The organism is Streptomyces sp. NBRC 110028, assembly GCF_001417735.1.
Taxonomy (GTDB): domain Bacteria; phylum Actinomycetota; class Actinomycetes; order Streptomycetales; family Streptomycetaceae; genus Streptomyces.
This window is the reverse complement of record NZ_BBUZ01000046.1, coordinates 1-57,671: the sequence shown is the minus strand read 5'-3', so window position 1 is coordinate 57,671 and position 57,671 is coordinate 1. Positions and strand designations below refer to the sequence as shown.

At 72.3% G+C, this 57,671-nt stretch carries 38 protein-coding genes and 1 pseudogene (1 of these 39 running past the window's edge); 23 read left to right on the top strand and 16 right to left on the bottom strand.

The window, feature by feature from the left end:
• The 7 genes from ASC60_RS33755 to ASC60_RS33725 all read right to left on the bottom strand — a co-directional run.
• Positions 1-423: the 5' end (the start) of a serine hydrolase gene (locus ASC60_RS33755; protein ID WP_055557517.1), read on the bottom strand. It extends 861 nt beyond the left edge of the window; the window shows 423 of its 1,284 coding nt (coding positions 1-423); its start codon is at positions 421-423; the stop codon falls past the left edge of the window.
• 156 nt (positions 424-579) lie between these two features.
• Positions 580-1,866, bottom strand: a complete 1,287-nt coding sequence (locus ASC60_RS33750) for an MFS transporter (RefSeq protein ID WP_159043373.1) — start codon at positions 1,864-1,866, stop codon at positions 580-582.
• On the bottom strand, positions 1,859-2,884 hold the full coding sequence (locus ASC60_RS33745) for a TauD/TfdA family dioxygenase (RefSeq protein WP_055557515.1): 1,026 nt from the start codon (positions 2,882-2,884) through the stop codon (positions 1,859-1,861). The genes ASC60_RS33750 and ASC60_RS33745 overlap by 8 nt, the downstream gene beginning before the upstream one ends.
• Positions 2,881-4,095, bottom strand: a complete 1,215-nt coding sequence (locus ASC60_RS33740; protein WP_055557514.1) for a pyridoxal phosphate-dependent aminotransferase — start codon at positions 4,093-4,095, stop codon at positions 2,881-2,883. The genes ASC60_RS33745 and ASC60_RS33740 overlap by 4 nt, the downstream gene beginning before the upstream one ends.
• Positions 4,092-4,721 carry a 3-isopropylmalate dehydratase small subunit gene (leuD, locus tag ASC60_RS33735; protein ID WP_055557513.1) on the bottom strand — a complete coding sequence of 210 codons (630 nt, stop codon included), beginning with the start codon at positions 4,719-4,721 and terminating at the stop codon, positions 4,092-4,094. The genes ASC60_RS33740 and leuD overlap by 4 nt, the downstream gene beginning before the upstream one ends.
• 10 nt (positions 4,722-4,731) lie before the next feature.
• A complete protein-coding gene (leuC, locus tag ASC60_RS33730; protein WP_055557512.1) occupies positions 4,732-6,147 on the bottom strand; it encodes a 3-isopropylmalate dehydratase large subunit in 1,416 nt (471 codons plus the stop codon).
• Positions 6,144-7,328, bottom strand: a complete 1,185-nt coding sequence (locus tag ASC60_RS33725) for a LeuA family protein (RefSeq protein ID WP_055557511.1) — start codon at positions 7,326-7,328, stop codon at positions 6,144-6,146. The genes leuC and ASC60_RS33725 overlap by 4 nt, the downstream gene beginning before the upstream one ends.
• Positions 7,329-8,152: 824 nt before the next feature.
• Here ASC60_RS33725 and ASC60_RS33720 point away from each other — a divergent pair.
• Positions 8,153-8,884, top strand: a complete 732-nt coding sequence (locus ASC60_RS33720) for an ATP-binding cassette domain-containing protein (protein WP_079038799.1) — start codon at positions 8,153-8,155, stop codon at positions 8,882-8,884.
• 445 nt (positions 8,885-9,329) lie between these two features.
• Positions 9,330-9,791 carry a hypothetical protein gene (locus ASC60_RS33715; protein ID WP_159043372.1) on the top strand — a complete coding sequence of 154 codons (462 nt, stop codon included), beginning with the start codon at positions 9,330-9,332 and terminating at the stop codon, positions 9,789-9,791.
• 135 nt (positions 9,792-9,926) lie between these two features.
• Here ASC60_RS33715 and ASC60_RS33710 read toward each other — a convergent pair whose 3' ends face one another.
• Positions 9,927-10,352 carry a hypothetical protein gene (locus tag ASC60_RS33710; protein WP_159043371.1) on the bottom strand — a complete coding sequence of 142 codons (426 nt, stop codon included), beginning with the start codon at positions 10,350-10,352 and terminating at the stop codon, positions 9,927-9,929.
• A gap of 410 nt (positions 10,353-10,762) precedes the next feature.
• Here ASC60_RS33710 and ASC60_RS33705 point away from each other — a divergent pair, with 410 nt between their 5' ends.
• Positions 10,763-12,517, top strand: coding sequence for a 2-isopropylmalate synthase (locus ASC60_RS33705; protein WP_055557507.1), 1,755 nt, complete (start codon positions 10,763-10,765; stop codon positions 12,515-12,517).
• A gap of 32 nt (positions 12,518-12,549) precedes the next feature.
• Entirely contained in the window at positions 12,550-13,356 is an 807-nt protein-coding gene (trpC, locus tag ASC60_RS33700) for an indole-3-glycerol phosphate synthase TrpC (RefSeq protein ID WP_234357241.1), read from the top strand.
• A 13-nt stretch (positions 13,357-13,369) separates the two neighbouring features.
• On the opposite strand, the gene trpD is transcribed toward trpC, so the two are convergent.
• Positions 13,370-14,428: an anthranilate phosphoribosyltransferase gene (trpD, locus tag ASC60_RS33695; RefSeq protein ID WP_055557505.1), complete on the bottom strand. Its 1,059-nt coding sequence runs from the start codon at positions 14,426-14,428 to the stop codon at positions 13,370-13,372.
• Between the two features lie 152 nt (positions 14,429-14,580).
• Between trpD and ASC60_RS33690 the strand changes: the two genes are divergently transcribed.
• Positions 14,581-16,005, top strand: a complete 1,425-nt coding sequence (locus tag ASC60_RS33690; protein WP_055557504.1) for a PLP-dependent aminotransferase family protein — start codon at positions 14,581-14,583, stop codon at positions 16,003-16,005.
• Positions 16,006-16,020: 15 nt separating this feature from the next.
• On the opposite strand, the gene ASC60_RS33685 is transcribed toward ASC60_RS33690, so the two are convergent.
• Together ASC60_RS33685 and ASC60_RS33680 are read right to left on the bottom strand one after the other, a co-directional pair.
• A complete protein-coding gene (locus ASC60_RS33685; protein ID WP_055557503.1) occupies positions 16,021-16,593 on the bottom strand; it encodes an aminodeoxychorismate/anthranilate synthase component II in 573 nt (190 codons plus the stop codon).
• Entirely contained in the window at positions 16,590-18,176 is a 1,587-nt protein-coding gene (locus tag ASC60_RS33680) for an anthranilate synthase component I family protein (RefSeq protein WP_079038797.1), read from the bottom strand. The genes ASC60_RS33685 and ASC60_RS33680 overlap by 4 nt, the downstream gene beginning before the upstream one ends.
• A 261-nt stretch (positions 18,177-18,437) precedes the next feature.
• Here ASC60_RS33680 and ASC60_RS33675 point away from each other — a divergent pair, with 261 nt between their 5' ends.
• From ASC60_RS33675 to ASC60_RS33625, 11 genes are all read left to right on the top strand, one after another.
• Positions 18,438-19,793 carry a class II 3-deoxy-7-phosphoheptulonate synthase gene (locus ASC60_RS33675; protein ID WP_055557528.1) on the top strand — a complete coding sequence of 452 codons (1,356 nt, stop codon included), beginning with the start codon at positions 18,438-18,440 and terminating at the stop codon, positions 19,791-19,793.
• Entirely contained in the window at positions 19,790-27,904 is an 8,115-nt protein-coding gene (locus ASC60_RS33670; RefSeq protein ID WP_055557502.1) for a non-ribosomal peptide synthetase, read from the top strand. Before ASC60_RS33675 ends, ASC60_RS33670 begins: the two co-directional genes overlap by 4 nt.
• Before the next feature lie 14 nt (positions 27,905-27,918).
• The gene (locus ASC60_RS33665) at positions 27,919-34,929 is read left to right on the top strand and encodes a non-ribosomal peptide synthetase (protein WP_055557501.1); all 7,011 of its coding nucleotides are present in this window, start codon (positions 27,919-27,921) and stop codon (positions 34,927-34,929) included.
• A 1-nt stretch (position 34,930) separates the two neighbouring features.
• Complete coding sequence (locus ASC60_RS33660) at positions 34,931-35,938, top strand: 3-oxoacyl-ACP synthase (RefSeq protein WP_055557500.1); 1,008 nt, start codon at positions 34,931-34,933, stop codon at positions 35,936-35,938.
• Positions 35,939-35,956: 18 nt separating this feature from the next.
• Positions 35,957-36,226, top strand: a complete 270-nt coding sequence (locus ASC60_RS33655; RefSeq protein WP_055557499.1) for an acyl carrier protein — start codon at positions 35,957-35,959, stop codon at positions 36,224-36,226.
• On the top strand, positions 36,210-37,436 hold the full coding sequence (locus ASC60_RS33650; RefSeq protein ID WP_079038795.1) for an acyl-CoA dehydrogenase family protein: 1,227 nt from the start codon (positions 36,210-36,212) through the stop codon (positions 37,434-37,436). Before ASC60_RS33655 ends, ASC60_RS33650 begins: the two co-directional genes overlap by 17 nt.
• On the top strand, positions 37,433-38,539 hold the full coding sequence (locus ASC60_RS33645) for an HAD family hydrolase (protein WP_079038794.1): 1,107 nt from the start codon (positions 37,433-37,435) through the stop codon (positions 38,537-38,539). The genes ASC60_RS33650 and ASC60_RS33645 overlap by 4 nt, the downstream gene beginning before the upstream one ends.
• On the top strand, positions 38,536-39,429 hold the full coding sequence (locus tag ASC60_RS33640; RefSeq protein WP_055557497.1) for a 3-hydroxyacyl-CoA dehydrogenase family protein: 894 nt from the start codon (positions 38,536-38,538) through the stop codon (positions 39,427-39,429). Before ASC60_RS33645 ends, ASC60_RS33640 begins: the two co-directional genes overlap by 4 nt.
• 173 nt (positions 39,430-39,602) lie before the next feature.
• Positions 39,603-40,352 carry an ATP-binding cassette domain-containing protein gene (locus ASC60_RS40140; RefSeq protein ID WP_079038793.1) on the top strand — a complete coding sequence of 250 codons (750 nt, stop codon included), beginning with the start codon at positions 39,603-39,605 and terminating at the stop codon, positions 40,350-40,352.
• A 174-nt stretch (positions 40,353-40,526) separates the two neighbouring features.
• Complete coding sequence (locus ASC60_RS33630) at positions 40,527-41,429, top strand: winged helix-turn-helix domain-containing protein (protein ID WP_079038792.1); 903 nt, start codon at positions 40,527-40,529, stop codon at positions 41,427-41,429.
• Positions 41,430-41,907: 478 nt separating this feature from the next.
• A complete protein-coding gene (locus ASC60_RS33625; RefSeq protein ID WP_055557494.1) occupies positions 41,908-42,936 on the top strand; it encodes an isocitrate/isopropylmalate dehydrogenase family protein in 1,029 nt (342 codons plus the stop codon).
• Positions 42,937-43,011: 75 nt separating this feature from the next.
• Here ASC60_RS33625 and ASC60_RS33620 read toward each other — a convergent pair whose 3' ends face one another.
• Positions 43,012-43,665 carry a response regulator transcription factor gene (locus tag ASC60_RS33620; RefSeq protein ID WP_055557493.1) on the bottom strand — a complete coding sequence of 218 codons (654 nt, stop codon included), beginning with the start codon at positions 43,663-43,665 and terminating at the stop codon, positions 43,012-43,014.
• Positions 43,653-44,936 (bottom strand): sensor histidine kinase, encoded by a 1,284-nt coding sequence (locus tag ASC60_RS33615; protein ID WP_234357240.1) that lies wholly within the window; start codon positions 44,934-44,936, stop codon positions 43,653-43,655. The genes ASC60_RS33620 and ASC60_RS33615 overlap by 13 nt, the downstream gene beginning before the upstream one ends.
• 273 nt (positions 44,937-45,209) lie before the next feature.
• On the opposite strand from ASC60_RS33615, the gene ASC60_RS33610 reads away from it, so the two are divergent.
• Together ASC60_RS33610 and ASC60_RS33605 are read left to right on the top strand one after the other, a co-directional pair.
• A complete protein-coding gene (locus ASC60_RS33610; RefSeq protein WP_234357239.1) occupies positions 45,210-45,953 on the top strand; it encodes an ABC transporter ATP-binding protein in 744 nt (247 codons plus the stop codon).
• Positions 45,954-45,956: 3 nt separating this feature from the next.
• A complete protein-coding gene (locus ASC60_RS33605; protein WP_055557490.1) occupies positions 45,957-48,527 on the top strand; it encodes an ABC transporter permease in 2,571 nt (856 codons plus the stop codon).
• 195 nt (positions 48,528-48,722) lie between these two features.
• On the opposite strand, the gene ASC60_RS33600 is transcribed toward ASC60_RS33605, so the two are convergent.
• Complete coding sequence (locus tag ASC60_RS33600) at positions 48,723-49,157, bottom strand: nuclear transport factor 2 family protein (RefSeq protein WP_055557489.1); 435 nt, start codon at positions 49,155-49,157, stop codon at positions 48,723-48,725.
• A gap of 274 nt (positions 49,158-49,431) precedes the next feature.
• Positions 49,432-50,823 (bottom strand): annotated as a pseudogene (locus ASC60_RS40135) (carboxylesterase/lipase family protein); the annotation flags it as partial.
• A 395-nt stretch (positions 50,824-51,218) separates the two neighbouring features.
• Between ASC60_RS40135 and ctaD the strand changes: the two are divergent.
• The 3 genes from ctaD to ASC60_RS33585 all read left to right on the top strand — a co-directional run bounded on the left by ctaD (position 51,219) and on the right by ASC60_RS33585 (position 54,678).
• Complete coding sequence (ctaD, locus tag ASC60_RS33595) at positions 51,219-52,949, top strand: cytochrome c oxidase subunit I (RefSeq protein WP_199831121.1); 1,731 nt, start codon at positions 51,219-51,221, stop codon at positions 52,947-52,949.
• Positions 52,946-53,305, top strand: coding sequence for a hypothetical protein (locus ASC60_RS33590; RefSeq protein ID WP_055557488.1), 360 nt, complete (start codon positions 52,946-52,948; stop codon positions 53,303-53,305). The genes ctaD and ASC60_RS33590 overlap by 4 nt, the downstream gene beginning before the upstream one ends.
• 95 nt (positions 53,306-53,400) lie before the next feature.
• Positions 53,401-54,678 carry a PP2C family protein-serine/threonine phosphatase gene (locus ASC60_RS33585; RefSeq protein WP_055557487.1) on the top strand — a complete coding sequence of 426 codons (1,278 nt, stop codon included), beginning with the start codon at positions 53,401-53,403 and terminating at the stop codon, positions 54,676-54,678.
• Positions 54,679-54,822: 144 nt separating this feature from the next.
• Here the strand turns inward: ASC60_RS33585 and ASC60_RS33580 are convergent, their stop codons facing one another.
• Positions 54,823-56,001 (bottom strand): zinc-dependent alcohol dehydrogenase, encoded by a 1,179-nt coding sequence (locus ASC60_RS33580; protein WP_055557486.1) that lies wholly within the window; start codon positions 55,999-56,001, stop codon positions 54,823-54,825.
• A 197-nt stretch (positions 56,002-56,198) separates the two neighbouring features.
• Here ASC60_RS33580 and ASC60_RS33575 point away from each other — a divergent pair, with 197 nt between their 5' ends.
• Together ASC60_RS33575 and ASC60_RS33570 are read left to right on the top strand one after the other, a co-directional pair.
• Positions 56,199-56,762, top strand: a complete 564-nt coding sequence (locus tag ASC60_RS33575; RefSeq protein WP_055557485.1) for a DUF2243 domain-containing protein — start codon at positions 56,199-56,201, stop codon at positions 56,760-56,762.
• Positions 56,762-57,625, top strand: coding sequence for a cytochrome c oxidase assembly protein (locus tag ASC60_RS33570; protein WP_055557484.1), 864 nt, complete (start codon positions 56,762-56,764; stop codon positions 57,623-57,625). The genes ASC60_RS33575 and ASC60_RS33570 overlap by 1 nt, the downstream gene beginning before the upstream one ends.
• The last annotated feature ends 46 nt before the right edge of the window (positions 57,626-57,671 follow it).

Genomic DNA, 57,671 nt, shown 5'->3' with positions numbered 1-57,671 from the left:
GGTCACCGACTCGATCAGCCGGCCGGCGAGCGCGAAGCCGGTGTTGGAGTAGGAGAAGGCGCTGCCGGGCGGGAACAGCAGGGCCGGCTTTCCGGCGGCGGCCGCGTAACCGCGCGGGCTCAGCTCCCCGTCGTCCAGGTCGCACACCAGACCGCCGGTGTGGCTCAGGAGGTGCCGCGCGGTCACCACGGCCCCCAGCCCGTTCGGCGCGGCGGCGAACTCCTCGCCGTACCGGCCCAGCGGAGCGTCCAGTTCGACATCGCCGTCGCCGACGAGCTGCAGGGCCACGGTCGCGGTGAACAGCTTGGTGACGGAGGCGAAGGGAAAGCGCAGCGCCGCCGTCTGCGGTCCGCCGACATGCGCCACCTGTATTTCCGAGCCGTCGAACAGGGCGAACTGGGCGCGGGAGACGCCGAATTCCATGGCTGTACGGTGAAAATGGGCGACAAGCTCTGATGACACCACGGAATCCCCCTCCGCTTTTCTTTCCGTGACGAGTGGCGGACAGCCTGAAACTAGCATCAGCGATTTCGGGAGGGCAGCGTCCTTAAGCCGACCACGAAAAGCGCTGGTTGACGCTCATTCGCCCTGGGCTCCGCCCGCGCCGCCGTCGGAGTGGGCGCGGATGGCACCGCTGACGGTGGCCCGCAGGGCCAGCAGCGCCAGGACCGCCGTGGCCGCCAGCACCGTGACCGTCGCCCCGGAGAACTCCAGCAGCGCCCCGCCCGCCACCGGCCCCAGGGCGGAGGCCGCGCCCAGGCTCACCCCGATCGCACCGGCCAGCCTGCCGCGCATCTCATCCGGCGTGATCAGCATCTGGTGCGTGGTGATGATCGCCGACGCGGTCGGCGCGAGGAAGACCACACAGCCGAGCACCGCCCCGTGCACGTACCCGGCGGGCAGCACCGCGAGGAGCGGTACCAGTACGGTCGCCCCCCACGTCAGCAGCGTCACCGCGGAGTACGTCGACAGCCGCAGCCGCAGCCGGGGCGCGGCAAGGGCGCCCAGCACGCCACCGGCGCCCGTCAGCGCCCCGATCGCCCCGACCTGGGACCCGGCTCCGTCCTGCTGCGCCAGGCCGATGGCCACCAGCAGCAGCCCGCTGAAGACCGCGTTGAAGCCCATGGTGAGACCGACCGTGACCCGCAGCAGACGGTTCGCGCACAGCCAGCGCAGGCCCGTCACCGTGCTGCGCCACAGCCCCTGGGCGCCGTCGGGGGTGCTCCGCTCCCGCTCCTCGGGGGTCCGCAGGAACAGCAGTGTGCCGAACGCGGCCAGCGAGGTCACCGCCTGCGCGCCGAACGGCAGCACCCGCGCCACGTTGTAGAGCACCCCGCCGAGGCCGGGGCCCACGATCGTGGCGACGTGGTAGCGCGCGGTGTTGCGCGCCACCGCCGACGACAGCTGGGACCGGGGCACGACCTGGGGCAACAACGCCTGGTCGGCGGCGCTGAACAGCGCGGTGGCCACGCCCTCGACCACGGCCACCGCCAGGATCAGGGCGAGCGGGGCCCACCCGGTGGCGATGGCGACCGCCAGCGCCCCCAGCGCCAGGGCCCGGGCGATCTCGGAGACCAGCAGCACCCGCTTGCGCGGCATACGGTCCGTCAGCGCGCCGGCGGGCAGCCCCGCCGCCATCCGGGAGGCGGCGACGGCGAACTCCACCAGCGAGGCCTGGAACACCGACCCCGTCATGGCCAGTACCAGCAGCGGATAGGCGAACAACGTGGCCTGGGAGCCCAGCTGCGAGAGCACGTTGCTGCTCCACAGCAGGTTGTACGCACGGTTGCGGGACAGCGGACGGAGCGGAGCCTCGGCCGTCCGTCCGCTGTCCCGCGCCGTACCCGCCCCGGCCCGCTCAGTCACCGCGCACTGCCGAGCCGCCACCGGGCAGCGCGGTCCGCTCCACGGGGCGCAGCCGCGCCCAGGACAGCGCGTCGGCCATGCTCACGAACAGCTCGCGGGGCGGCACGAACGGGGCCCTGCCGTGCGCCACGCTCAGGTTGTCCACGATCAGCACGTCACCGGTCCGGGCGTGCACGTCCAGTTCGTGCCCGCGGTAGGCGGCGTGCAGCGCCTCCATGACGTCCTGCCCGATCTCCGAGCCGTCGGCGTGGAAGGTGTTCGTCGGGATTCCCCAGGGGCCGTACTCCTCCAGCAGCAGCTCGGCGAGGTCCTTCTTCAGCGCGCTGGAGTTGAAGAACGTCATGTGGTTGAACCAGGACTTCACCCCGGTCTCCGGATGCGTGGCCACCGCCCAGCGCAGCTGCCGGGTCTGGAGGTGGTCCTCGGCCAGCCACTGGACCTCGATGCCGTTGTCCGCGCAGTAGCGGCGCACCTGGTCCCGGTCCTCGGTGGCGAACGCCTCCTGCCAGGACAGGCCGAGACCGGGCAGGAAGTTGCGCACCAGGAGGTAGCCCTCCTTGTCGAACCGCTCGACGATCTCGCGCGGCAGGGCGTCGTGGATGGCCCGGCAGTCGGCGAGCCGGCTCGCCCCGCCCTCGGGGGCGCCCTGCTTGCAGAAGAAGAACAGATAGCGCGGGACGTTGAGGTTGTAGGACTGCTCGGTGTGAAGGAAGATCTCCTCGGTCGGCGGGTGGTCCGTCGCAGTGAACACACCGGGGTGCAGCTCGGTGCGGGGTGAGGAGCGCTCGGTGTAGTCCAGCGGCGCGCTCACGACGTGCTTGACGAAGGCGTCCAGGTCGTCCCAGCCGGCCCACTGGTATCCGCTCAAGAGCGCGGCGCCGTGCTCGACGACACGTTCGCGGATGAACGGGCCGTGCTGGACCCCCAGTTCGGTCAGCGCGGGGCGGTCCGGGCTGGACACCTCGCACACCAGGCCGCCGTGCCGGGGCTCGGTGTCCAGGTGGATCGCAGCGGTCATGGGAACGTACTCCTCTGTTTCGCGGATGGTGCCGGGCCGCCGTTCAGGCGCCGGTGGGCTTCGAGGAGGGTGGCCTCGGGGCGGTTGAAGGCGACTCGCACATACCGGGTACCGCGCCGGCCCTCGGCGAAGAACGGGGTGGCCGGGGCCAGGAGCACCCCGGTCCGCTGGGCCAGCTCGCGGACGAACCGGGGACTCGGCGCCCGGGTGAGGCCACCGATCCCGGCCATCACATAGACCCCGCCCTCGGGCACGGCGCAGTCGAAGCCCGCCGCGGTGAGCATCCGCACCGCGTGGTCGCGCAGGGGCCGCATCGACCCGGCCGGGTCCCAGCCGTCCGCCAGGGCCGGGCCGCCGTGCGCGAGGGCGTGCTGCAGGGGCGACGCGGCCCCGCCGGTGGTGGCGACGTGCACCTGGCGCAGCAGCCGCGTCCACGGTTCGGGGGCGCGCATGTACCCCAGGCGCCATCCGCTGACGGAATGGCTCTTGGAGAAGCTGCCCAGCACGATGCTCCGGTCGGCGAGGCCCGGGACCTCGGCCGCCGAACGGTGCGGTGCGCCGTCGTAGACGTAACTCGCGTAGACCTCGTCGGAGACGGCGACCACGTCCCACCTCGCGCACAACTCGGCGATCAGGCCCAGTTCCTCGCCGGTCAGCAGCCGCCCGGTGGGGTTGGACGGGCTGTTGATGACGATGGCCCTGGTGCGCGGGCCGAACGCGGCGGTGAGCGCCGCCGGGTCCGGGGCCCAGCCGGGGCCGTCGGCCGACACGACCCGGGGAACGCCGCCGGCCAGCGCGATGGCGCTGAGGAAGTTCTCGTAGAACGGCTCCAGGACGATCACCTCGTCACCGGGGTCGACACAGGCCAGCAGGGCCACCGCGAGCGCCTCGCTGGCGCCCGCGGTGACCGTCAGCTCCGTACGGGGGTCGGGGCGGCCGGGCAGGGAGTGGGCGATCCACTCGCGCAGCCGCGTGTTCCCCGCCGGGTCCTCGTACTGGTGGACGCCCTCCTGAAGGGCGTGGACGGCCTGCTTGACCAGCTCGGGCGGCGTGGCGGGCCACCCGGGGGTGCCGACGGCGAGGTTCACCACATCGCCGCCGGTGGCCTCCATGAGCAGCCCGGCCAGGCCACCCGCGGGCAGTTGGCGCACACGTTCCGCGCCGAGCGGGTGGCCGGCCGGGCCGGCGGCGGGCGGTGGCACCGCGGTCATCGTGCTCCCTCGGCGACGGCGAACTCGGCCGCCGACCCGCGGGGGATCGTCGGCAGCCACGACGGGCGCCGCCGTTCGTACGCGTCGATCAGGGTGCCGCGCCGCAGCGTCAGCTCGATGGTGTCCAGGCCCTGCAGCAGCAGTTCGCGGGCGCGCTGATCGACCTCGAAGTCGAAAGCGCGGTCACCGGCCCGCAGCCGCAGCTCCTGAAGGTCGACGGTGACCGTGAACGACGGGTCGCGCTCGGCCTCCCGCATCAGCTCCTGGACCACCTCCAGCGGCTGGTCGACCGGGACCAGGCCGTTGTTCATGGCGTTGCGGCGGAAGATGTCACCGAAGCCGGTGGCCACGACGGCGACGAAGCCGCCGTCCTTCAGGGCCCACACCGCGTGCTCCCGCGAGCTGCCGATGCCGAAGTTGCGGCCCGCGAGCAGGACGGTCGCGCCCGAGTGCTCCGGACGGTTGAGGAAGAAGGCGGGGTCCTCGCGCCAGCGGGCGAACAGGGCGTCCTCGTAGCCGCTCTTCACGACCCGCTTGCAGTACTCGGCCGGGACGATCTGGTCGGTGTCGATGTCGTCGCGGCGCAGGGCCACCGCCCGCCCGGTGTGTGTGATCAGGGGTTGCATGGACCTTCTCTCATCCCAGGTCGGCGGGGGCCGACAGACGTCCGGTCACCGCCGTCGCGGCGGCGACCACCGGCGACACCAAGTGGGTGCGGGCGGTGGCGCCCTGCCGGCCTTCGTAGTTGCGGTTGGAGGTGGAAGCCGACCGCTGCGGCCCGGTGAGGCGGTCGGTGTTCATGCCCAGGCACATCGAGCAGCCCGGCAGCCGCCACTCGGCGCCCGCGTCGGCGAACACCTTGTGCAGGCCCTCCTCCTCGGCCTGCTCGCGCACCTGCATGGAGCCGGGGACGACGAGCAGCCGGGTGGAGTCGGCCACCTTGCGGCCGCGCAGCACATCGGCGGCGGCGCGCAGGTCCTCGATGCGGCCGTTGGTGCACGAGCCGAGGAAGACCACGTCGATGGGGACTTCGCGCAGCGGGGTGCCCGGCTTCAGGTCCATGTACGCCAGGGCCTGCTCGGCCGCCGCCCGCTCCACTTGGTCGGTGAAGGCCTCGGGCGCGGGTACCCGCTCGCTCAGCGGCACCGTCTGGCTGGGGTTGGTGCCCCAGGTCACCAGCGGGCTCAGACCCGACACATCCAGTTCGACGGTCCGGTCGAAGGTGGCGCCGTCGTCGGTGCGCAGCGTCCGCCAGTGGGCGAGGGCGGCTTCCCGGTCGGCGCCGCGCGGTGCGTGCGGACGCCCTTCGAGATAGGCGAAGGTGGTCTCGTCGGGAGCCACCAGACCGGCCCGGGCGCCCGCCTCGATGCTCATGTTGCACAGCGTCATGCGGGCTTCCATGGACAGCGCCCGGACCGCCGCGCCGCGGTATTCGATGATGTGGCCCTGGGCGCCGTTGGCGCCGATCTGCGCGATCAGGGCGAGGATCAGGTCCTTGGCGCCCACGCCCGCGGGCAGTTCGCCGCTGAACTCCACCGCCATGGTCCTGGGCCGCCCGATGGACAGGCACTGGGTGGCCAGCACGTGCTCGACATCGCTGGTGCCGATGCCGAAGGCGAGCGCCCCGAACGCACCGTGCGTGGAGGTGTGGCTGTCGCCGCAGACGATCGCCATGCCGGGTTGTACGAGCCCCAGCTGCGGGCCGACCACGTGCACGATGCCCTGCCGCCGGTGGCCGAGCTGGTACAGCTCCACCCCGTAGGTCTCGCAGTTGCGCCGCAGGGTGTCGATCTGGGTGCGGCTGACCGGGTCCGCGATCACCGTCGAGTCCGTGGGGACGTTGTGGTCCTCCAGCGCGACGGTCAGCTCCGGGCGCCGTACGGTGCGCTCCGCGAGCCGGAGGCCGTCGAACGCCTGCGGGGAGGTGGCCTCGTGGGTCAGGTGCAGATCGATGTAGAGCAGGTCGGGCTCGCCATCGGCACGGTGCACGACATGGCTGTCCCACAGCTTTTCGGCGAGGGTGGTGAGGGCGCCGTCCGGGGTGGTGGTCATCGTGCGCCCGCCCCGGCCGGCTGGGCGAAGCGTTCGGCGAGGCTCGCCCGTACGACGTGCAGCTCGTCGCACTCGCCACCGGAGCGGCTGGCGATGTACTCGTGGTACAGCTCGTCCAGCAGCTCGGGCGTGGCGGGCACGTCGAGCTGGTCGAGCAGATGCGCCAGGATGCCACGGCCGGAGTGGCGGCCGACCAGCATCGAACGCTCACGGCCCACCCGGGTGGGCTCGAGGTATTCGTACGTCTCCGGGCGCGCCAGCATCCCGGCCTGGTGGATCCCGGCCTGGGTGGCGAAGGAGTACTCGCCGAAGATGGCCTTGTTGCGCGGCGTCGGCATCGAAATCGCCCGCGTCAGCACCTGGTACGCCGCGTACAGCCGCTCGGTCCTGATCGCGGTCGTGAAGCCGTAGTGCTCCGCCTTGTACACCAGGACGGCGGCGAGCTCCTCCAGGGCCGCGTTTCCGGCGCGCTCGCCGATCCCGCCGAGCGTCACCTGCATCTCGTCGGCACCGGCCTCGAGGCCCGCGAGCGTGTTGGCGACGGCGAGGCCGAAGTCGTCGTGGCAGTGGATGGACAGCGTGGTGCTCGCGGGGATCCACTGGCGCACGGCGTGCGTGAGGTCGGCGAACTCGCCGGGCACCATGCACCCGGAGGTCTCGCCCAGCGCGAGCGTGGTGGCACCCGCTTCCACGGCGATCTCGCAGTAGCCGCGCAGCAGGTCGTGCTCGCCCCGGCTGGCGTCCTCGATGCCGATGGAGATGTCGGTGACGCCGAGCTCCTTGGCGACCTTGACGGCCGCCCGCACCTCGGAGTACGCCTGCTCGCGGGTGATGCCGCGCTTGTGCTCCAGGTGCAGGTCGCTGCCGGTGACCAGGAGCTGGATCTGGTGCCGCTCGGTGCCGCCCGCCTCGACGGCGACCTCCACGTCCTTGGGCACCGACCGGCAGAACGAGGCGAGCCGGGCGCCCTTCAGCCGCTCGGACATCATCCGGGTCGCCTTGAAGTCCGTGTGCGAGGCGGCCGGGAACCCGGTTTCGATGACGTCGACGCCCAGGCTCTCGATCGCCAGCGCCACTTCGAGCTTCTGCTCCGCCGTCATGGCATTTCCGGGTGCCTGCTCGCCGTCCCGGAGCGTGGTGTCGAATACGGATATTCTGCGGGGTTCTGATGTGGTGCTCATCTGCGAAACCTTCCCCCAATACCGTCATCGGCGGCTCTTCGCCGTCTCGGCGGCAAACGGTGACTTGGTGACGTGCCGGAGCCGTCAAAAACGGAATCCGGCATGCCGACTTGTCCGGGGGCACTCGGGGAAACTCCCCATCTCCCTGAGCGCGCTCTCCTTGGTGAGGGTTACCCTGCCGGGCCGCGACCGGGTTCGCTACGTCTTTTCGCGGGCGCCAAATAGCCCTGGTCGAAGCCCGGTGCGCGGGCGGGAGAGTGGCGGGGGCGGGTGCAGAGAACTGCACCCGTGGACTGCAGGGAGCTTGACTGACGGCGCGACTTCCCCGGCGTTAGGCTCGCTGAGCAGCTGGCCCAACCATCGGGTCGTGCGGCTCTTCATTCCTCACGGCGAACAGGAAACACGATGTCTCAATGGCAGCCCCAAAAGGAACGTCGGTTGTGGCCATGGGTGTTGCTGGCCATCGTGGCTGTGGGCGTCGTCATCAACGTGACGCTCAGCCTGACGTAGCTCCCGTCACCCCGTCGGGGCCGGCGACTCCCCAGCCGACCCCGGGCGCCCCCTCCTCAGGCGGCACGTCGCGTACGAGGCAGTGGTGATCCCCCAGCCACTGTCCTCCTTCGCGGGCGGCCGCCTGTGTGCTGTCCCAGGGCGCTCACCGGATGCGACGCCTGGTCGGCACCGCGTCCGCTCGGCGACCCCTCTTTTTCCGTAGCACACCCGCACCAGTACCGACGCGCCCCGCGTCACTGGTGAGATGAGGACACTTCTGCGGCTACGCTCCCTCAGGGACGGCACTTGGCTGTTCTGGGGAAGTGTGAGACATGTTTGACGTGGAATCAGCCGAGGGCATGCGTCCCGAGCCCATGGTTCTCTCTCTGGACGACGTCGCGATGAGCTTCGGCGAGGGGGCCGACCGTGTGCACGCGCTGCGGGGGGTGAGCCTCGGCGTGCGGCCCGGCCGCTTCCTCGCGGTCATGGGAAGGCCCGGCTCCGGGAAGACCACGTTGCTGCGCTGCCTGGCCGGGGACATCGATCCCACCTCCGGAACGGTGCGGCGCGGCGCCGGGGAGCGCGGCGCCGCGATTCTGGCCGACCTCGCCCACCCCACCGGCGCCGCCGACGAGCCCCGGCCCACCGGCCGGGTGGCCGACTACGTGGAGGGGAACGCCGGGTGCCTCGGCGCCGCCAGGCTGCGGAGGCTCTACAAGACGACCGGCCTGTGGACGCACCGCCGCGCGGCGATCGGGGAACTGCCCGCCGCGCAGGCCCGTCACCTCGTCATCGCGCGGTCGCTCGCCCACGACCCGGATCTGCTCCTGGTCGACGAGCCCGCGGGGCTCCGCCCGGCCGATGAGTCGAGGGAGCTGGCCCAGCTGCTGCGCCGCGTGTCGGACTCCATGGGGACCGCTGTCGTGATGGTGACGGTCGACAACGTCGCCGCGGCCCAGGCCGACGCGGTGATCCTCCTGCAGGGTGGCCTCATCGTCGACGCACTCGCCGGAGCCACTCCCGAGCGGATCGGCGCATGCCTCGCGACCACCTCACCGGCGTGAACATTCCGCGGACAATGGCCCCGCCGACCTGCCGGGTGCAGCTAGCTGCACCCGGCTGTGGGCGGGGACTCCACTATTCGAGGGCGCGAACGCGCCGTAAGGTAGGGGTAGTTGAGTGACCCCTGAAACTGGAGGAGCCGCAAGCGCCTCAGAGGGGCCACTCGTCTTCAAGCCGCCTCGTGGCATTGCCCTGCACCCGATGCGCCTGATGGGACGTGGCGGCCGAGGGAAACCGGGCGGCTGAGCAGGTTTCGATGGGGGAAAAATGCGGCGTATCCGTTTTGCGTCCGGTGGTGTGCCGGTGACGCGCATACTGACCGAATCAGACCAATTTCGTGAGGCTCTGTTTGCCCTGGAGATGCTGGGGCGCGATGCCGGCGGGTGGACCTTCAGGCGATGGCGCAAGAGAGTGGCCCGCCACCGTGCGGTGAGGGATCTCGTCACCATGGCCAGAACCGTACGGCCCTTTCCGGACATGGACCAGATCGTGCAGCGCGCCTGTTCCCCTCTGGGCGGTGACGCCGACGGGTGTGGCCCCGAGCCCCAATTGGTCGCGGACGTCCGTGAGTTCCACCGGATCGCGGTGGCTCCGTACCGTGATCACATCGACCGGTTCCTGGAGGCCGACCGGGCCACGCGCCGGGACATCGCGCTCACGCACGGGCCGGAGGGGCTGCTCAGCACCCTGCACCCGTCGATTCGCTGGTCGTTCCCGGTGCTGGAGGTCCCCACGCCGCACGATGAGGACCTGGAGCTCGACACCCGGGGGCTGCTGCTCTCCCCCTCGCTCTTCCTCACATCCCGCTCTCCGCGGGTCCTGGGCCCGTCCCCGGACGACGGAATCCCCACCCTGTTCTACCCCGTGACCCCGGAGCGCGGCTGGCGGATGCCGGCGAGGACGCCGTGACCGCTCGGCGCATGGCCGCCCAGCTTTCCTGAAGTGAGCAGGACGCCTCGGGAGACGGGGGATTGACCCGAGGCGTCCAGCTTGGGAGAGCCCGCCCGGACGGCGGACGGCCACGTTGTCAGGATGGCCGGGACATCAGAAGTCTTTGGAGTCGAGGCAGGTCTTCCGCAGGTCCGACAGCCGGTCGTTCTGCTCTTTCAGATAACCGACCACGGTACGCGGGCCATGGTCCTTCGGTTTGGCCTCGCGCAGCGAATCGGCGGTGGACTCGATGACCTTCCGCAGCGTGTCGTCCGTCGCGTCGTCACCGAGCCGGTCGAGCTCGTCGGCACGCTTCTGGACATCGCGCTCGGCCTTCTCGGCGTCCTTCGGAAACGGATTGAAGAGCGTGAGCTTCACAATCTTCACGCACAATTCCCCGCGATCCGCCGCCTTCTGTGTCGAGTCGCAGGCCGCGGTGGTGAGAATCATGGCCCCGACGGCCGATAGGGACAGCATGGCCGCGCCGCGCATTCTGCCGATCCGTCGGATGGTGTGTCCTTTTTCCTTGGCTGAACGCATCTGATCGCCCCCTCGCACGGCCCTGGTCCATCGGCGGACTCGTTCGTTCGATGGATTCCATTGTGCGCACCGCGGCCGGCGCCGGCAGTGGGGCAGGCACCCCAAGGGCGGTGCAGTTCACTGCACCGCGTGAGGGCAGCCCGCTGCCGAGAAGGAACCGGCCGCCCGGCCAGGCTCATTTCGTGTCGCCTTAAACGTCTGGCAACCCCCGCCCGCTGAGCGGCAATCTGTACCCGTTCTGACATCCCTCCGGAGCATTTCTGGAGCGTGGTCCCGGGGCGAATTGATCGCTGGCCGACGCCCAGAAGTCAGGCTCTTCTTCCTGGCATTCAGCCACTCACATCCCGCATTCAGCCACCCACATCCCATCGTCCTGGCGGCTCGTCCGCGCGGACGGGTACGGAGGAGCAATGGACGCATCACCGACGGACGCAGGGCACCGTCCGGCCGGAGCGGACCGTGGTCTGCAACGGCCGAGCCGGATGCCGCTGGGGAAGTACCTCCCGTACGAGCCGATCGGGCTGGAGGACCGTACCTGGCCCGGACGCCGTGCGGAGCGTGCCCCACTGTGGTGCAGCGTCGATCTGCGGGACGGGAACCAGGCCCTCATCGAGCCCATGGACGTCGTCCGCAAGCGCCGGATGTTCGACCTGCTGGTGTCCCTCGGCTTCAAAGAGATCGAGGTGGGATATCCGACGTCCTCGCAGGACGACCACGACTTCCTCCGGCATCTCATCGACACCGACGCCATCCCCGACGACGTCGTCATCCAGGTGATGGCGCCCATCCGCGGCGACTTCATCGCGCGCACCGTCAAGGCCCTGGAAGGCGCGCCCCGCGCCGTCGTCCAGATCTTCAACCCGACCTCGGAGGTCCAGCGCCGGGTCGTGTTCCGCGCCGACCGCGAGCAGACGCGCCGGATGGCCCTCGACGGGGCCGAACAGCTGCTGGCGTTCCAGGAGTCCCTGCCCGGTACCGAGTTGTTCCTCCAGTACGCGCCGGAGTCCTACACCCAGACGGAGCCCGACTTCGCGCTCGACGTCTGCAACAGCGTGCTCGACTTCTGGGCACCGCGGGCCCGGCACACCTTCCGGATCAATCTGCCGGCGACGGTCGAGGTCTTCCCGCCCCAGGAGTACGCCGACCGCATCGAATACATGAGCCGCAACCTCGCCCACCGCGACCGGACCCTGCTCTCCGCCCATCCGCACAACGACCGGGGCTCCGGCGTCGCCGCCGCCGAGATGGCGGTCCTGGCGGGCGCCGACCGTGTGGAGGGCACCCTCTTCGGCAACGGCGAGCGCACCGGCAACGTCTGCCTCGTCACCCTCGCCATGAACCTGTTCTCGCAGGGCGTCGATCCGATGGTGGACCTCAGCGACATCGACGGGATCCGCCGGGTGGCCGAGGAGTGCACCCGCATGCCCGTACCCGCCCGCCACCCGTGGGCCGGCGACTTCGTCTACACCTCGTTCGCCGGCACCCACCAGGACGCCATCGCCAAGGGGCTCAAGGCCCGCCAGGAGTCGTCCCAGGTGCGGTGGGACGTGCCGTACCTGCCCATCGACCCCCGCGACATCGGCCGGGACTATCAGGCGCTGATCCGGATCAACACCCAGTCCGGCAAGGGCGGCATCGTCCATCTCCTGCGCACCGGGCACGGCCTGGAGCTGCCCCGCCGGCTGCAGATCGACTTCGCCGCCGTCATGCAGAAGATCTGCGAGCGCACGGGCGGCGAGATCACGGCGCCGGAGCTGTGGGCGGCCTTCCAGGAGCGGTACGTCCTGCCCGGGCGCGCCGAGTCCCTGCCGGACCCCTGCCCGCCGTCGGCCGCCGCGACCGCGACGGGCGGCGTCGAGGAGTGGTTCGCCCTCGCGCGCACGGCCCTCGACGCCCATGGCCTCGAAGGCCACGTTCAGGAGGTGACCGTCCAGGGCCCGATGGGCGGCCGCGACGAACGCGCCGCCTACTGCGAGATCGGCTGCGGCCCCCGCGCCTTCTGGGGGGTGGGCATCGACACGGCACAGGACCAGGCGGTACGGGCCGCCGTACGCTCCGCCGTCCACCGCATGCGCGACTACGCGCGGGACGGCGAACCCCGGCTGCTCCCGGGCGCCGGAGGCGACGTCCGCGCCCGCGGCCTTCGGCCCTCGACGCTCGTATGACGCCGCCGCGGATGAGGAACGGGAGAGAAGCGGTGACGGGGAAGAACGTGCTCCAGGGCATCGTCCGGGGGGTGCGCGCGGACGTCGAGGCGCGCAGGGCCCGGGTGAGCCTCGACGCGCTGCGCGACCGGGTGGCATCCGCGCCGCCCGCCCTGGACGGCGTCGCGGCGCTGCGCCACCCGGCGGGAGTGCGGGTCATCGCCGAGATCAAGCGGGCCAGCCCGTCCAAGGGCAGGCTGGCCGAGATCGGGGACCCGGCCGGACTCGCCGCCGGGTACGAGGCCGGTGGCGCGGCGGCGATCAGCGTGCTCACCGAGGAGCGGCGGTTCGGCGGTTCGCTCGCGGACCTCGACGCGGTACGGGCCCGGGTCCGGGTGCCGGTGCTGCGCAAGGATTTCGTCGTCACGCCCTACCAGGTGTGGGAGGCCCGCGCGCACGGGGCGGATCTGCTGCTGCTCATCGTGGCCGCCCTGCACCAGCGGGACCTCGTCTCCCTGGTGAAGCTGGCCGGTGAGGTGGGCCTGACCCCGCTGGTCGAGGTGCACGACGCCGAGGAGGCCGACCGGGCGGTGGCCGCCGGCGCCCCGGTGATCGGGATCAACGCGCGCGACCTGAGGACCCTGACCATCGACCGCGCCCTCTTTCCGCGGCTGGCCCACCGCGTCCCCGACGATCTGGTCCGGGTCGCGGAGTCCGGCATCCGGGGCCCCGAGGACGTGGCGGCCTGTGCCGGCTGGGGCGCGGACGCCGTCCTGGTGGGGGAGACGCTCGTCAAGGACGGCAGCCCGGCGGACGCGGTGGCCCGCATGGTCCGCGCGGGCCGGGCCGCCCAGGGCTGACCACCGCCGCCCGTCAGGGCGTCCCGGCCAGCTTCGCGGTGACGGCGGCCCAGCGTTCCAGGACGTGTGCGGCCGCTCCCGAGTCGATGGCCCGGGCGCCCAGCCCGACCCCGGCGACCAGCCGTTCCGCCACCGGCCGGTCTCCGGGGTCGAGCGCCGCGAGACCCGCGGCGGCCGACAGCAGCACCGCGTCCCGGACCGGGCCGCGGGCGCCCGCGAACACCTCGCGTGCCACCTCGGCGTTGTGCGCGGCGTCACCGCCGCGCAGCGCGTCCGGTGCCGCGTGGCCGATGCCGATGTCGGCGGGGTCGAACTCCTCGGCCCTGACCCGTCCGTCGACGACCGACCAGACCTTGGAGGTAGTGGTGACCGTCAGCTCGTCGAGCCCGTCGTCGCCCCGGAAGACGAGGGCGGAGACACCGCGCCGGGCCAGCACCTCGGCCACCAGCGGGGCCAGCCGGGGATCGGCCACCCCGACCGCCCGGGCGGCGGGCGACGCGGGATTGGTCAGCGGGCCGAGCGCGTTGAAGACGGTCGGGACCCCCAGCTCGCGCCGGGTGGCCGACGCCTGCCGCATGGCCGGGTGGAACAGCGGGGCGAAGCAGAACGTGATGCCGACCTCCTCGGCCGGCTGGGCCACCTGGTCGACCGGCAGGTCGAGCCGGACACCGAGCCGTTCGAGCACATCGGCGGAGCCACAGGCCGAGGACGCCGAGCGGTTGCCGTGCTTGACCACCCGCGCCCCGGCGCCCGCCGCGACGATGGCCGCCATGGTGGAGATGTTGACGGTGTTCGCCCCGTCGCCACCGGTGCCCACGATGTCCAGGGCGGGGCCGGGAACGTCCAGGGGGACGGCGTGCGCCTCCATGGTCCGGACGAACCCCGCGATCTCGTCGGCCGTCTCGCCCTTGGCGCGCAAGCCGACCAGCAGGCCCGCCAGTTGCGCGGGAGTCGTCAGCCCGCGCATCACCTGATCCAGCGCCCAGGCGGAGTCCGCCGTCGTCAGATCCTCGCCGGCCAAAAGCGCCGCCAGCAGCCCGGACCAGGTGCGTCTGTGCTTTTCCGCAGTCACTGTCGATTCCCTTCCGACGCTTCCCTTCGGAGGCTTCCCTCCGGACAACTGGCCCGCGTATTCCCGGAATCAGTGTGCGGGCCGGCGAGAAGGACCTGCCAGACCAGTAGGCGCGAGTGAATCCAGACCACTTCACGGGAGAAAGAAACCAGATGGCACTGCACGCCCTGATCGATGTGTCCCGGGAATCCGAGGTCCCCCTGACGGTCCAGATCCAGTGGAGAATACGAAAGGAGATCGGGGCGGGCGTTCTGCACCCGGGCACCCGGCTGCCCTCCAGCCGCCGCCTCGCCGAAGACCTCGGCGTGTCCCGCAGCGTGGTGGTGGAGGCCTACGGCCAGCTCATCGCCGAGGGCTATCTGGAGGCGGTGCAGGGCTCGGGCACCCGGGTGGTTCCGCACGCCGCCCGGGGCACCACGAGCGCCACCCTCGCCGACGACGGGCACATCCCCGCGGTGCGCTGGGACCTGCGCCCCAGCGCCGCCGGCACCGCGAACTTCCCGCACCGCGAGTGGCTCTCCTCGTACCAGAGCGCCCTGCGGACCGCCGGGCGCCGGGGCCTGGACTACCCGCCGCTCTCCGGCGTCGCCGAGCTGCGCCTCGAACTGGCCCGCTACCTCGGCCGGGTGCACGGCGTATGGACCACACCCGACCAGGTCATGGTCGTCTCCGGATTCGCCCAGGCGCTCGGCCTGCTGTGCGCCGTGCTGCCACGCCTGGGCATCGACCGGCTCGGCGTGGAGTCGCCCTGCCACCACAGGCAGCGCACGTTCGTGCGGGAGGCCGGGCTGATGCCGTGCGCCGTCCCCGTGGACGAACACGGCATCGACGTGGCCGCGCTGGCCAGGACCGGGGTGCGCGCGGTCCTGGTGACCCCGTCCCACCAGTTCCCCACGGGTGTCACCCTCGGCCCCGAGCGGCGTGCGGCGCTCGTGCGCTGGGCCGAGGACGTGGACGGCTGGGTGATCGAGGACGACTACGACGGAGACCTCTGGCTGGCCCACGGCCCCCGCCCGGGGGCGCTGCAGCACCTGGCGCCGGAGCGCGTCGTCTACGCCGGTACCGCCAGCAAATCCCTCGCCCCCGGTCTGCGGCTGGGCTGGCTCGCGGTACCGGCCCCGCTGGTCGCCCCGCTGGAGCGGGCCCGTGCCCAGCGGGACCTGGGCTCCGACACCCTGACCCAGCTCACCTTCGCCGACCTGCTGCGCACCGGGCTGTTCGACCGGCATCTGCGGCGCGAGCGCTCCCGGCTGCGGGGGCGCCGGGACACCCTGGAACAGGCCGTGCGCCGCCATCTGCCCGAGGCGCGGATCGCCGGGTCCCCGGGCGGCCTCCACGTGTGGCTGCGGCTGCCCCGCCATGTCGACGAGGGCGCGCTGGTCGCGGCGGCGCTGCGAAGATCCGTCCTGGTCAGGGGCGGGCGCCGGTACAACGACCCGTCGTGGCCGACGGGCCCCGCCCTGGCCGTGGGGTACACGGCGCCGCCCCGGTCGGGCATCGCGGAGGCGATGCGGGAGCTGGGCGACGCCTACGCCGAGGTACGGAACGCCTGGCCGGTGCCGGCGGGCGCCGTCTGACCCCCGTACGTGCCGTCAGTGGGCGGCGACCGACAGGAAGTTCCCGAACAGGTCCATACCGCCCTCCGTGGCGATGCTCTCCGGGTGGAACTGGACCCCCTCGACCGGCAGCGTGCGATGCCGCAGCCCCATGACATAGCCGTCGTCGGTGGCGGTGGCCGTCACCACCAGCTCGTCCGGCAGCGGCTGGGAGACGACCAGGGAGTGGTACCGGGTCGCCACCGTCGTACCGGTCAGGCCCCGGAAGACCCCTTCGCCGTCGTGCCGCACCATGCTGGTCCTGCCGTGCATCAGGTGGTCGGCCGTCTCGACCCGGCCGCCGAAGGCCAGGCCGATCGCCTGATGGCCCAGGCAGACGCCGAGCAGCGGGACCCGGCCCGCGAACTGATGGACGAGTTCGACGTGACCTGACGCCGCCGGATGCCCGGGTCCGGGGCCCAGGACGACCGCGTCCGGGCGGAGCGCCTCCAGCTCCTCGGGGGTGCGGGTACCGGAGCGGACCACCTGCGTATGGACACCCAGGGTGCGCAGATAGGCGTCGATGATGTGGACGAAACTGTCATACGCGTCGATCAGCAGGACGTTCACGGCACCAGTTCCTCACCGGTCAGCGCCCAGTAGGCGGCTCCCATCTTGGCCAGGGTCTCGTCCCACTCCGCCTCGGCCGTCGACTGGGCGACGATGCCCGCCGAACTCTGCGTGGCGAAGCCGCGCCCGTCGTAGGTGATCGTGCGGATGCACAGGGCGAGTTCGCTCCAGCCGCGCACGTCGACGAGGCCGACCGCCCCGGCGTAGATCCCCCGGGGCTCTTCCTCCAGACCGTCGATGATCTCCATGGCGCGCAGCTTCGGGGCGCCGGTCATCGTGCCCGCCGGGAAGGTCGCGCACAGCGTCCGCCACACGTCCGCGTCCGGCTCCAGGCGGCCCGTCACGGTCGAGACGAGATGGAAGACGTGCGAGAACGCCTCCACCGTCATCACGCCCTCCACGGCCAGCGAGCCCGGGCTGCTCACCCTGGCGATGTCGTTCCGGCACAGGTCGACGAGCATGATGTGCTCGGCCTGCTCCTTGACGCTGGCCAGCAGCTCCACGACGCGCCGCTCGTTCTCCTCCGGCACCGGCCCGCGCCGCGTCGTCCCGGCGATGGGCCGCATGACGACCTCGTCCCCTGCCGTCCGGAACAGCAGCTCGGGGCTGGCCCCGATCAGCATGCCCCCGGCCCGCGGACACAGGTACATATAAGGCGAAGGGTTCCGGAACCGCAGCCTGCGGTACACCTCCAGCGGCGTGAGCGCCGTCTCCACGTCGATGCGGTGGCCGACCTGGATCTGGTAGATGTCCCCGACCCTGATGTGCTCCAGGCACCGTCGCACCCAGCCGAGGAAGGTGTCGCGCGAGACGCTGTCCCGTACCGCGCGCGGCGCCGGAGCCGGAGGGCACACCGGGCCCTCGCCGGCCGGTGCGGCGGCCGCCCGGGCCGCCGCCGCGACCGCGGGCGCGCCGGAGGCGGGGAAGTCCGCGCAGCCGGCGCTCAGCAGGCTCGCTCCCGACCCGTCCAGCTCGTACCAGACGGTGTCCCGGAAGAGGGTGAACGTCGCGTCGGGGCCGCCCCGGGCGGCGTCGCGCTCCGGCAGCCGTTCCATGTGCCAGGCGGCCCCGTAGCCCAGGGTGGTGAGGAAGCCGAAGGCGTACGCCTCCCCGGGGACGTCCGTCTCCACGGCGAACAGCCGCTGCGCCCGGCGCATCAGCTCCCACACCTGCCCGGAGCGGTCGAAGTCCCTCCGGTGCGCGGTGCCCCGGGGGCCGTCCGGCGCGGTCATCCCGCTCTGCTCGGAGACGGCCAGCAGGGCGTCCCGCAGTGGCTCCGCACCGTCGACCTCGATGTGCCGGGCGAAGACCCGCACCTCGGCCAGCCGGCCGCAGCCCACCACCGCGGAGCGGCAGTCCGCCTCGGGCCCGTTCCGGCTCTCGAAGAGGAAGACCTGGTCCTGCCCCAGTTCGGCGCCGAGTTCCGCGTACAGCCGCAGCGGCTCGTGCGGGGGAAGCGCCGTCCGGCCGACCCGCACGGTGAACGACGGCGACCCGGCCCGGACCGGTGGCGGCCCGTCGACGGCCGGTGGCCCGTCCACGGCCGGACGCGCGGCCTCGCCGACGGTCGTCGTAGCTGGCATCTCATGTCCTCTCTTTTCCTGGGCCGGTCCATTCCGGCGTCCCCGGTGCGCCAAACCCAATCAGCAGGCCGCCGGGCGTACCAGACCACTTGGGGAACGCCGATGCGGGCCACTCCGGCGAATCTTGACGACGGTCGGCGGCGTCGGCTGGAATTCCGGCCGAGGAACAACAGCTCGCTTTTTCCTCGCGAGAACCGCACGCCTTTGGCTGCCCAATACCGGACGCGGCCGTACCGTCTTTTGACTTTTCGGGGGGCCGTGATGAATTCATCTCCGCAGACCGCGCACCGCGCATCCTGGCGTTCGCTGCCGGCCGCCCAGCAGCCCGCGTGGCCCGACGGGGAACTGCTCCGCGAGGTCACCGACGGCCTGGCCGCCGCGCCCCCGCTGGTGTTCGCCGAGGAGTGCGACCGGCTGCGCGACCGGCTCGCCGCCGTCGCCCGTGGCAAGGCGTTCGTCCTCCAGGGCGGCGACTGCGCCGAGACCTTCGACGGGTCCTCCCGCGAGGTGATCGGCCGCAAGCTGAGGACGCTGCTGCAGATGGCGGTCGTGCTCACCTACGGGGCCTCACTGCCCGTCGTCAAGATCGGCCGGATCGCGGGCCAGTTCGCCAAGCCGCGTTCGCGGCCCACCGAGACGCGCGACGGCCTCACCCTGCCCTCGTACCGCGGAGACGCGGTGAACGCACCGGAGTTCACCGCCGAGGCCCGCCGCCCCGACGCGCGGCGCCTGCGGCGGATGTACGACGTGTCCGCGGCCACGCTCAACCTCGTCCGGGCCTTCGCCACCGGTGGCTTCGCCGATCTGCACCAGGTGCAGGACTGGAACCGGGGCTTCGTCACCGACTCGCCCGCCCGCAGGCGATACGAGCGGCTCGCCGACGACATCGAGCGGGCCCTGAACTTCATGCACGCCTGCGGCGCCGACCCCAAGGAGGTGCAGACCGCCGAACTCTTCGCGAGCCACGAGGGGCTGCTGCTCGACTACGAGCAGGCGCTCACCCGCGGGGACGAGCGCACCGGACACGCTTACGCGGCCAGCGGACACCTGTTGTGGATCGGAGAGCGCACCCGGGACCTGGACGGCGCGCACATCGAGTACTTCTCCCGCGTCCGCAACCCGATCGCGGTGAAGCTCGGCCCCGGCACCGACCCGGACACCGTCCTTCGCTACATCGACCGGCTCGCCCCCGACCGCGAGCCCGGCAGGCTCACGTTCATCGTCCGGATGGGCGCGGAACAGGTCCGCGACCGGCTGCCGACGCTGGTGGAGAAGGTCGTCGCGGAGGGGGCCGAGGTCGCCTGGGTGTGCGATCCGATGCACGGGAACACCTATCAGACGGCCGGCGGCCACAAGACCCGCGACTTCGACGCCATCCTCGCCGAGGTGCGCGGCTTCTTCGAGGTCCACCAGGCGCTCGGCACCCACGCCGGGGGCATCCACGTCGAACTCACCGGCGACGACGTCACCGAATGCGTCGGCGGTGGTGCCCCGGTCGGCGTCGACGACCTGCCGCTGCGCTACGAGTCCGCGTGCGATCCGCGGCTCAACCACGCCCAGTCCCTGGACCTGGCGTTCCTGGTGGCGGAGATGATGCGGGAGCGGGAGTCCGCATGACCGTGCTCGACCTCTTCGCGGAGCACGTCGGCCGCACCCCCGACGCGACGGCCGTCCTCCACGACGGACACCGGCTGACGTTCGCCGAACTCGACCGGCGCACCGACCGGATCGCCCACCGGCTGATCCGGCACGGCGTGGGCCCGGAGGTGCTGGTCGGGCTGTGCGTGGACCGCGGGCCGGACATGGTCGCCGGTGTCCTCGGCATCCTCAAGGCCGGCGGGGCGTACGTACCGCTCGACCCCGCCTACCCGCGGCGGCGGCTGGCCTGGTCGGTCGCCGACTCCGGCACCCCGCTCGTCCTCACCCGGGCCCGTCTCGCGCGTCTGCTGCCCGCCGACGGCCCCCGGAGGCTGCTGCTCGACGAGGTCCACGACGACCGCGAAGAGACCGCGGGGCCACTCCCGCGGCCCGCACCTAAGTCCGCGGCCTATCTGATCCACACCTCCGGTTCGACGGGAGTCCCCAAGGGCGTCCTGGTCGAACACCGCAATCTGCTCAGCGTGTTCGCGGTCTGGGACGGCCTGTACAAGCTGCGCGAATCCCCGCCGCGCTTCGTGTCCGTCACCAGCCTGTCGGTCGACCTGTTCCTCGCCGATCTGCTCCGCTCGGTCTTCGCGGGCGGATCCGTCGTGATCGCGCCCCAGGACACCGTCACCGACCCCGCCCGGCTGCTCGACCTGCTGGAGAGCGGCGGGGGAGACGCCATCGAGCTGGTGCCGATCCTGGCCAAGGAGCTGGGGCGGGAGGCGGCGGCCCGTGGCCGGACCCTGCCCCCGCTGCGGCTGCTGTCCGTCGGCTCGGAGGGCTGGCTGACCGAGGACTGCCGGGAGCTGCTGTCCCTCGTCCACCCCGGCACCACCGTGGTCAACGCCTACGGCGCCACCGAGACCACCGTGGACTCCTGCCTGTTCTTCCCCGCCGCCGAAGGGCTCGGGGACAGCGCCCTGGTCCCCATCGGCCGCCCGGTCCCCGGCACCGACGCCCACATCCTGGACGACCGGCTGCGCCCGGTGCCCGAGGGGGAGACCGGGGAGCTGTGGATCGGCGGCCCCGGCGTCGTACGCGGCTACCACCGGCGGCCGGAGGCCACCGCCGACCGGTTCGTCCCCGACCCGTGGACGGCGGGCGGGCGCCTCTACCGCACCGGCGACCTGGTGCGGCGGCGCGCGGACGGGGTCCTGGAATTCCTCGGCCGCGGCGACGACCAGGTGCAGATCCACGGCTTCCGGGTCGAGACCGGGGAGATCGAGAACGCGCTGGTGGGCCACCCGGACGTGGCGGCCGCCGCCGTGGCCGTGCGGGGCGGCGGGGACCGGGGCCCGCGCCGCCTGGTCGGCTACGTGGTGCCCGCGGGCCCGCGGAAGCCCGGCCCCGGGGCGCTGCGCGCCTTCCTCGCCGAGCGGCTGCCCGAGCACATGGTCCCCGCGGCGCTCGTCGCCCTCGACCGGCTGCCCACGCTGCCGAACGGCAAGGTCGACCGCCGCTCCCTGCCCGACGTGCCGCCGTCCCCGGCGGCCGACGGCCCCCGGACACCGCCCCGCACCGCCACCGAACGGGCCCTGGCCGGCATCTGGGCGCAGGTGCTGGGCGCGGACCGGGTGGGCGTGGACGAGGACTTCTTCGCCCTGGGCGGAGACTCGGTCCTCGCCATGCGGGCCGTCGCCCGGACCCGGTCCGCCCTCGGCGCCGAGCTGTCCGTCCGTACGCTCCTCGACCGCCGCACCATCGCCGCGCTGGCCGAACACCTCCGTACCCCGGCGCCCGGCGCCGCCCCGCCCGGTGCGCGGATCGCCGGAGCCGCCGGGCAGGACCGCGTCCTGCCCCTGTCCCCGGTGCAGCGGCGGCTGTGGTTCCTGCACGCTTACGCGCCGGGGCCCGACTACAACGTCGGCGGCGCCGTCCGCCTCACCGGCCCCCTGGACCCCGGGGCGCTCGACCGGGCGCTCACCCGGCTCGCCGCACGCCAGGAGTCGCTGCGCACGACCTTCGAGACCAGGGACGGCCGGGGAGCGCAGATCGTGCACCCGCCGGGCCCGCTGACGGCGGAACACATCGACCTCACCCCGCTGCCAGAAGCCGACCGGGAACGGGCGCTCGACCGCCTGATGCGCGAGGACCTGCTGACCCCGTTCGACCTCGCCCGGGGGCCGCTGCTGCGCCCCCGGCTGATCCGGCTGTCCCCGGCGGACCACGTCCTCACCCTGACCTCGCACCACCTCATCAGCGACGACTGGTCCTACGAGGTGCTGCTGGCCGAGCTGGGCGCGCACTACACGGCCGCCGTGACCGGCACCCCGGCGCGCCTCCCCGAACTGCCGGTGCGCTACGCCGACTACACCGTCTGGCACCGGCGGCGGCTCGCCGACGGCCTCGAGGCCCGGCAACTGGCGTACTGGCGTGACCGGCTCGCCGGAACGGAGCCCCTGGACCTGGCCACCGACCGGCCCCGGACCCCGGAAACCGGCACCGCCGGGGCGGCCGTCGCGGTCCGGATCCCGGGCCCGGTCGTGGACCGGTTGCGGCAGCTCGGCCACGAGCACGGCACGACCCTGTTCAGCACCCTTCTCGCGGCGACCCAGATCTTCTTGGCCCGGCACACCGGACAGCGGGACATCGCGGTCGGGGTGGTGACCTCGGGGCGGGACCACGAGGCGCTCGACGACCTGGTCGGCTTCTTCGTCAACACGCTCGTCCTGCGCACGGAGGTGGACGGCGACCGGCCCTTCACCGAAACGCTCGGCGATGTCCGCGACACCCTGCTCGACGCCGTCGCCCACGGCGAACTGCCCTTCGACCGGCTGGTCGAGGCGCTGGCCCCGGCCCGCGCCGCGGACCGCACCCCGCTGGTCCAGGCGCTCGTCGTCATGCGCAACGCCCCGGCCCGGGAACGGCGGTTCAGCGGACTGGCCGTCACCGAGGTCCCGGTTCCGGTGGTGTCCGCCGTCTTCGACCTCACCGTGGAATTCGAGGAGACCGGTGACGGGCTGCGCGCCGGCTTCCTCTACAACAGCGCCCTGTTCGACCGGGCGACGGCCGAGCGGATGGCCGGGCGGCTGCGCACGCTCCTCACCCACATCGCGCACGACCCCGGCCCCGCCGCCCGGCTCTCCCTCCTCACCGGCGCGGAGGAACACCAGGTGCTCACCGAGTGGAACGCCACCGGCGAGCCCGCGGACGGCCACTGCGTGCACGAGGTCTTCGCGGCCCGGGCCCGGCACGACCCGGACCGGCCCGCCGTGGTCCGCGGCGACCACCGGATCGGCTACGGCGAACTGGACGCGCGGGCCAACCGGCTCGCCCACCACCTGGCCGCGCGCGGCGTCGGCCCGGAGACCCTGGTCGGGCTGTGCCCGGACCGCGGCCCCGACCTGATCGTCGCCGCGCTCGCCGTGCTCAAGGCGGGCGGCGCGTTCGTCCCCCTGGACCTGGGGCAGCCCAGGGACCGGCTGGCGCACATCGCCGCCGGAGCCGCGCCACGGGTGCTGATCGCCCACCGCCACCAGCTCCCCTCGCTGCCCGACGTCCCCGCCGACATCGTGTGCCTCGACCGGGAACCGGACCGCACGGCCATCGCCCGCCGCCCCGCGACCCCGCCCCGGACACACGTCCGCCCCGCGAACCTCGCCTACGCCGTCTACACCTCGGGCTCCACGGGGCGCCCCAAGGGCGTCCTGATCCAGCACGGCGCGGTGTGCAACCTGGCGGCCGACAGCCGCCGCACCCTCGGGCTGCGGCCCGGCTCCCGGATGCTGCAGCATCTGTCGTTCAGCTTCGACGGCGGCATCTGGCAGGCCCTGATGCCCCTGCTGACCGGCGCGACCCTGTGCCTGAGCCGACCCGGCGAGGACGACGACCCGGCGCGGCTCGCCGAGCGGATCCGCCGGGACGCGGTCACCCACCTGATGCTCCCCCCGGCGCTGCTCGGCGTGCTCGACCCCACGGCGCTGCCCGGGCTGGAACTGGTGTGCTCGGCGGCCGACGTGTGTTCCGTGGAAACGGCCCGCCGGTGGCTGACGGCGCACCCGTTCGCCAACCTCTACGGCCCGACCGAGACCACCATGTGCTCGACCGCCCACCTCATGGCACACGGCGACACCCTGCCGGAGGAGCGCCGTGTCCCCATCGGCGGACCGGTGACGGGCGTACGGCACTACGTCCTGGACGGCGCGCTGCGACCGGCACCCATCGGGGTGGCGGGCGAGCTGTACATCGCGGGCGCCGGGCTCGCCCGGGGCTACCAGTCCCGGCCCGCGGAAACCGCCGGGCGTTTCGTCCCCGACCCGTGGGGCGCGCCGGGCAGCCGGATGTACCGCACCGGAGATGTGGTGCGATGGCGCGCGGAAGGCGTGCTCGACTTCCTCGGCCGCGCCGACGACCAGGTGAAGATCCGTGGCTACCGGGTGGAGACCGCCGAGGTGGAAGCGGCCCTGACCGCCCACCCGGACGTGTCCGAGGCGGTCGTGACCGCGCGCGTCGACGGGCCGTCCGACGGCCGGGCGGAGCGGCGGCTCGTCGCCTACGCCGTCCCCCGGCCGGGACGTCCGGCACCCACCACGACGGCGCTGCGCCGCCACCTCGCCACCCTGCTGCCCGGCTACATGATCCCGTCGGCGTTCGTGGCGCTCGACGCCCTCCCGCTGAACTCCAGCGGGAAGGTCGACCAGCGCGCCCTGCCCCGGCCGGAGGGGCGGCCGGACACCGAGGCCGCGTACGTCGCCCCGGCGAACCCCGCCGAACGGGCCCTCGCGGCCGTGTGGTCGGAGGTGCTCGATGTCGAACGGGTCGGGGTGGACGACGACTTCTTCGACCTCGGCGGGGACTCCATCACCAGTGTGCGGCTCGCCACCCGCGCCCGGGCGGCGGGCCTGGCCCTGACCCCCAAGGACGTCTTCACCCGGCTCACGATCCGCGCCCTCGCCGAGCAGGCGGGGAACACCACCGCCACCGCCGCTCCGGAGCGGGTGGGCCCCACAGCGGCCCCCGGCTCCGGGCCGTACCCCCTCACCCCGCTCCAGACCGGCCTGCTCTACCACTCCCTCGCCACCGGCGGCCCGGATGTCTACGCCCGGAGTCTCGGCATGACCGTCGCGGGCGTCACCGAGCCCGGTGTCCTGGCCCGGGCCTGGCAGCATGTCGTCGACCGCACGCCCGCCCTGCGGAGCACCGTCGCCACCGAGCCCGGCGCCCCGCCCGTGCAGATCCCGCGAGCGGACTTCACCCTCCCGGTCGACCACCACGACTGGCGCCGGCTGCCCCCCGAACTCCGGCAGGAGTCCCTGGAACGGCTCAGGGAGCGGGACCGCGCGGCCCGGCTCGACCCGCGCCACGAGGTGCCGACGCGGCTGGCCGTCGTCCGCGTGGCGGACGACGAGGTCCTGCTGCTGTGGACGTGCCACCATCTGTTCCTCGACGGATGGAGCGTCACGGAAGTCCTCACGGACGTCTTCACCGCCTACGCCGCCCTGTCCGCCGGACGCCCACCCGCCCTCGCCCCGCGCGGCGCCTTCAGCGACTATGTGCGCTGGCTCGCCGCACGCGACGAAACCGCGGCGCGCGCGTACTGGCGCGCGGCGCTCGCCGGTTTCCCGGCCGCCACGCCACTGCCGTACGCCGGTACCCCGCCGCCCGGCCACCAGGTGCGCCACCACGCCGCACGGGTGACCGAACTGGGCGGAGCGGACTACGACCGGCTGCGCGGTTTCGCACGCCGCCACCGGCTCACCGTCAACACCCTGGTCCAGGCCGCCTGGGCGCTGCTGCTGGCCCGGCACAGCGGTGGCTCGGACGTGGTCTTCGGTGCCACGGTCGCCCATCGCGGCGACGGACCGCCGGGCGTGGAGTCCATCATCGGCCTGCTGATCAACACGCTGCCGGTGCGGGTGCGGATCGACGAGGGCGCCCCGGTGGCCGACTGGCTGCGCGGTGTGCAGGCCCAGCAGGCCGAGGCCCGCCAGTACGACACCTTCCCGCTGTCCGAGCAGCGGGCCAACAGCGCGGTCCCCCAGGGAGCGGCCCTCTTCGACACCGCGGTGGCCTTCGACAACATCCCCCTCGACCCCGCCACCACCGCGGCCGGCGGGCTGCGCGTCACCACGCTGGACACCGGCAACGCCACCAACTACCCCCTGTCCCTCCTCGTCCACACCACCGGCGCCCTCGTCCTCGAAGTGAGCTATGACGCCGGGCTGTTCGACGAGCGGACCGCCGGGCGGATTCTCCATCAACTCCACTCATTGCTGGTCGAGTTGGTCGCCGACCCCGACCGCCCGGTGGCCGCCGTGGCCCTGCCCGTGGACACCGCGGCCCCCGCCGGGGAAGAACCCGCACCGGCACCGCGCTGCGCGCACGAACTGTTCGCGGACCAGGTGGCACGGACCCCCGGCGCACCGGCGCTGCGGGCGGACGGACACCTCCTCACCTACGCCGAACTGGACGCCCGCGCCAACCGCCTGGCCCACCACCTCATCGAGCACGGCGTCGGCCCCGAGACATCCGTCGGCCTGTCACTGCCACGGGGCACCGACCAGATCGTCGCGCTGCTGGCGATCCTCAAGGCCGGTGGCGCCCACCTGCCCCTCGACCCCGCCTACCCCCCGGAACGGCTCGGCTGGATGCTGGCGGACGCGGGCGCGGCGGTACTCGTCACCAACACCGCGACGCGTGCCCCCTGGTGCCCGGACACCGTCCCGACCGTCCTCCTCGACCAGGCCGCCGGCGGTCTCGCACACCACCCCGCGACCGCGCCGCGCGTGCCCGTACGGCCCGGGAACGCCGCGTACGTCATCTACACCTCCGGGTCGACGGGCCGCCCCAAGGGCACCGTCGTCACCCACCGGGGCGTCACCGGCATGCTCGCCGGAATCCACCGCGCCGCCGCCACCGGGCCGGGCCACCGGGTGCTGCAGTTCGCCTCGGCCGGCTTCGACGCGGCCTTCTGGGAGACCGCCATGGCGCTGTGCAACGGGGCCACCCTGGTGCTCGCCCCGCCGGAACAACTGCTGCCCGGCCCGGCGCTGACGCGGACCATCGCCGACCACGGGATCACCCATGTGACACTGCCACCCGCCGTACTGGCCGTGCTGCCGGACGGCGGTCTGCCGAGCGGGCTGGTGCTGTTCACCGCCGGGGAGGAGTGCCCGGCGGAACTCGCCGCCCGCTGGGCGCCGGACCGGCTGATGTTCAACGCGTACGGACCCACCGAGGCGACCGTCTGCTCCACGGTCAGCGAGCGCCTGGACGGCGCCGGGGAACCCGCGATCGGCACACCGGTCCCCGGCACCGGCGCGCTGGTGCTCGACGCCGGGCTGCGGCCGGTCCCCGACGGGGTGACGGGCGAGCTGTATCTCGTCGGGCAGGGCCTGGCGCGGGGCTACCACGGCCGGGCGGCGCTGACCGCCGAGCGGTTCGTGGCCTGCCCCCACGGCCCCGCCGGGGAGCGCATGTACCGGACCGGGGACCTGGTCCGCAGAACACCCGGCGGGGACTTGCGCTTCGTCGGCCGGGCCGACCACCAGGTCAAGGTCCGCGGTTTCCGGGCCGAACCCGGCGAGATCGAACGGGAGCTGACCCGGCACCCCGATGTGGCGCAGGCCGTGGTGGTGGCGGTGGGCCGGGAACAGCGACGCCGGCTGACGGCCCATATCGTGCCCGCCGAGGGCCGTACCCCCACCGCCACGGAACTGCGCGATCACCTGGCGCGCCGGCTGCCCCCGCAACTGGTCCCCTCCGCCTTCGGCTTCCACACGTCACTGCCCCTGACGGTGAACGGCAAGACCGACCGCCGGGCGCTGGAAGCCGCGGAACCCGCGCCACCCGCGCGGAACACGCGGTCCGCGCCGCGCGACGAGGCCGAGCGCACCGTGGCCGGGCTGTGGGCGCGGCTGCTGGACCGCGACGCGGAGGGGATCGGCGTACGGGAGAAGTTCTTCGAAGCCGGAGGCTCGTCCCTGACCCTGATGGAACTCGCCGGGGAGCTGACGGCCCTCGGCGGCGATCCGGTGCCGGTGGCCGCGCTGCTGGAGCACTCGACCGTCGAGTCGATGGCGCGGCTGCTGGAGGGCCGGCCGGAAACCGCGGAAGCCGACGACCGAGGTGACTACGTACTGTGATGCGAGGAGACCACGTGGACCAGGAAGCGGTCGCGATCATCGGGGCGGCGTTCACCCTGCCCGGGGCCGGAGACTTCGACACCCTGCACGAGAACCTGCGCGAAGGCCGGGTCAGCGTGGGCGCGCCCACCGCGGACCGGGTCCGGTACGCGGGCGGCGACCCGGACACCGGCTACGCGCCCTCGGGCTATCTCGACCGCGTCGACCTCTTCGACCACCGCTTCTTCGGCCTCTCCCGCCGGGAGGCGGAGCTGATGGACCCCCATCAGCGGCTCACCCTCCACCTGGTGCACCAGGCCGTCGAGAACGCCTGCTACGCGCCCGGCTCCCTGAAGGGGACGGCGACGGCCGTGGTGTTCAGCGCCCCGGACCCCGCCTACGCCACGCTGTTCCGCGACGACGACCCGCAGCAGATCCTCGGCACGCTCCCCTCCGCCGTCGCGGCGCGCGTCGCCTATCTCCTCGACCTGTCGGGGCCCGTCCTCGCCGTGGACACCGCGTGCAGCGGAAGCCTGGCGGCACTGGCCCTGGCTGTCAATCAACTACGAGCACACACAGCGGAGTTGGCCATCGCGGGCGGTGTCAGCGTCCAGTCGCTGCCGCAGCCTTCGGCCACCCACGAACCGCTGCCCGGCGTCGAGTCGCCCGACGGGATGTGCCGTCCGTTCGACGCGGCGGCCAATGGCGGGGTCGGCGGCGAGGGCGGTGGCTTCGTCGTCCTCAAACGGCTGACCGACGCCCTCGCCGACGACGATCACATCCACGCCGTACTGCGCGGCATCGCGGTGAACCACAACGGCTACCGCGCCACCAGCATGAGCGCACCCAGCCAGGACGCCCAGGCCGAACTGATCACCGCAGCCTGGCAGGACGCGGGCCTGCCGCTGACCACCGCCGGCTACCTCGAAGGCCACGGCTCCGCCACCCCGCTCGGCGATCTGGCCGAGGTGAGCGGGGTGCGCCAGGCCCTCCTGGCGGCCGGGGTCCCGGAACACCCCGAGGCCCCCTTCCCGATCGGCAGCGTCAAGGGCAACGTGGGACACCTGGACCACGCCGCGGGCATGGCCGGTCTGTTCAAGGTGCTGGCCGGGCTGCGGCATACGACGCTGTACCCGACCGCCCGCTTCCGGGACGCCCACGCCCTGGTGGACTCCGGGGGACCGATCCGGGTCAGCGCGCGGACCCTGCCCTGGACACCGGCCGGGGACGGGCTCCCGCGCCGCGCCGGGCTGAGTTCCTTCGGCCTGACCGGAACCAATGTCCACGCCGTCATCGAGGAACCCCCCGCCCGCCGGGGCACGGACCCCGCGACCGGCCCGGCCACCACCGAGCTGGTCACCGTGTCGGCGGCGTCCCGCACGGCGCTCGCCCGCCGCGTCCGCGGCCTGAGCGACTTCCTGGACGGCACGGACCACGACCTGGCCACCGTGGCCCACGCCCTCAACCGCGGACGGGACGACCACCGCTGGCGCTGGGCCTGCGCCACCGACGACATCGGCCGACTGGCCACCGCCCTGCGGACCGCCACCCTCCCCGAGCGCGAGGCACCCGCGAACCCGCCGGTGGTGCTGCTGTTCTCCGGCGACGGCGACGGCGGCGGCGACAGCGACAGCGGCGTAGGTGTCCCGGACCGGGCGTACTGGCGGGCACTGCGCACGGAGTTCCCCGTACTCGCCGACGCCGAGGACTCCTTCGGCGCGCGCACCCCCGGCGGCCCCGGCGGCGGGGCGGTGACGCCGCTGACCCACCACTACGCGCTGTACCGCCTCGCGGAATCCCTGGGGCTGGACACGGGACGGCTGGTGGGCTCGGGCCCGGGGAACCTCGCGGTCCAGGTCGCCCGCGGGCGGCTCCCGGCAGCCCGTGCCCTGGCGGCAGCGGCCGAGGCCACCCTCACCGACGAGGTCGACGAGGCCGGACTCCGCAAGGCGGTCAAGGACTTCGTCCGGGACGGAGCCCTCCTCGTCGAACTCGGGCGCGAGGGCACCCTCTCCCGGCGCATCGGAAAGCTCGCGCCCGAACTCACCATCGTCCCGCTCATCGGCGACGCGGGCCGCGACGACGTCCTGGGCGCCCTCGCGCACCTCTACGAGGCGGGCGCGGACCTCGACTGGAACCGCCACTACGACGGCAGACGCATCCTCCGCGCGGAGGTGCCCACCTACCCGTTCGAGCCCGTCTCCTGCTGGTACGGAAGCCGGCGGGCGGACGCGCCCCCGCCCCGCCCCGCCGCCGCACCCGCCCCCGCGCCGCCCGCGCCCGAGGCGGACGAGGCGGAGATCCGGCAGGCCGTGGCCGCCATCTGGAGCGACATCCTGGGCGCCCCCGGCATCGACGCCACGTCCGACTACTTCGAGCTGGGCGGCACGTCCATCGCGGGCATCACCCTGCTGCGTCAGGTCGAGGCCCGGTTCGGCGTCCGGCTCACCTTCGCCGACCTGTACGAGCACCGTACGGTCCAGGAGACGGCCGCCCTGATCGCCGGGCGCCGCCGGGGCGGTTCGCCCGGAGCCGACTGGACGATCGTCCCCGTACCGTCGGGGGACCGCGTCCCGCTCACCTACAACCAGGAACAGCTGTGGTACCTCGACAAGCTGTCACCGCCCGGCCCGCTGTACAACATCCCCGGTGATCTGCGCTACACCGGCCCGCTCGACCACGACGCCCTCCGGGCGGCGCTGCGCGATGTGGTGCGGCGGCACGACGTACTGCGGACCCGGATCCCGCACGAGGACGGCCGCCCGTACGTGCGGTTCGACGCGTCCGGCCCCGGGCTGATCATCGACGACCTCAGCCATCTGCCGGAGCCGGAGCGGGAGGCGGAGGCGCGGCGGATCGCCCACGCGGAGGCCCGCCACCCCTTCGACCTGGCGACCGGCCCCCTGATGCGCACCACGCTGCTGAAGCTGGCCGAGGACGACCACCTCCTGCTCTGCACCTGGCACCACATCGTCTTCGACGGCTGGTCGCCCGCGGTGTTCTTCCGCGACCTCGGCGAGTGCTACGCCGCCCGGCTGGCGAACCGGCCCGCACAGCTGCCCCAACTGGCCGTCGGATACGGAGACTTCGCCCGCTGGCAGCGGTCCTGGCTCGACGGGGAGCGGATGGAGCGGGGCCTGCGCTACTGGCGCGGACAGCTGGCCGGACTGGAGGCCACCGAGCTTCCCCTGGACCGGCCGCGCCCGTCCGTCGAATCCCACGACGGCGACCTGCTGGAGTTCACGCTCGGCCCGGAACGCGCCCACGCGCTGCGCGAGTTCAGCAAGCACGAGGGGGTGACCACCTTCGTCACCCTGCTGGCCGTCGTCGACGCCCTGCTGCACCTGTGGGCGGGCCAGGAGGACGTGGTGGTCGGGGCCGCGGCCTCCGGCCGGTACCACCCCGACACCCACGAGCTGATCGGCTACTTCAACAACCTGCTGCCGTTCCGCACCAGGGTCGACGGCGGGATGACCTTCCGCGAGCTGGTGCGCCGCTGCGCCGAGACGGTGGCCGGCGCCCTGGACCACGAGGAGATCCCCTTCGGGAAGATCGTCTCCGCCCTCGGGCCCGAGCGGGACGCCTCCCGCCACCCCCTGTTCACGGTCGGCTACACCCACCAGAACACCGCGAGCCACTCCGAGGCGCCGGACGGACTCACCGTGGCCCCGGGCGGTGGTTCGTTCGGCGGCATCGCTCCCGGGACCGCCAAGCTCGACCTCACGCTCGGCGTGAACGACGAGATCGACGGCCCGATGACCGGCTATCTGGAGTACGCCGTCGACCTGTTCGACCGGGCGACGATGGAACGGCTCGCCGGGCTCTTCCAGGACCTGGTGGGCGCCGCGATGGACGGCCCGGACCGCACGCTGCCCGAGCTGCTGGACGCGCCGCACCGCGGGCCCGGCACCGCCGTGCTCAGCGGGCCCGAACGGCCGCTCGGCGAGGCGTGCCCGGTGCACCGGGCGGTGGCGCACTGGGCGGCGACCGCCCCCGACCGGCCCGCCGTCGTCGACCCCGCCACCGGCCGGACCCACACCTACCGCGAGCTGAACGCGCTGGCCGACCGGCTCGCCCGGCGGCTCGCCGCCGCCGGTGTCACCACGGGGGCCACCGTCCCGGTCATCGCCGCGCGCGGGGTGGAACTGGTGACGGGCTGGCTCGGTGTGCTCAAGGCGGGCGGCGCCTTCGTACCGGTGGACCCGGCCCTCCCGGCCGAGCGCGTGGCCGATCTGCTGGCCGGGCTGGAGTGCCCCCTGATCGTGGCGGGCGAGGGCCAGGAGCCGCCGCTCGCGGACACGCCCCTCCTCCGTATCGAGGTACGGCCCCCCGACGGGCAGGCCGATCACCCCGGCCACCCCGGCCACCCCGACACCGCACCCGGTGATCTGGCGTACATCGCCTACACCTCCGGTTCCACCGGACGCCCGCACGGCTGCGAGATCACCCACCGCGCCCTGCTCAACGTGGCGACCTGGTGGGGCGCCGAAGCCGGGCTGGGTCCCGGGGACCGGGTGGCGCAGGTCTTCGCGCCCGGATTCGACGGCGCCATCCTGGAGACGCTCTCGGCCCTGTCCCACGGAGCGGCCCTCCACGTCCTGCACGACACCATGCGGACCCCGGTGGAACTGCTCCGCTGGATGGCACACCAGCGGATCACCGTCACCTTCCTGCCGACCCCGCTCGCCGAGGTGGTGCTGCGCGAGTATCCCGACGTCCCCGGGGTGCGGCTGCGGGTGGTGGGCGTGGGCGGCGACCGGCTGCGCGTACGCCCTCCGGCGGGGGCGCCCTTCCGCACGCTGAACCTGTACGGGCCGACGGAGTGCGCGGTCGTCTCCACCTGGGCCGAGGTGACACCCGGGCCGGACGCCGGCCTGCCCGCGATCGGGCGCCCCATCGACAACGCCACCGCCCGCGTCCTGCGCCCGGACGGACAGCCCTGCGCCGTGGGCGAGCAGGGCGAGCTATACGTGGGCGGGGCGGCCGTGGGCCGCGGCTATCACCGGCTGCCGGACCACACCACGGCCCGCTTCCTGCCCGACCCCTTCGCCGCCGGTCCCGGGGCCCGGATGTACCGGACGGGCGACCTCGCCCGCCTCGCGGCGGACGGCTCCCTCGCGTTCCTCGGCCGCGCCGACCAGCAGGTGGAGATCCGGGGCCACCGCGTCGAACCGGCCGAGATCGAACGTGTCCTGCTCGGACACCCCGCGGTGCGGGAGGCGGTGGTGCTTCCCGACGGCCGGGCCGCCGACGCCACCCAGCTCGTCGCACACCTCGCGGGCGACCGGCTCCCGGCCCCCGACGCCCTGACCGCCTGGGCGGCCGAACGGCTCCCCGGCTACATGGTCCCCGCCCGGATCGCCACGTACGCCCGCCTGCCACGCACGGCGAACGGCAAGACCGACCGCAAGAGGATGGTGGAGATGACGACATCGGTGAACGCGCCGGAACCGGCAACCGGGGCCGCCGCCCCGGCCGGGGACGGTGACGCCGAGCGGATACTCGGCCGGATCTGGGCCGACCTCCTCGGCCGGGACTCGGTGGGCCCGGACGACAACTTCTTCGAGATCGGCGGGGACTCCATCCTGAGCGTGGCCGTCGCCGCCCGGGCGGAGACCGCCGGACTGTCCCTCACCCCGCACGACGTCCTCCGCCGGCCCACCCTGCGGGCCCTCGCCGCCGGTACGGCCCCCGCCCCGCCGGGCGGCACCCGCACCGCACCCGAGCCGCCCGCCGACGCGGCCATTCCGCTGACCCCGCTCATGCACAGCCTCCTGGAGCACGCCGACGACGGCGCCCGGGACTTCGTCGTGGCGGAGGTCCTGGAGACATCCGCCGGAATCCGGGCCGACCTGGTGCGCCGAGCGGTCGCGCGACTGCTGGAACTGCACGAACCGCTCAGGTTCCGCCTCCGCCACAACGCGATCAGCCGCTGGATCGAACGCGCCGACGCCGCACCGCCCGACGTCATGGACGTCAAGGTGCTGCCCGCGATGGGCGAAAACGCCGAACTCGCCGTGCTGGAGGGCGACAAGGACGCCCTCATCAAGGACGTCGACCCCGCCCGGGGAGCGATGCTGCGGGCCCGCTTCTACGACCGCGGCCCGGACCGCACCGGGCTGCTGCTCCTGGTCGTCCACCACTTCGCGTACGACCACATCTCACTCGTGCCGCTGCTGGAGGACGTCAACTCCGCGCTGGGAACGCCCGGGGAGATCCCGCCGCCCGACAGCGGCGGGCGCGACGGATGGAGCGCCTGGAGCCGCCATCTCACGGCCATGGCGACCGGCGACGAACTGGCGGGCGAAGCCACCTACTGGACCGTCGTCATGGAGGCGGGCCGGACCGCGGGCGGCCTGCCGGAGGACGCCGAACAGCCGCCCCGTCCCGGCGCGGGCCAGGGCGTATGGCGCCGCGTCATCCCGGCCGACCGGGTCGCCACCGCACTGCGCGAGGGCAACAGCGCGGGCCGCGAGGCGGCGATGGCCGCGGTGGCCTGCGCGTGGAGCCGCTGGCGGGGGCGCCCCGACGCCTATCTGATGGCGGTGGGGGAGGGGACCCCGAACGCCTACCGGCCGACCGGCCGGTCACGCTCGATCGGCTGGTTCACCAACGCCTTCCCCGTGCTGCTCCCGGTCGCGGAGGGACAGCGCTCCGCCGAGGCCCTTCCGGCGGTCGCCGAGCAGCTGCGCGCGGTGCCCCACGACGGTGTCGGCTACGGCATCCTGCGCAAGCTCAGCCCCCGGAGCCCGGCCACGGACCGGATCTGCTCCCTGCCCGAGCCGCCGGTCCTCGTCGAGCACACCGCGACCGGTGGCGAAGCGCTGAAGATCGGTGCGGGACCGGCGTGGATCCGCTCCGTACCGCTCGTCGTGGAGCAGCGCTCGCTGCTGGCCCATGTGCCGGTCGCGGTGTCCAGCATGGTCCAGGACGGCGAGCTGGTCATCTACCTGGTGCACGACGGGCGACTGCGCGGCGACCGCATGGAGGAGTTCGCCGACCACCTCGCCGACGCGTTCACCGAACTCGCCGCCGGGGAGGACTGACATGGCGGCACCCCTCGCGATCCGGGCCGCCGCCTGGCACCTGCCGGAGCGCCGCGTGGAGACCGCGGACCTCCCCGAACGCGCCACCCTGAGCCACCAGGAGCGCGAAACCTACGACGCGCTCGGCATCGAGAGGCTGCGCCTGGACGACGAGCTGAGCGCCCATGACCTCGCCCTCCGGGCCACCCGGGAGGTCATGGCACGGGCCGGGCTCGGTCCGGCGGACGTCGACGCGCTGATCGTGGTCGAACCGCGCGCCCCGGAGGAACTGGTGACGTCCGAGGCGACCCGGCTCCAGGAGGCCCTGAAAGTCAGCGGCGCGCTCGCCTTCTCGGTGGGCGGACTGGGCTGCGCCACCCTCACCCCGGCGCTGCTCGCGGCCCGCGGACTGCTCGCCGCCGACGAGGAGCTGACGCACATCCTCATCGCGCACGGCAGCAAACCGGCGACGCCCGGCCGCTACCGACATCCCGTCACGCTCAACGGGGACGGCGGCCAGGCGCTCGTGCTGGGCCGCACCGGATTGGTCCGGGTCCTCGACGTGGTCCAGGAGACGAACGGCGCCTACTGGGACCTCTTCCGCGTCGCCTACCGGGACCGGCCGGCCGGCGACTGGCGCGAGGAGTGCCGGGACCTCACCGCGTACTCCTTCCGGCTGGCCGTGGAGTCGCGCAACCGCCTCCGGGACCTGCTGCGGCGCCTGCTGGACCGCAACGGAATGCGGCCGCGGGACGTCCGCGGCTACATCGGGCAGAACCTCTCCGCGGGCGGGCACGCCTTCATGGCGGACGTGCTGGGCGCGGAGCTGATCCCGGCCTGTCACGAGAACCTTCGAAACTACGGGCATCTGGGTCCGGGAGACGTGCTTCTGAACCTCTATTCGGGCCTGGAAAGCAAAGAACTGGCCGAGGGCGAGCGAGCGGTGCTCATCAACATGAGCCCGGTGGCGGCGTGGAGCCTGCTGCTCGTGGAGATCGGTGATGACGGAGATCGGGTCCACTATCTCTGAAGAGCGGAGAAAAGCGGCATGACAACTGTGACCGAAGAAATCCAGGGATTTCTCACCTCCGTTATCGGTCAGGAGGTAGGCCCCGATGAGGACTACTTCGCGACGGGGCTGACGGACTCACTGTTCGCACTGGAGCTGGTGACCTTCGCCGAACAAAAATTTGACCTCGCGGTCGATGTCGACGACCTGAATCTGGACAACTTTCGGACCGCGGCCCGCATCGCCGCATTCATACGGCGGAAAAACGGGTCCGGCTGCCCGGAGGCGAGCCATGAGACGAGCCGCTAGCGCCCCGCCCGCCACCGCGGCCCCGGCCGCCCCGGCGACCCCCGCGGGCCCGGCCGGAATCACCGGGGCGGCCGCGGTCTTCGCGGAGTCCGTACGGGACCGGGCAGCCGACTGGGACCGCCACGGAGCACTGCCCGCCGAGGTGCGGCAACGCCTGGGGCAGACCGGCCTGTTGGGCGCCGACCTCCCCGCCCGCCACGGCGGGCTCGGAGGCACCCCCACCGAACTGGGCGAACTGTGCGCGGTGGTCGGCGGCGTGTGCAGCGCCCTGCGCGGCCTGGTCACCGTCCAGGGAATGGTCTCCGCTGCCCTCTCCCGCTGGGGCACCGACCAGCAGCGCGCCCGCTGGCTGCCGCGCTGGGCCACCGGACGGGAGATCGCCGGATTCGCCGCCACCGAGGCCGAGGCGGGCACCGACCTCGCCTCCGTGGGCACCCTGATCGAGGAGGACGGCGACCAGCTGGTGGTGACCGGCCGCAAGAGATGGGTCACCTTCGGCCGGACCGCCGATGTCTTCCTGGTGCTCGGAACGGCGGCGGGCCGTCCCACCACCGTGCTGGTCGAGGCGGACCGCCCCGGCGTCTCCAGGGAGCCCGTCGAAGGCCAACTCGGCATGCGGGCCGCGGAGATCGCCCATCTGCGCCTCGACCGCGTGCGGGTGCCCCGGGGCAACCTCGTGGCCCCCTTCGGCCTCGGGCTCTCGCACGTCACGGCGACCGCACTGGACCACGGCCGCTTCACCGTCGCCTGGGGATGCCTCGGGATGGCGGAAACCTGTCTGGAGACGGTCGCCCGGCACATCGTGCACCGGACGCAGGGCGGAGTCCGGCTCGCGGAACACCAGCTGGTCCGGTCGAGGCTGGCACGAGCCGCCGTGGAGACCACGGCCGCCCGCGAACTGTGCCTGCGCGCCGCACGGCTCCGGGCGAGCCGGTCGCCGGAGGCCGTGGTCGGCACCATCACGGCCAAGTACGCGGCGGCCCGCGCGGCGAGTTCGGTGAGCCACGGCGCGGTCCAGAGCCTCGGCGCGGCCGGCTGCGCCCCCGACAGCGTCGCCGGGCGCTTCTACCGGGACGCCAAGGTCATGCAGATCATCGAAGGCTCCGAGGACGTCGCGGAGCTGCACATCGCCGACCGGCTGCTGCGCCGCTACGGATTCCGCCCCGGCCAGACCGCCCCCACCCGCGAGCCCCAGGAGACCGCCCCATGACACCGGACCCCACGGCAGGGACCCCCGAGGCACCGGACCCCACCGCGCCATCGGCCCCGGCAGCGACGGTGAAGTGCCTGGTCTGGGACCTGGACGACACCCTGTGGGAGGGCGCGGTACTGGAAGGCGACCAGCCCGCGCCCTTCCCCGGCGCGGTCGCCACCCTGCGCGCCCTGGACGAGCGCGGCATCCTGCACGCGGTGGCCAGCCGCGGCGACCACGACCTCGCCACCGCGCATCTGGCCGCTCACGGACTGGACGAGCTCTTCACCGTCCTGGAGATCGGCTGGGGAGCGAAGTCCCGGGCGGTGCGCAGGATCGCCGACACCCTGGGCATCGGCGTCGACACCCTCGCCTTCATCGACAACGACCCACTGGAGCGCGCCGAGGTCGCCGCGGCGCTGCCCATGGTGCGCCACTACCCCGCGCGGGACGCGGGCACCCTGCCCGAACTGCCGGAATTCCAGGTTCCGTCGGTGACGGCGGAGTCCCGCGAGCGCCGTCTGCTCTACCGCCGCGAAACGCGCCGCCGCCAGGCCCAGGAGAGCCACACCGGCCCACCCGCGCGGTTCCTGGCCTCGCTCGACCTCGTGCTGACCGTACGCCGGGCCATCGAGGACGACCTCGTACGAGCCGGCGAATTGACCGTGCGCACCCATCAGCTCAACACCACCGGCCGCACCTACGGCATGGAGGAGCTGCGGAGCCTGTGCGCCTCGCCCCGCCATGAGGTGCTCGTCGCCGATCTGACGGACCGCTTCGGCTCGTACGGGACCATCGGGCTCGCGCTCACCGAACTGGGCGAGGGGACCAGCACGCTCAAGCTGCTGCTGCTGTCCTGCCGGGTGATGTCACGCGGCGTGGGACCCGCCCTGCTCGGTCACTTCGTGCGCGACGCCCTGGCCGCGGGCCGTCGTCCCACCGCCGAGTTCATCCCCACCGACGTCAACCGCGTCATGCTCGTCACCCTCAGATTCAGCGGATTCGAGGTGGTCGAGCGGACCGCCGACGGGATGCTCCTGGGGTACGCGGGCGGTGGGGCACCGCCCGCCACGGACGGTCCGGTACGCGTCGTCACCACAGGAAAGGACGTTCTTCGATGACCGAGCACCAGACCGTGTCCCCGCCCTTCGTGGTGGGAGTCGTGGGCGCGGGAACGATGGGGGTCGGCGTGGCCCAGTGCGCGGCCGAGGCCGGTTACGAGGTGGTGGTCGTGGACGCCGACCCCAGGGCCGTGACCAGCGGCCCCACCCGGCTCCGGGACGGGCTCCGGCTCACCCGCATGCTGCGCCGACGGCCCCCGGCCGCTTCCCGGCCGCCCGCGGAGGAGCGGGTGAGCTGGGCGGGCCGGCTGGAAGAACTCCGCGACGCGCGCTTCGTGATCGAGTGCACCCGGGAGAGCATCCCGGTCAAGGAGAGCGTCTTCCGGGATCTGGACGCGGTCTGCGCACCCGATGCCGTCCTCGCGACCTGCACCTCGGCCATTCCGGTGTCCCACCTGGCCTCCTGCACGAAGCGGCCCGGTCTCGTCATCGGCACGCACTTCATGAACCCGGCGCCGCTGAAGGACGCCGTCGAGGTGATCAGGGGCCCGGAGACGGAGCCCGGGACCGTGCGCCGCACCCGGGAACTGCTCGCGGCCATGGGGAAGAAGGGGATCGTGGTCGCGGACGCGCCCGGGTTCGTGTCCAACCGGGTGCTGATGGCCACGGTCAACGACGCCGCGGGAGTCGTGCAGGAAGGCACGGCGGACGCGGCCTCGGTGGACCAGATCTTCCAGGAGTGTTTCGGCCATGCCATGGGCCCGCTCCGCACGGCCGACCTCATCGGCCTGGACACGGTGGTGGACTCCCTGCACGTCCTTCTCGAATGCACCGGCGACGCCCGCTTCGAACCCTGTGACCTGCTGGTCGGCCTGACCGCCCAGGGCCACTTGGGACGCAAGACCGGCCGCGGCTTCCATGTCTATCCGCCCGGAGCGGCCCGCCGCTGACGGCCGGAGGCCGAGAGAGGCCTCGCTCACCCCGCCGGGGTACTGTTGGCTGCACCCGCAGCGGGGTGCCTGCACCATGTTCAGAACCCTCGAAAGACAGTAGATTCTCCTCGTCAGCCGCTTCTTTTCCGGGGGTTTCGGAAGCATGCCGTTCTACTGGTTAAGGTGCATAGATGGCGGGGCACGTGGAATACCCGGACCCTGTCGGCCGCCCGGACATGGCATTCGCTCTTGACGATGTGTCCCTTGATGCTCTGCCTCTTGACGGCATGTCGATGATAAACGGTCGGGATGCGATGGGGAGCGGAGTTCTGCGGAATGTGACACTGGGCGTCCGGCCCGGACGATTCGTCGCGGTCATGGGCCCGCCCCGGTCCGGGAAATCAGCGTTGCTGAATGTCATCGCGGGAATGGTGAAGCCGACCTCCGGAAGTGTGCGCTGGGGTACGGGAGAAAAACCGGAAGCGGCCTTCGTCGGGCCGGTGGAAGAATTGCCCCGGCAGGCTCGGGTCCGGGAGGTCGTGGAGCAGAGCGGGTCACATGCCGACGCATCGGTGCTGTCGCGGGTATATCACGGCGCGGGGTTGTGGTGGAGCCGGCGGAGGCGGGTGGCCGCCCTGTCGGCGGCGGCGCGGCAGCGGTTGGCGGTGGCACGGGAGGCCGCCACCGCCCCCGCGCTCCTGCTGGCCGCGCACGAGCCGGGCTCCCGTGCGGTGCGGGAGATGAATGCGCTGTCCGCCGGGTTACGCGGAATTGTGGATTCCTGCAGGCTCACCGCGGTAATGGTCACCGACGATCCGGTCGCGGCGGCCCGCGCGGACAGTGTGATCTTCTTGCGCCGGGGCGAGATCGTCGACATGGCCGCGGGCGCCGATCCCGGTCTGATCCATGCTTGCCTCGCGCGAATTAACCGGCTTGCCTAGGCGGCTTCCCGGGTATGACGGGCAATCACTCCCTGTCTGGATGCCCGTAAATGACCTGCCGGTTGCGCGGCGGAGTCGGTCCTGGAGCAGAGATCGCCGGTGGGCCGAAGGCCGTGGTAGCGTCGCGGGCGAGTAATCGCTTGTGCGGCAGCAGGTCGTCGTCGAGGTGGGGGTATGCGGCGCATCAGTTTTACGCACGAAAGTCTCGCGAGGACACGAATGTCGGCGAGTCCAGAAAAACTCGTCGAAGCTCTTTTTGCCCTGGACCTGCTCTGTACGGGCCGGGGCGGAGCCATGTTCGACGGATGGCGAAAGAAGGCACTCACCGTCCCTCGTGCGCGCGAACTGGTCGCGTTAGCCCAGACGATCCGCCCCTTTCCGGACATCTACCGTCTTGTGCGCCAGGCATCGGATACCGTCACCGATCCCGTGAGCGCCGACGGCAGGCCGCAGGTCGTCAAGGACCTGGGGGCGTTCTACCGGTCCGCCATCGCTCCGTACTGGAAGCGCATCGCCGGCCGGCTCGAGGTCGACCGCGCGGCCCGCGGTCAACTCCTGCTCAGCGGGGGCGTGGACAGGCTGATGAGCACCCTCCACCCCTCCCTCCGCTGGGAGTCACCGGTGCTGGAGGTGCCGGGGACCGGTGCGGACGTGCTGCTTGAAAAGGACGGACTGCTGCTCGTGCCCGCCCTTTTCCTGCACTCCAGACAGCCCGTCCTCTTCGCCGACCACGAAGACGCGGACCGGCCGATGCTGGTCTACCCGATACCGGTGAAGCAGACGTGGGCCGCCCCGCTGTGGGACTCCGGTGACAGCACCGAGCACGCGTACAGCAACGAAAACGCGCTGGGCGCCTTGCTGGGCCGGACGAGAGCGGCCGTCCTCAGGGCCCTGACCGACAGCTGCACCACGACGGAACTCGGGGAAAGGGTGGGAATCTCCGCGGCGGCTGCCAGTCAGCACACCGGTGTGCTGCGAAAGGCGGGGCTGATCACCACGATACGCACATTGAACAAAGTCCAGCATTCACTGACACCGCTGGGAAGTGCCTTGCTCTATCACGATGTGGCCGCCTGATCGGATTTCGCCGAGCGGCATCTGAGGGTCCGTGACCGCGCGGAGGGGAGGACCCCTCCGCGCGGCGTGCCCCGGCACAGCTCAGACGGTGAGGGCGACGTTGATGCAGGCGCCCACCGCGATGATGACCAGCAGTATCCACGGCCACAACGGCCGTTCCTTGCCTGGCTTCCAACCCGAGGTCTGTGTCATCGCCGATTCCCGTGCGGTACGAGGTGGGTGTCGGGCGCGGCTGCGCCGACATCTGGAACTGTACGCACGGTCCGGGGCCCGCGGAGGAGTGTGATCTCCCGTTCCGAGGTGCAGAGAACTGCATCTTCCGGGTCGACCGCACTGCTGCGGAAACCGCGCCGCCCGGGGCCAACCTGCCATATTTGCCGCCTCCTTAAAGACATGGTGACCACCCCCGCCGGGGCGGGAGGCTGGGCGCAGCGTGCCGGTACCGAGGATCACGATCGAACCTGAGGACGGACGGACTGTGCAGAACATCGTTGTGATACCCGGGGACGGCATCGGCCCCGAAGTGACCGAGGAAGCCGTCAAGGTCCTCCAGGAGCTCGGTCTCGGCCTGGAGTTCACCTTCATGGAGGACATCAACGGCGGCCGCTTCCTGGAGAGCGGCGTGGCCATGACGGACGACGAACTCGAACGGATCCGCACGGCGGGCACCGTGCTGTTCGGCGCGGTGGGGGACCCCCGGGTCACCTCGACGGAGTATGCCCGCGGCGTGCTGCTCAGGATGCGCACCGAGCTGGACCTGTTCGTCAACTACCGGCCGGCCGTCCTGCTCGACGAGCGGCTCAGCCCGCTGCGCACCGAGTCCAAGCGGGCCATCGACTGCGCCGTCGTGCGCGAGAACACCGAGGGCCTCTACTCCGGCATCGGTGGCACGCTGCGCGCGGGCACCACGGACGAGGTCGCCATCGACCAGGACGTGAGCACCTACCTGGGGGTCTCCCGGGTGATCGAGTACGCCTACTCCATCGCCCGCCGTTCGGTGTGCATGGTGGACAAGTCCAACGCGGTGCGCTCCGGCGGACGGCTCTGGCAGCGCTGCTGGCGGGAGGCCCGGGAGCGCCACCCCGACCTGGATTCCAGCCACCTGTACGTGGACGCGGCCGCGATGCGGCTGGTCACCGACGCCCCGTCCTTCGATGTGATCGTCACCAACAACTCCTACGGCGACATCCTCAGCGATCTGACCGCCGAGCTGGCGGGTGGCCTGGGCACGGCGGCGTCGGCGAACATCAACCCGGTGACCGGGGCGGGGCTGTACGAGCCGGTGCACGGCAGCGCCCCGGACATCGTCGGCAAGGGGCTGGCCAACCCCGCCGGCGCGGTGCTGAGCGCCGCCCTGATGCTGCGCGACCGGGGGTTCACCGCCGAGGCCGACGCGCTGCGCGACGCCGTGCGCGCCACCCTGGCCGCCCGCCGGTGCACCCCCGACCTCGGCGGCACGCTCACCACCGGTGAGGCCGGGGCCGCCATTCGGGCCGCCGTGAGCTGAGCCCGCGCGTCAAGTATCACAAGGCATAACGGAGTTGCGGGGTGTGACCGGCGACCGCCGGTCACACCCCTCGCATCACGCGTTGCTGGCGTTGAGGTAGGTGAGCACGGCGCGCACCCGCCGGTGGCCGCCGTCGGTGGTGGGCAGGCCGAGCTTGCTGAAGATGTTCCCGATGTGCTTGTTCACCGAGGTCTCGGCGATGAACAGCAGCTCTCCGATGGCGGTGTTGCCATGCCCCTCGGCCATCAGCGACAGCACCTCGCGCTCCCGCGCGCTGAGGGCGGCCAGCGGATCGTTGCGCGTCCTGCGGACCATGAGCTGCGAGATTGCCTCGGGGTCCATCGCCACACCGCCGTCCGCGACCCGGTCCAGCGCCTGGAGGAACTCCTCGATGCGGCCGACCCGGTCCTTCAGGAGATACCCCACCCCGGAGGCGCCCTGGGCGAGCAGCTTGGACGCGTACGCCTGCTCGACGTACTGGGACAGCACCAGCACCGGCAGACCGGGGATCTCCGCCCGGGCGGCCATCGCGGCCCGCAACCCCTCGTCCCGGAAGGTCGGCGGCAGCCGGACGTCCAGGACGGCGATGTCCGGGCGGTGTTCCAGCAGCGTGGGCAGCAGGCTGTCGCCGTCCGCCACCATCGCGCAGATCTCATGCCCGGCGTTGGTCAGCAGCAGCGAAAGCCCCTCCCTCAGCAGGGTGTTGTCCTCGGCGATCACGATCCGCACGGCAGCTCCACTCGAAGGGTGGTCGGCCCCTTCTCGGGGCTGGTCAGCTCGGTGGTCCCGTCGAACGCCGCGACGCGGCGCCTGATGCCCCGGATCCCGCTTCCGGCGTCCTCCGACACACCGCCCCGGCCGTTGTCCCACACGGTGATCAGGATGCTGTTCCCCGTGGTGTGCAGCCGGACCTGGGCCTGGTCGGCGCCGCTGTGTTTGGCGACGTTCGTCAGGGCTTCGGAAATCACGAAGTACGCGGCGGACTCGACGGCGACCGGAGCGCGGCCGCCCACCGCGGCCATGTCGACGTCCAGCTCGGTGGGCACCTGGCAGGCGGCAACGAGCGACCGCACCGCCTCGGCCAGCCCGCGGTCGACGAGGATCGGCGGGTAGATGGCGCGCACGGCCTGACGCAGCTGGGTCAGGGCCTGCTCGGCCAGCTCGTGGGTGCGGTCGATCATTTCCGGCAGCTGTTCCGGCCGCTGTGCCACCGCCTGTTTGATCAGGCCCAGCCGCAGCGAGATGCTCACCAGCCCGGCCTGTGCTCCGTCGTGCAGATCGCGCTCGATGCGGCGCAACTCGGCGGCATGGGCGTCGAGCGCTTCGGCGCGTGACGCGGTCAGCTCCTCGATCCGCCGGGCGAGCGTCACCTTCCGGCGCCGTGCCTTGAGCATGAACCGGGTCATCCGCGCGTGGGACCGCGCCAGCGACGGAACGATGAACGCGGCCAGCGCGGCGTAGGCCAGGCCGACGATCACCGCGCCCAGGGAATCCGCCCAGGAGTTGATCTCCCAGAAGAGGAACTGCGCCTTCGGGACCAGGGCCCACCACAGCGGGGTGGTCATCCAGCTCACCGCTCCCACGCACAGACTGAGCGTCAGAGCACAGGTGAACAGGCCGAAGAGCGCGTGCAGCGGCAGCCAGAGGAGATCGGCGTAGGTGGCCCGGTCGGTCAGCATGGTGTGGGCGCGGATCAGCACACCGCCCTTGGGTGTGCGGTAGTCCGACCGGATCTCGGTGCCCAGCACCGCCCCCGCCCGCCGGCGATGGGCGTCGGCGCTGCGGCGTAATCGCATCAGGGAGGCCGGTAACAGCAGCAGCCCCGGGCCCAGCAGGCTCAGCGCCAGGACGAAGAGCAGCGCGTAGAGAGCGAACAGGCAGACCACCGCGGTGCCGCCGCTGACCAGGACGTACGGTACGGACGCGACGAACCGGGACACGAAGGCCTGCCAGGTCATCATGCGGACGGATCCCATGTAGATCGTTCTGTGGGAATCCACAGTCATCTCCCGCCCCGCCCCTCGCATAGGTCGAGCGCACTTTATCACCGGAATTCCGCCCACCGCCGGGTCTGCGCGTACCGCCGGAGAAGGGGCAGTCAGCTGCACCTTTTATCTACCAGTGCACGCCGTGTCGCGCGGCGCGCCGCGCCTCTAGCGTGAGTGCGGACAGCACAGGAACTCTTCTCCAAGGGGGACGCGGCGGTGGCTCAACGTGGGGGTGCCGGCCGGGCGGCCGGCGGCGGGACTCGGGACGTGACCATGGGGACCGGCATGCCGGGACCCGCAAGCCGCTGGGCTGTCCAGCTGCAGGGCGTGAGCAAGACCTACGGCCGGGGCGCCGGGCAGGTCTCGGCCCTGCGCGATCTGACCATCGATTTCGACCGGGGCAGCTTCACCGCCGTCATGGGCCCCTCCGGGGCTGGCAAGAGCACCTTCCTGCACTGCGCGGCGGGGCTCGACCGGCCCACCTCCGGTTCGGTGCAGCTGGGCGGCACGGACCTGGCGAGGCTGACCGAGGCCGAGCTGACGATGCTCCGCCGGGAACGGGTCGGGTTCATCTTCCAGGCGTACAACCTGCTGGCCTCGCTGACGGTGGCGGAGAACATCACCCTGCCCATGATGCTCGCCGGGCAGTCGCCGGAGCCCGCCTGGTTCGAGCAGGTCGTGCACCAGGTCGGGCTGGCCGACCGCATGGGCCACCGGCCCTCCCAGCTGTCCGGCGGCCAGCAGCAGCGGGTGGCCATCGCCAGGGCCCTGATCACCCGTCCGGAGGTCATCTTCGCCGACGAACCGACCGGAGCCCTGGACACCCGCACCGGTCGGCAGGTCCTCCAGCTCCTGCGGCACGTGGTGGACACCACCGGCCACACGGTGGTGATGGTCACCCACGACCCCGTCGCGGCCTCCCACGCGCACCGGGTGGTCTTCCTCGCCGACGGCCGCTTCGCCGAGGTGATGGAGTCCCCGACCCCCGAGCGCGTGGCGGAGCGCATGACACGCCTCGGGGAGTGGTGACCGGTGATCTTCCGACTCGTACGCATGACGCTCAGGGAGCGCAAGGCGGGGCTCGTCGGCGCCTTCGTCGCCCTGGTCGGTGCGTCCGCCCTGGTCACCGCGTTCGGCATCCTCCTGCAGTCGGGCATCGGGTCCGGTGTCCCGACCCAGCGTTACGCGGGCGCCGCCGTCGTCGTCAGCGGCAAACAGTCCTTCAAGGTCCATGACGGCAAGACCAAGGAGAAGCCGCTGGCCGAACCCGCCGCGCTGGACCGCGATCTGGTGGGGAGGATCGCCCGGGTGCCGGGCGTCCGCAAGGCCGTCGGCGACGTCAGCTTCCCCGCCCAGGTGGTGGACGGCTCCGGCGATCTGGTGGAGGCCGGCAACGGGCGGCCGTCCACCGGACACGGCTGGGACAGCGCGGCCCTGGGCCCCTTCGAGCTGAGCGGCGGACGGGCGCCGGAGCACGACGGTGAGGTCGTGCTCGACGCCCACCTCGCCGAACGGGCGAAGATCACCCCTGGACAGCGGGTGAGGCTGGCGACCACCGAGGCCGCCGCCTCGTTCAAGGTCGTGGGCCTGGCCACGCTCGCGTCCACGGACGAGGAGCTGCGCTCCGCCCCCCTGTTCTTCACCGAGTCCGACGCGGCGCGGCTGTCCGGCGACCCCGGCCGGGTGCGGGCGGTTGGGGTCATCGCCGCGCCGGGAACCGACACCGGCGAGCTTCAGGACCGGATCGAGGACAAGCTGCACGGGCAGGAGATCACCACCCGTACCGGCTCGGACCGCAGCCAGATCGAGAACCCGGATGTGGCCACCGCCCGGAGCGACCTGCAGGAAATGGCCGGTTCGCTCGGAGCCACGGTCATCCTCATCGCGATGATCGTGGTGTCCAGCACCCTGGCGCTCAGCGTGCACCAGCGCCGCCGCGAGCTGGCCCTGCTGCGCGCCGTCGCCGCCACTCCCCGGCAGATCTACAAGATGATGGCCGCCGAGGCGTTACTCGTCTCCGGCGTGGCGTCGGTGCTCGGCTGCTTCCCCGGAATCCTGGTCGCCCAGCTGATGCGGGCGGCGCTGACCACCATCGGCATGGTGCCCGACGACTTCACGTTCTCCTACGGGCCGCTCCCCATGCTGGTCGCCGTGTTCGCCGGAATCGTCGCCGCCGAGGTGGCGGCCCTCGGTGTCGCCCGGAAGGCGGTGGCCATCCGTCCGGTGGAGGCCATGGGCGAGGCGGCCGTGGACAAGCCGAAACTGGGCCGGTGGCGGGTGTTCTCGGGAGTGATGCTGTTCCTGCTCGGCGCCGCCGCCTCCCTGCTGCCGCTGTTCTTCGGCAGCATCTTCGCCGTGGCCGGAGCGGGCTCCGGCGGCCTGGTGATGGTGATCGCGGTGCTGCTCCTGAGCCCCCCGGTGGTGGGCCTGTCGACCCGTCTGCTGGCCCGGCCGGTCCGCAGGCGCACCGGCCCGCACGGCTGGCTGGCGGTGGCCAACACCCGGGCCAACGCCCGCCGGCTGGCCGCCGGGATCGGCCCGCTGACGCTGGCGATCGGCTTCGCGATGGTGCAGCTGGTCATCCCCACCACCACCGCCGAGGCCGCGCAGGACCAGGCGGAGCAGGGCATCGTGGCCGACTTCACCCTGGGCGGCCAGGCGGGCGGCGTCCCCATGCCCGCCGTTCAGGACGCGGCCCGGCTGCCCGGGGTGGCCGCCGCCACCGGCGTCATCCGGGTGGATCTGGCCGCCTCGCGTGCGGTGCTGGACTCGCCGGAAATCTTCGAATACCAGGGCCAGGGGGTCACGCCCAAGGGGCTGGAGAAGAACATGGACCTGGAGGTGACCGACGGCAGCGTGAGCCGGCTGCGCGACGGGACCGTGGCCCTCAGCACCGGCGCCGCCGGCACGCTGGGCGTGGGCGTGGGGGAGCGGGCCCGGCTGCATCTGCCCGACGGTGTCGAGGCCAAACCGGTCGTGGTGGCGGTCTACAAGCGGGGACTGGGGTTCGGCGACGTCACCCTGCCGCAGCGGACCGTTCTCGACCACAGCAACCGGCGGCTGGACGACACCGTGTTCGTCAAGGCGGCGCCCGACGCCGACAAGGACAAGGTCAAGGCGGCGCTGGAAAACCTCGGCAAGCGCTACCCCGGAACCGATGTCCTCGACGACGCGGGCCTGTCGGCCGCCCAGGAGGACCAGGCGACGTCCAGCGTGCTCACCAGCGCCCTGCCACTGGCCCTGGTCTTCGGCTACCTGGCCATCTCGGTGGCCAACACGCTGGTGATGGCCACCCTCAGCCGGGTACGGGAGTTCGCCCTGCTCCGGCTCGTGGGCGCGCCCGCCCGGCAGGTGATGCGCATGATGAGGGTGGAGACGGTCATCGTGGTGATCACCGCGGTGGTCATCGGCAGCGTGGTGCCCCTGCTTCCGCTGGTCACCGTCAGCCTCGGGCTGACCGGATCGCCCGTGCCGTACATCCCCCCGCTGCTGTACCTGGGGATCGTCGCGGCGACGGCCGCGATCGGCGCGCTGGCGATCCTGCTGCCCACCCGCTGGGCGCTGCGTACGGCGCCGGTGAACGCCATCGGCCTGCGGGAATAGGGATCCGACGCGGCGGGGGCGAGGGGGCCGGGACATCAAACGGCCCCCTCGCCACCCGTTCGCCCGGCGTGGACGCCTGTGGACACGCCCAGCAGCACGGTGGTCCGCTGTGGCCGGGCCGTCTCGTCCAGCCGCCACTTGATGGAATCGGCCACCCCTCGCCCGGCGCCCGCCGTCGGCGCCGGACGAGGCCGTTCAGACCTCGAACGCCCGGGCCACCGCGAGACTGTCCTCGTAGACGTGGTGCCGGGTGACGAGGCCGTGTTCGACCGTCAGGTGCAGGGCGAACCGTGCGCGGTAGGGGCGGCCGGTGGGGCGGGCGGTTTGGCGGATCTCGCCGAGTACGACCGCGTCGTCGCCGTCTATGAGGATGCGCTCGATCTCGGTGGCCGCCGCCCCGGGCACATGGTGATCGGCGAGCTCGCGGTAGTGGGCGGCGGCCTCGGCGCGGGTGGTGCGGTGGCGGATCCACGGGGTGGCGGTGCGGCCGTGTTCGTCCTCCGGCCAGTCCAGCTTCCAGTCGCCTCGCTCGGCGTACAGCTCGGCGATGTGCTCGGGGTCGCCCTCGCCGATCCGGCGCAGCAACTCCTCGACCACATCGCGCGTGGTCGTGGGCGCGGATGTCGCCATGGCTGATCCTCTCCGTTCGATAACCCGCGTGTTCTGACGCGGAGATCGTCATTCTGGTCGGCGTCGACCGTCCACGGCGATTACTTCCCGGGTAAGGGGGGCACTTCCGGCGGTCGCGCAGTGAGCTCGCGAGCTGAGCCGGATCGGTGGTGAGCCAGTCGTAGCCGATCCCGTTCCAGAAGGAGCACCGGTGCCGCGCCGCGTACGCCCCGGAGCCGGCGGCCCGGCCGCGGCCGCCGGGCAGCAGCGACATGAGCGTGGCACCGCGGTACGACGGCCACGCCGCCTGCCCTTCCACCGTGGGGTCGGCGTCGCGTACGAACGCGCCCCAGTAGCGCAGCATCGTCCGCGACAGCCGCCGCTGCTCCGGTGTCAGTGGTTTCGCGGCCATGCCGGGCCACAGGTAGGGAAGCTCGGCGGAGTGGGCCGCGCCCGGTGCGAAGCCCGGGGGAGTGGGGCCGCGCGAGGGCGCTGGGTCGCGGTCGCCGAATTCGTAGAAGTAGGTCCTGGGCTGATGGGACGCGAAGCGCTCAGCGAGGCGCTGGTATTGGCACCCGCCCATCCCGTAGAACACGCTGCTGTCGGTCCACACCGCGCCGAGGGCGTACGCCGCGCTGTACGGCCCGCCGCCGGCGCCGTACGGATAGCGGGCGAGCACCCCGTCGGCGTGGGGGCCGAACTGCCGCCTGACCACGCGCTCGTACCGCTCCCGGGGCGCGTTCGCGAACGGCAGCGCCCACTTGCGTGTCTCGTCGCGGTTGGTGCCGATGAGGACGGGGACGTCGGCGAACCTTCCGGTGCGCACCGCGACGCCCGGCGCGACCGGCAGTTCGGGGACGCCGGACACGGGCAGCGGACCGTTCAGGATGCCACCGAAGTCGCGCCCGGCGGCCAGCACCTCCTTTGGCCGCTTGGCCCGCAGACAGGCCACGGCGGTCGCGGAGTCACGGCAGCCCGCGGCGGTGGCGTAGCTCGTGCCCCGCGCTCTGGCCTGCGCGGCCGTGAGACTCGGGCACCCGCCGCTCTGGATGATGGCGCGGTCGAACAGACCGCGGGCCGGGGGCGAGGCCAGGAGGGCGCACACCGACTGGCCACCGGCCGACTCGCCCGAGAGCGTCACGCGGCCGGGATCCCCACCGAACGCGGCGATGTTCCGCTGGGTCCAGCGCAGCGCCGCCTGCTGGTCGAGCAGGCCGTAGTTGCCCGCACCCCGCTCGCTCAGCCCGGGCAGGTCGAGGAAGCCGAACACGCCGAGCCGGTAGTTGATCGTGACGACCACGATGTTGTTGGTCCGCGCGAGCAGCGAGCCGTCGTAGAGGTCGCCCGAACCGCTCATGAAGCCCCCGCCGTGGATCCAGAACAGCACCGGCAGCGGGTGGTCCGTGCGCCGTTCGGGGGCGTAGACGTTGAGGTGGAGGCAGTCCTCACTCGTGCCCGGGCCGCCGCCCGCCGTTTGCTCACAGCGCGCACCGGGACGGTCCGCCGACCGGACACCCGGCCACGCGGCCGCGGGCGGCCGCCAGCGCAGGCTGCCGACCGGTGGCGCGGCGTACGGGATGCCGAGGAACCGGCCGACCCCGTCCGCCGCGGCGCCCTCGACCACGCCCTTGTCGGTGGCCACCGTCAGGGGCCGTGAGACCGTGGGCTCGGCCGAGGGGACGGTCATCACCGCGGCCAGGCCCACGACGGCCGCGAGTACACGTCGGATCATGGCTCGCCCTGGACCTCCCGTAAGGCAGGAGTCCATCGAATCACGCGCCGAACCGGCGCTTCGAAGCGCTCCTCCCGCCCGGGCGGGCCCGGCTGTCAGCTCCTTCACCCGCGGCGAGCCGCCCATCGGCGCCGGGACGCACTGGGCGCGTTCCGAACTGGTCGCGGAGGTCGCGTCCACCGAATGGCCCCGCGACGGCGGCACCGCGCGTACGGACGGATACCCACGGATCACCCGTACGCGCTGCTTGATGAGAGGTGCGCCGGGCCCCGGTGGGGCTACACAGGTGCCTGACCTCTCCGTAAAGGCGGGCGCGTGCGCGTTCTGCCCCCGACAGACAAGGCGATTGCATGGCGACGGCGATCGAATCCGGGGCCCCGGCGCCCGCTTCGAGACCCACGGTGGGCACCGTGCTGGTCACCTGGATGACGACTACGGATCATAAGAAGATCGGACATCTCTATCTGATTTCCTCGTTCATCTTCTTTCTGTTCGGTGGGGTGCTCGCCCTTGTGATGCGAGCCGAACTGGCCCGCCCCGGAATTCAGATCCTCTCCAACGAGCAGTACAATCAGGCTTTCACCATGCACGGCACGGTCATGCTGCTGCTGTTCGCCACACCGACCTTCGCCGGTTTCGCCAACGCGGTCATGCCCCTGCAGATCGGGTCCCCGGACGTCGCCTTTCCCCGCCTCAACATGCTGTCCTTCTGGCTGTTTCTCTTCGGCGGGCTGATGGTGGTCAGCAGCATGCTGCTCATTCCCGCGGGGACCGCGGACTTCGGCTGGACCGCCTACGCCCCCCTCAACAGCGCGGAACGGACACCGACCGTCGGCGCCGACCTCTGGATCATGGGACTGGCGCTGGCGGGGTTCGGCACGATCCTCGGTGCGGTCAACTTCGTCACCACGATCCTGTGCATGCGGGCCCCCGGCATGACCATGTTCCGCCTGCCCATCTTCACCTGGAACATCCTGTTCACCTCGGTGCTAGTGCTGTTCGCGTTCCCCGTCCTGGCCGCGGCGCTCCTCGTCCTGGAGGCCGACCGGCGGTTCGGCTCGGTGGTGTTCGAGGCGGCGAACGGGGGACCGCTTCTGTGGCAGCACCTGTTCTGGTTCTTCGGGCACCCCGAGGTCTACATCATCGCTCTGCCGTTCTTCGGCATCGTCACCGAAATCATCCCGGTGTTCTCCCGTAAGCCGATCTTCGGATATGCCGGGCTCGTCGGCGCGACCATCGCCATCACCGGTCTGTCCATCATGGTGTGGGCACATCACATGTTCGCCACCGGGGCCGTGCTGCTGCCGTTCTTTTCCTTCGTGACCTTTCTGATCGCCGTGCCGACCGGCGTCAAATTCTTCAACTGGGTCGGAACCATGTGGCGAGGGTCCCTCAGCTTCGAAACCCCGATGCTGTGGTCCATCGGATTCCTGGTCACCTTTCTCTTCGGCGGCTTGACGGGAGTCATCCTCGCCTCCCCTCCCATGGACTTCCACGTCACCGACAGCTACTTCGTGGTGGCGCATTTCCATTACGTCGTCTTCGGCACCGTTGTCTTCGCCACTTTCGCGGGCTTCTACTACTGGTGGCCGAAAATGACCGGCACCATGCTGGACGAACCGCTGGGAAAGATTCACTTCTGGACGCTCTTCGTCGGTTTCCACACCACCTTCCTCGTCCAGCACTGGCTGGGAGCGGAAGGCATGCCCCGCCGCTACGCCGACTACCTGGCCGCGGACGGCTTCACGGCGCTCAACACCGTCTCCACCATCGGCGCCTTCCTGCTCGGTCTCTCGACGCTGCCCTTCCTCTACAACGTCTGGAAGACCGCCAACTTCGGGCAGCGCGTGACGGTGGACGACCCCTGGGGCTACGGCCGGTCCCTGGAATGGGCCACCTCCTGCCCGCCCCCGCGCCACAACTTCTCCACCCTGCCGAGGATCCGGTCCGACTCGCCCGCGTTCGACTTGCACCACCCCGCGATCGCCGTGCTCGATCAGGCCCGGCACACGGATCAGCGTGACATCGTCGAACCGGAGGAGGGCGCCACCCCTCCGGGCGACCGGGGTGAGAGGCCATGAGCCCGGAGACGGACCACGACCGGGAGGTGGCCGCGGGGCTGGTCGAGATCGAGGGCCTGCTGCTGGCCGCCCACCACCGGCGCAGGGCCCGCGAGGAGGGCGAGGCGTTCGCCCGCCGCATGCCCTGGCTCACTCCTCCGCAGCACACGGAGGTCGCGCGCCTCTACACCGACCGGCACATGGCGCTCGCCAAGGAGATACTGCGCACCGTCATCAGCCGCAGCGAGGAACTCAAGGCCGAATACACCCACCGCTACCGGTCGCTGAGGAAGCGGCTGCTGACGGTCACCGTGACATCGGCGGTCGCGTCGGCGGTGCTGTGGGTCGCGCTCCAGCGCCAAGGACTGGCCCCCTGAACACGGCCGGCTTTCGTGTCGTGACATCCCGTGGCACATCGCGGCGGTATTGATAGTCCTGTGCTGACGACCGGAACCGAGGAGGCGCCACGGCGATGTCTTCGTCGCTGAGTGACCGGGGCGCCAGGGGGCGGCGAATGCTGGCCGGGCTGCTGGCCGAAAGCCACTTGATGCCGCTGGAGATGCTGCCCGCCAGAACCCGCGCATACGCGGCGCTCGCCGGTCTCACCGAGGTGGTGATCTATCTGCGCGATCTGCAGGGCCACGTGCTGCGCAGGCTCTCCGGCGCGGGACTCACCACGCCCCCCGCGGAGCCGGAGGCCCCGGAGGAGCTGGCGATCGAGGAGACCATGGCCGGCCGGTCGTACCAGCTGGGGCAGATCACCGCCGACGACATGCCGCACGCCGCCCTCCGGCGCTGGGTGCCGCTGCTGGACGGCACCGAGCGGGTCGGGGTGATGCGGGTGACCGTCGACACCGACGACGCGCACACCGCGGAGGACATGGAGGCGCTGGCCGCGCTGCTGGCCCTGCTGATCGTCCGTAAGGCGGACACCAGCGACACCTACGCGCGCCTGACACGGACCAGGGCGATGGGGATCGCCGCCGAGATGCAGTGGAACCTGATGCCGGAGCGCACCTTCGTGGACGGCAGGGTGGCGATCTCCGGCGTCCTGGAGCCCGCGTACCAGGCGAGCGGGGATGCCTATGAGTACGCCACCGACGGGCCGTTGGTACATCTGGCGATCTTCGATGCCATGGGGCACGACACCACCGCCGGACTGGCCGTGGCCCTGGCGATGGGCGCCTGCCGCAACGCGCGCCGGCAGGGGGCCGGGCTGGTGGAGATCGGGCGGGCGGTGGACGACGCGCTGCTCGGCCAGTCCCCGCAGGCCCGCTACGTCACCGGTGTCCTGTGCTGCCTGGACACCCGCAGTGGCGCTCTGACCTGGATCAACCGCGGTCATCCGCCGCCGATCGTCATCCGCCGGGAGGCGGGCGGTTCGGCCTGCCTGGAGTGTCCGCCCGCGCCGCCCATGGGGATCGGCCTGGGGCCCGAGGCCACCGTGTGCCACGAGCGGCTGGAGCCGGGGGACCGTATCGTCCTGTACACCGATGGCATCACCGAGGCGCGCCGCCCCGGTGAACGGGAATTCGGGGTGGACCGCTTCACCGATCTGCTCATCCGCCACCACGCGGCGGGCCTGCCGGTGCCCGAGACCCTGCGCCGGGTGATCCACACCGTCCTGGACCACCACGGCGGGGAACTGGAGGACGACGCCACGATCCTGTTCTGCGAATGGATCAGCCCCATCCCCACGCCCACTGGACAGGCCGCCAGACTCGCGGGGGTCCCGCAGCGTCCCGACTAGCGCGACGGCCGCCGGGTGCCTGCCCGGCCTGGACCCCCGCGGCTCCCGGCACGGTACCCCCGACCCGGCGAGGGCCCGGTCCGTGCGTACGCGGCGGACCCTCCGCCAGGTGGCGGCCGAGGCGGACGCCGGACAGGTCCGGTGTCAGGGGGTGAACAGCACCTTGATCGCGCCGTCGTGCTTCTTCTGGAACATGTCGTAGGCGTCCGGCGCCTTGTCCAGGGGGACCCGGTGGGTGGCGAAGGTCTCGACGCCCAGCGGGTCGCCGTCGGTGACCAGGGGCAGCAGGTCATCGACCCAGCGCCATACGTTGGCCTGGCCCATGCGCAGCTGGATCTGCTTGTCGAACAGGGTCAGCATCGGCATCGGGTCCGCCATGCCGCCGTAGACGCCGGAGAGCGAGATGGTGCCTCCGCGCCGGACCAGGTCGATCGCCAGGTGCAGGGCGGAGAGCCGGTCCACTCCGAAGCGCTTCATCATGGGGGCCGACAGCGCGTCCGGCAGGAGCCCGGTCAGTTTCTGGGCGCCGGCGGCCAGCGGAGTGCCATGGGCTTCCAGGCCCACCGCGTCGATGACGGAGTCGGGTCCACGGCCTCCGGTGAGCTCGCGGGCGGCCGCTACGACGTCGTGCTGGTTGAGGTCGAGCACGTGGACGCCGTGCGCGCGGGCCCGTTCCAGGCGCTCCGGTACGAGGTCGACGCCGATCACCCTGTCCACGCCGCGGTGGGCGGCGATGCGGGCGCACATGTCACCGATGGGGCCCAGCCCCAGGACGGCGAGGCTCCCACCCGGCGGCACGGCGGCGTACTCGACGGCCTGCCAGGCCGTCGGCAGGACATCGGAGAGGTAGACGAACCGGTCGTCCGGCGGGCCGTCGGGCACCTTGATGGGGAGGGTGTTGCCGAAGGGCACCCGCAGGTACTCGGCCTGCCCGCCGGGCACCTGGCCGTAGAGCTTGGTGTAGCCGAAGAGGGACGCGCCCTTCCCGTGCTCGTGCACCTGCGTCGTCTCGCACTGCGACTGCAGCCCCTGGGCGCACATGAAGCAGGTGCCGCAGGAGACGTTGAAGGGCACCACGACCCGGTCGCCCGGCCGTACGGCGGTGACTTCGGGACCGACCTCCTGCACGACGCCCATCGGTTCGTGGCCCAGGATGTCGCCCGCCTCGATGAAGGGGCCGAAGACCTCGTAGAGGTGCAGGTCGGAGCCGCACAGCCCGGTGGTGGTCACCTTGACGATGACATCGGTCGGCTCCTCGATCACTGGATCGGGAACGGTGTCGACCCGCACGTCCGCCTCGCCATGCCATGTCAGGGCTTTCATCACGTCTCCTCGCCGGTGATCCGTCAGTGCTGCACGAGAGTTGACTCAGCGTTTCCTCCGCGCTCCGGCCGAGTGCCCGATGGGAAGACGGACACACGAAGGAGGGGGAACTTCCGTCGCGGCGTGACACCGGCGTCCGCGGCGGGAAACGCACAGTTGCGGTGATCCGCTCACCATGTGAAGGACGGAGACAGCCGATGGCGACCACTGCTGACGGGACTTCGACCGAGGGGAAGGGGATCTGCGGACTGCGACTGCCGGGGATCGTCCTGGGAGTCGGGCTCGGAGGATTCGTCGACGGGATCCTGCTGCACCAGCTCCTCCAGTGGCACCACATGCTCAGCGGCACCGACCACGACCACATCGGAGTGAAGTACTACAGCCCGCACTCCGTCTCCGGTCTGCGGATGAACACGGTCTGGGACGGCGTCTTCCACACCGTGTGCTGGCTCGCCGTCCTGACGGGGCTCGCGGTCCTGTACTCCCGTGTCACCCGTCATCGCCGCCGGGTATGGGCCTCCCGGGTGCTGTGGGGGTGGATCCTGGCGGGCTGGGGGATGTTCAACCTGGTCGAAGGCGTGCTGGACCACCACCTTCTCGGCATCCACCATGTGCACGGCGGACCGTGGCAGCTGTGGTGGGACATCGGCTTCCTGGTGCTGGGGGCCCTGCTGGCCGTCGCCGGCTACGGGATCCAGCGGAGCGGGCGGCCCTTCGACCCCGAAGCCGGGGACGCCCGGCGGAGCGGACGGGCCGGCTGATGGGCGGCGGCCACCCGCACACCGGCCACGGTGCGGGCAGCGGCGTCCTGGCGGCCGCGCTGCCCGCCATCGCCATGCTCCTGTGCGTCTGCGGCTACCTCCGGCTGGCCCATCGGGCCGGGCGCCGCAACCCGGCGCGGGGCTGGAGCCGGCGGCGGTCGGCCTCCTTCGCGACCGGGGCCACCCTGCTGGCCGTGGCGCTGCTGCCGCCCCTGGCCCCGTTCGCCCACGCCGACTTCCGCGGCCACATGGCCCAGCACATGCTCATCGGCATGTACGCTCCGCTCGCCCTCGTCCTCGGCGCCCCCGTCACCCTGCTCCTGCGGAACCTGCCCGCCACCCACGGCCGACGGCTGACCACGGCCCTGCACAGCCGCCCCGTCCGGGTCCTGACCCACCCGGCCACCGCACTGCTGCTGGCCTCCGGCAGCCTCGTGGCGCTCTACTTCACCCCGCTCTACCGCGCCACCACCACCTGGCCGCCCGGGCACTGGCTGCTGCATGCCCACTTCCTGCTGTCCGGCTGCCTCTTCGCCCACGTCATCGCCGGTCCCGACCCCGCCGCCGGACGGCCCGGTGTGCGGGTCCGCCTGGTGTGGCTCGGCTGCGCCATCGCCCTCCACGCCGGGGTGTCGCAGCTGATGTACGGCGGGTTCGGGATCGACATCCCCGCGCCCGCCGCCGAGGTCCGGGGGGCGGCGGAAATCATGTACTACGGCGGTGACATCGCTGAGCTGCTGCTCGCCGGCGCCCTCGTCGCCACCTGGCGCCCCGCCCGGCCGTACTTGGCCTCCGGCGCGGACGCGAGCCACACGGTGGGCGAGGTGATCGCGGTGAGGGGTGGAGTCGTGGACACGCGCTGAAGACGGCCCATTCCGAATGTGTTTGGGGGTGTGGGCGCGGGGCAAG

Excerpts from the sequence above, each read along its gene's own strand:
- ASC60_RS33745 (WP_055557515.1), bottom strand. The coding sequence starts at position 2,884 with ATGACCGCTGCGATCCACCTGGACACCGAGCCCCGGCACGGCGGCCTG.
- ASC60_RS33740 (WP_055557514.1), bottom strand. The coding sequence starts at position 4,095 with ATGACCGCGGTGCCACCGCCCGCCGCCGGCCCGGCCGGCCACCCGCTC.
- leuD (WP_055557513.1), bottom strand. The coding sequence starts at position 4,721 with ATGCAACCCCTGATCACACACACCGGGCGGGCGGTGGCCCTGCGCCGC.
- leuC (WP_055557512.1), bottom strand. The coding sequence starts at position 6,147 with ATGACCACCACCCCGGACGGCGCCCTCACCACCCTCGCCGAAAAGCTG.
- ASC60_RS33725 (WP_055557511.1), bottom strand. The coding sequence starts at position 7,328 with ATGAGCACCACATCAGAACCCCGCAGAATATCCGTATTCGACACCACG.
- ASC60_RS33720 (WP_079038799.1), top strand. The coding sequence starts at position 8,153 with ATGTTTGACGTGGAATCAGCCGAGGGCATGCGTCCCGAGCCCATGGTT.
- ASC60_RS33715 (WP_159043372.1), top strand. The coding sequence starts at position 9,330 with ATGGCCAGAACCGTACGGCCCTTTCCGGACATGGACCAGATCGTGCAG.
- ASC60_RS33710 (WP_159043371.1), bottom strand. The coding sequence starts at position 10,352 with ATGCGTTCAGCCAAGGAAAAAGGACACACCATCCGACGGATCGGCAGA.
- ASC60_RS33705 (WP_055557507.1), top strand. The coding sequence starts at position 10,763 with ATGGACGCATCACCGACGGACGCAGGGCACCGTCCGGCCGGAGCGGAC.
- ASC60_RS33690 (WP_055557504.1), top strand. The coding sequence starts at position 14,581 with ATGGCACTGCACGCCCTGATCGATGTGTCCCGGGAATCCGAGGTCCCC.
- ASC60_RS33680 (WP_079038797.1), bottom strand. The coding sequence starts at position 18,176 with ATGCCAGCTACGACGACCGTCGGCGAGGCCGCGCGTCCGGCCGTGGAC.
- ASC60_RS33675 (WP_055557528.1), top strand. The coding sequence starts at position 18,438 with ATGAATTCATCTCCGCAGACCGCGCACCGCGCATCCTGGCGTTCGCTG.
- ASC60_RS33670 (WP_055557502.1), top strand. The coding sequence starts at position 19,790 with ATGACCGTGCTCGACCTCTTCGCGGAGCACGTCGGCCGCACCCCCGAC.
- ASC60_RS33660 (WP_055557500.1), top strand. The coding sequence starts at position 34,931 with ATGGCGGCACCCCTCGCGATCCGGGCCGCCGCCTGGCACCTGCCGGAG.
- ASC60_RS33655 (WP_055557499.1), top strand. The coding sequence starts at position 35,957 with ATGACAACTGTGACCGAAGAAATCCAGGGATTTCTCACCTCCGTTATC.
- ASC60_RS33650 (WP_079038795.1), top strand. The coding sequence starts at position 36,210 with ATGAGACGAGCCGCTAGCGCCCCGCCCGCCACCGCGGCCCCGGCCGCC.
- ASC60_RS33645 (WP_079038794.1), top strand. The coding sequence starts at position 37,433 with ATGACACCGGACCCCACGGCAGGGACCCCCGAGGCACCGGACCCCACC.
- ASC60_RS33640 (WP_055557497.1), top strand. The coding sequence starts at position 38,536 with ATGACCGAGCACCAGACCGTGTCCCCGCCCTTCGTGGTGGGAGTCGTG.
- ASC60_RS40140 (WP_079038793.1), top strand. The coding sequence starts at position 39,603 with ATGGCGGGGCACGTGGAATACCCGGACCCTGTCGGCCGCCCGGACATG.
- ASC60_RS33630 (WP_079038792.1), top strand. The coding sequence starts at position 40,527 with ATGCGGCGCATCAGTTTTACGCACGAAAGTCTCGCGAGGACACGAATG.
- ASC60_RS33610 (WP_234357239.1), top strand. The coding sequence starts at position 45,210 with ATGCCGGGACCCGCAAGCCGCTGGGCTGTCCAGCTGCAGGGCGTGAGC.
- ASC60_RS33600 (WP_055557489.1), bottom strand. The coding sequence starts at position 49,157 with ATGGCGACATCCGCGCCCACGACCACGCGCGATGTGGTCGAGGAGTTG.
- ctaD (WP_199831121.1), top strand. The coding sequence starts at position 51,219 with ATGGCGACGGCGATCGAATCCGGGGCCCCGGCGCCCGCTTCGAGACCC.
- ASC60_RS33590 (WP_055557488.1), top strand. The coding sequence starts at position 52,946 with ATGAGCCCGGAGACGGACCACGACCGGGAGGTGGCCGCGGGGCTGGTC.
- ASC60_RS33585 (WP_055557487.1), top strand. The coding sequence starts at position 53,401 with ATGTCTTCGTCGCTGAGTGACCGGGGCGCCAGGGGGCGGCGAATGCTG.
- ASC60_RS33580 (WP_055557486.1), bottom strand. The coding sequence starts at position 56,001 with ATGAAAGCCCTGACATGGCATGGCGAGGCGGACGTGCGGGTCGACACC.
- ASC60_RS33575 (WP_055557485.1), top strand. The coding sequence starts at position 56,199 with ATGGCGACCACTGCTGACGGGACTTCGACCGAGGGGAAGGGGATCTGC.
- ASC60_RS33570 (WP_055557484.1), top strand. The coding sequence starts at position 56,762 with ATGGGCGGCGGCCACCCGCACACCGGCCACGGTGCGGGCAGCGGCGTC.